General features: G+C 54.4%; 43 protein-coding genes (1 of these 43 only partly in view). 34 read left to right on the top strand and 9 right to left on the bottom strand.

Annotation, left to right across the window (positions count from 1 at the left end):
• Positions 1–144: 144 nt before the first annotated feature.
• The 12 genes from lrp to JHD74_RS04730 all read left to right on the top strand — a co-directional run bounded on the left by lrp (position 145) and on the right by JHD74_RS04730 (position 17,163).
• A complete protein-coding gene (gene lrp / locus JHD74_RS04785) occupies positions 145–639 on the top strand; it encodes a leucine-responsive transcriptional regulator Lrp (protein ID WP_021804943.1) in 495 nt (164 codons plus the stop codon).
• A gap of 120 nt (positions 640–759) precedes the next feature.
• Positions 760–4,242 carry a DNA translocase FtsK 4TM domain-containing protein gene (locus JHD74_RS04780; protein WP_199061870.1) on the top strand — a complete coding sequence of 1,161 codons (3,483 nt, stop codon included), beginning with the start codon at positions 760–762 and terminating at the stop codon, positions 4,240–4,242.
• A 185-nt stretch (positions 4,243–4,427) separates the two neighbouring features.
• Positions 4,428–5,039, top strand: coding sequence for an outer membrane lipoprotein chaperone LolA (gene lolA / locus JHD74_RS04775; RefSeq protein ID WP_024529867.1), 612 nt, complete (start codon positions 4,428–4,430; stop codon positions 5,037–5,039).
• Between the two features lie 7 nt (positions 5,040–5,046).
• On the top strand, positions 5,047–6,390 hold the full coding sequence (locus JHD74_RS04770; RefSeq protein WP_037375016.1) for a replication-associated recombination protein A: 1,344 nt from the start codon (positions 5,047–5,049) through the stop codon (positions 6,388–6,390).
• A gap of 108 nt (positions 6,391–6,498) precedes the next feature.
• A complete protein-coding gene (serS, locus tag JHD74_RS04765) occupies positions 6,499–7,791 on the top strand; it encodes a serine--tRNA ligase (protein WP_024529865.1) in 1,293 nt (430 codons plus the stop codon).
• Between the two features lie 261 nt (positions 7,792–8,052).
• The gene (ynfE, locus tag JHD74_RS04760) at positions 8,053–10,506 is read left to right on the top strand and encodes a selenate/tellurate reductase subunit YnfE (protein WP_199061842.1); all 2,454 of its coding nucleotides are present in this window, start codon (positions 8,053–8,055) and stop codon (positions 10,504–10,506) included.
• 226 nt (positions 10,507–10,732) lie between these two features.
• Complete coding sequence (gene dmsA, locus JHD74_RS04755) at positions 10,733–13,183, top strand: dimethylsulfoxide reductase subunit A (protein WP_199061840.1); 2,451 nt, start codon at positions 10,733–10,735, stop codon at positions 13,181–13,183.
• 10 nt (positions 13,184–13,193) lie between these two features.
• Positions 13,194–13,811 carry a DMSO/selenate family reductase complex B subunit gene (locus JHD74_RS04750; protein WP_024529862.1) on the top strand — a complete coding sequence of 206 codons (618 nt, stop codon included), beginning with the start codon at positions 13,194–13,196 and terminating at the stop codon, positions 13,809–13,811.
• Between the two features lies 1 nt (position 13,812).
• Positions 13,813–14,673: a dimethyl sulfoxide reductase anchor subunit family protein gene (locus tag JHD74_RS04745; RefSeq protein WP_024529861.1), complete on the top strand. Its 861-nt coding sequence runs from the start codon at positions 13,813–13,815 to the stop codon at positions 14,671–14,673.
• Positions 14,674–14,721: 48 nt separating this feature from the next.
• Positions 14,722–15,330 carry a Tat proofreading chaperone DmsD gene (dmsD, locus tag JHD74_RS04740; RefSeq protein WP_199061838.1) on the top strand — a complete coding sequence of 203 codons (609 nt, stop codon included), beginning with the start codon at positions 14,722–14,724 and terminating at the stop codon, positions 15,328–15,330.
• A complete protein-coding gene (napF, locus tag JHD74_RS04735) occupies positions 15,330–15,896 on the top strand; it encodes a ferredoxin-type protein NapF (RefSeq protein WP_024529859.1) in 567 nt (188 codons plus the stop codon). The genes dmsD and napF overlap by 1 nt, the downstream gene beginning before the upstream one ends.
• Before the next feature lie 121 nt (positions 15,897–16,017).
• Positions 16,018–17,163 (top strand): MFS transporter, encoded by a 1,146-nt coding sequence (locus JHD74_RS04730; RefSeq protein ID WP_074028963.1) that lies wholly within the window; start codon positions 16,018–16,020, stop codon positions 17,161–17,163.
• A gap of 51 nt (positions 17,164–17,214) precedes the next feature.
• Here JHD74_RS04730 and pflA read toward each other — a convergent pair whose 3' ends face one another.
• From pflA to ycaO, 4 genes are all read right to left on the bottom strand, one after another.
• Positions 17,215–17,955 carry a pyruvate formate lyase 1-activating protein gene (gene pflA / locus JHD74_RS04725; protein WP_024484611.1) on the bottom strand — a complete coding sequence of 247 codons (741 nt, stop codon included), beginning with the start codon at positions 17,953–17,955 and terminating at the stop codon, positions 17,215–17,217.
• A 310-nt stretch (positions 17,956–18,265) separates the two neighbouring features.
• On the bottom strand, positions 18,266–20,548 hold the full coding sequence (gene pflB / locus JHD74_RS04720) for a formate C-acetyltransferase (protein WP_024484610.1): 2,283 nt from the start codon (positions 20,546–20,548) through the stop codon (positions 18,266–18,268).
• Positions 20,549–20,608: 60 nt separating this feature from the next.
• Positions 20,609–21,469 (bottom strand): formate transporter FocA, encoded by an 861-nt coding sequence (gene focA, locus JHD74_RS04715; protein WP_024484609.1) that lies wholly within the window; start codon positions 21,467–21,469, stop codon positions 20,609–20,611.
• Between the two features lie 449 nt (positions 21,470–21,918).
• Positions 21,919–23,682 carry a 30S ribosomal protein S12 methylthiotransferase accessory factor YcaO gene (gene ycaO, locus JHD74_RS04710; protein ID WP_199061836.1) on the bottom strand — a complete coding sequence of 588 codons (1,764 nt, stop codon included), beginning with the start codon at positions 23,680–23,682 and terminating at the stop codon, positions 21,919–21,921.
• A 148-nt stretch (positions 23,683–23,830) separates the two neighbouring features.
• Between ycaO and ansB the strand changes: the two genes are divergently transcribed.
• The 9 genes from ansB (at position 23,831) to lpxK (ending at position 36,186) form a co-directional block, all read left to right on the top strand.
• Positions 23,831–24,877, top strand: coding sequence for an L-asparaginase 2 (gene ansB / locus JHD74_RS04705; RefSeq protein WP_024529856.1), 1,047 nt, complete (start codon positions 23,831–23,833; stop codon positions 24,875–24,877).
• Between the two features lie 445 nt (positions 24,878–25,322).
• The gene (serC, locus tag JHD74_RS04700; RefSeq protein ID WP_024529855.1) at positions 25,323–26,408 is read left to right on the top strand and encodes a 3-phosphoserine/phosphohydroxythreonine transaminase; all 1,086 of its coding nucleotides are present in this window, start codon (positions 25,323–25,325) and stop codon (positions 26,406–26,408) included.
• A 116-nt stretch (positions 26,409–26,524) separates the two neighbouring features.
• Entirely contained in the window at positions 26,525–27,811 is a 1,287-nt protein-coding gene (gene aroA, locus JHD74_RS04695; RefSeq protein ID WP_024529854.1) for a 3-phosphoshikimate 1-carboxyvinyltransferase, read from the top strand.
• 192 nt (positions 27,812–28,003) lie between these two features.
• Positions 28,004–28,693: a (d)CMP kinase gene (gene cmk, locus JHD74_RS04690; protein ID WP_021804920.1), complete on the top strand. Its 690-nt coding sequence runs from the start codon at positions 28,004–28,006 to the stop codon at positions 28,691–28,693.
• Positions 28,694–28,884: 191 nt separating this feature from the next.
• Complete coding sequence (gene rpsA, locus JHD74_RS04685; RefSeq protein WP_021804919.1) at positions 28,885–30,561, top strand: 30S ribosomal protein S1; 1,677 nt, start codon at positions 28,885–28,887, stop codon at positions 30,559–30,561.
• Positions 30,562–30,623: 62 nt separating this feature from the next.
• Positions 30,624–30,908 (top strand): integration host factor subunit beta, encoded by a 285-nt coding sequence (ihfB, locus tag JHD74_RS04680; RefSeq protein WP_004928264.1) that lies wholly within the window; start codon positions 30,624–30,626, stop codon positions 30,906–30,908.
• Positions 30,909–31,139: 231 nt separating this feature from the next.
• Positions 31,140–33,428, top strand: a complete 2,289-nt coding sequence (locus JHD74_RS04675; RefSeq protein ID WP_255519154.1) for a ComEC family protein — start codon at positions 31,140–31,142, stop codon at positions 33,426–33,428.
• A 35-nt stretch (positions 33,429–33,463) separates the two neighbouring features.
• Positions 33,464–35,209 carry a lipid A ABC transporter ATP-binding protein/permease MsbA gene (msbA, locus tag JHD74_RS04670; protein ID WP_024529852.1) on the top strand — a complete coding sequence of 582 codons (1,746 nt, stop codon included), beginning with the start codon at positions 33,464–33,466 and terminating at the stop codon, positions 35,207–35,209.
• Complete coding sequence (lpxK, locus tag JHD74_RS04665; RefSeq protein ID WP_074028966.1) at positions 35,209–36,186, top strand: tetraacyldisaccharide 4'-kinase; 978 nt, start codon at positions 35,209–35,211, stop codon at positions 36,184–36,186. Before msbA ends, lpxK begins: the two co-directional genes overlap by 1 nt.
• Position 36,187: 1 nt before the next feature.
• On the opposite strand, the gene JHD74_RS04660 is transcribed toward lpxK, so the two are convergent.
• The gene (locus tag JHD74_RS04660; protein WP_024529850.1) at positions 36,188–37,594 is read right to left on the bottom strand and encodes a VOC family protein; all 1,407 of its coding nucleotides are present in this window, start codon (positions 37,592–37,594) and stop codon (positions 36,188–36,190) included.
• 517 nt (positions 37,595–38,111) lie between these two features.
• Between JHD74_RS04660 and JHD74_RS04655 the strand changes: the two genes are divergently transcribed.
• The 6 genes from JHD74_RS04655 to JHD74_RS04630 all read left to right on the top strand — a co-directional run bounded on the left by JHD74_RS04655 (position 38,112) and on the right by JHD74_RS04630 (position 42,563).
• A complete protein-coding gene (locus JHD74_RS04655; RefSeq protein ID WP_021804914.1) occupies positions 38,112–38,321 on the top strand; it encodes a cold shock domain-containing protein in 210 nt (69 codons plus the stop codon).
• Positions 38,322–38,542: 221 nt separating this feature from the next.
• Complete coding sequence (locus JHD74_RS04650) at positions 38,543–38,764, top strand: cold-shock protein (protein WP_021804913.1); 222 nt, start codon at positions 38,543–38,545, stop codon at positions 38,762–38,764.
• 110 nt (positions 38,765–38,874) lie between these two features.
• Positions 38,875–40,134 carry a winged helix-turn-helix domain-containing protein gene (locus JHD74_RS04645; protein ID WP_199061834.1) on the top strand — a complete coding sequence of 420 codons (1,260 nt, stop codon included), beginning with the start codon at positions 38,875–38,877 and terminating at the stop codon, positions 40,132–40,134.
• A 469-nt stretch (positions 40,135–40,603) separates the two neighbouring features.
• Positions 40,604–40,786, top strand: a complete 183-nt coding sequence (locus JHD74_RS04640) for a Trm112 family protein (RefSeq protein ID WP_021804911.1) — start codon at positions 40,604–40,606, stop codon at positions 40,784–40,786.
• Complete coding sequence (kdsB, locus tag JHD74_RS04635; protein WP_024530368.1) at positions 40,783–41,532, top strand: 3-deoxy-manno-octulosonate cytidylyltransferase; 750 nt, start codon at positions 40,783–40,785, stop codon at positions 41,530–41,532. The genes JHD74_RS04640 and kdsB overlap by 4 nt, the downstream gene beginning before the upstream one ends.
• Before the next feature lie 134 nt (positions 41,533–41,666).
• Complete coding sequence (locus JHD74_RS04630) at positions 41,667–42,563, top strand: YcbJ family phosphotransferase (protein ID WP_024530369.1); 897 nt, start codon at positions 41,667–41,669, stop codon at positions 42,561–42,563.
• On the opposite strand, the gene elyC is transcribed toward JHD74_RS04630, so the two are convergent.
• Positions 42,560–43,333: an envelope biogenesis factor ElyC gene (gene elyC, locus JHD74_RS04625; protein ID WP_074028974.1), complete on the bottom strand. Its 774-nt coding sequence runs from the start codon at positions 43,331–43,333 to the stop codon at positions 42,560–42,562. The two genes, JHD74_RS04630 and elyC, sit on opposite strands and share 4 nt — an antisense overlap.
• A 152-nt stretch (positions 43,334–43,485) precedes the next feature.
• Between elyC and cmoM the strand changes: the two genes are divergently transcribed.
• The 7 genes from cmoM to JHD74_RS04590 all read left to right on the top strand — a co-directional run bounded on the left by cmoM (position 43,486) and on the right by JHD74_RS04590 (position 54,250).
• Positions 43,486–44,271 carry a tRNA uridine 5-oxyacetic acid(34) methyltransferase CmoM gene (cmoM, locus tag JHD74_RS04620; RefSeq protein ID WP_024484594.1) on the top strand — a complete coding sequence of 262 codons (786 nt, stop codon included), beginning with the start codon at positions 43,486–43,488 and terminating at the stop codon, positions 44,269–44,271.
• Positions 44,268–45,590: a chromosome partition protein MukF gene (gene mukF / locus JHD74_RS04615; protein ID WP_024484593.1), complete on the top strand. Its 1,323-nt coding sequence runs from the start codon at positions 44,268–44,270 to the stop codon at positions 45,588–45,590. The genes cmoM and mukF overlap by 4 nt, the downstream gene beginning before the upstream one ends.
• Positions 45,571–46,299 carry a chromosome partition protein MukE gene (gene mukE / locus JHD74_RS04610; RefSeq protein ID WP_024484592.1) on the top strand — a complete coding sequence of 243 codons (729 nt, stop codon included), beginning with the start codon at positions 45,571–45,573 and terminating at the stop codon, positions 46,297–46,299. Before mukF ends, mukE begins: the two co-directional genes overlap by 20 nt.
• Positions 46,296–50,735: a chromosome partition protein MukB gene (mukB, locus tag JHD74_RS04605; RefSeq protein ID WP_024530371.1), complete on the top strand. Its 4,440-nt coding sequence runs from the start codon at positions 46,296–46,298 to the stop codon at positions 50,733–50,735. Before mukE ends, mukB begins: the two co-directional genes overlap by 4 nt.
• 219 nt (positions 50,736–50,954) lie before the next feature.
• On the top strand, positions 50,955–52,805 hold the full coding sequence (gene ldtD / locus JHD74_RS04600; RefSeq protein ID WP_199061832.1) for a L,D-transpeptidase: 1,851 nt from the start codon (positions 50,955–50,957) through the stop codon (positions 52,803–52,805).
• 180 nt (positions 52,806–52,985) lie between these two features.
• The gene (locus tag JHD74_RS04595; RefSeq protein WP_021804901.1) at positions 52,986–53,534 is read left to right on the top strand and encodes a YcbK family protein; all 549 of its coding nucleotides are present in this window, start codon (positions 52,986–52,988) and stop codon (positions 53,532–53,534) included.
• A 68-nt stretch (positions 53,535–53,602) separates the two neighbouring features.
• Positions 53,603–54,250, top strand: coding sequence for an MBL fold metallo-hydrolase (locus tag JHD74_RS04590; protein ID WP_199061830.1), 648 nt, complete (start codon positions 53,603–53,605; stop codon positions 54,248–54,250).
• 61 nt (positions 54,251–54,311) lie between these two features.
• On the opposite strand, the gene JHD74_RS04585 is transcribed toward JHD74_RS04590, so the two are convergent.
• The 3 genes from JHD74_RS04585 to asnS form a co-directional block, all read right to left on the bottom strand.
• Positions 54,312–55,502 (bottom strand): amino acid aminotransferase, encoded by a 1,191-nt coding sequence (locus JHD74_RS04585; protein ID WP_024530374.1) that lies wholly within the window; start codon positions 55,500–55,502, stop codon positions 54,312–54,314.
• A gap of 246 nt (positions 55,503–55,748) precedes the next feature.
• Positions 55,749–56,840, bottom strand: a complete 1,092-nt coding sequence (gene ompC / locus JHD74_RS04580; protein WP_074029096.1) for a porin OmpC — start codon at positions 56,838–56,840, stop codon at positions 55,749–55,751.
• A gap of 303 nt (positions 56,841–57,143) precedes the next feature.
• A protein-coding gene (asnS, locus tag JHD74_RS04575; RefSeq protein ID WP_024530376.1) for an asparagine--tRNA ligase crosses the window boundary here: on the bottom strand, positions 57,144–57,671 show its 3' end. It continues 873 nt past the right edge of the window; 528 of the gene's 1,401 nt are visible here — the last part of the coding sequence; its start codon lies off the right edge, out of view — the gene reads right to left on this strand; it ends in the stop codon at positions 57,144–57,146.

The following is a 57,671-nucleotide window of genomic DNA, read 5'->3' as shown; positions in this document are numbered from 1 at the left end:
TGGTAGGTATTACGTATCTTGTTCCCCTCAGGGGAATGAACCGCTTAACACAGGCATCGGGTCTTCGCTTGGAACAAATCCTTGCACATTGACGTTGGCTAGGGTGTGGCAAGTGCAGGGAAGAACATAAGAGAGACAATAATAATGGTAGATACTAAAAAACGCCCGGGTAAAGATCTCGACCGTATCGATCGCAACATCCTTAATGAGTTGCAAAAGGATGGGCGTATTTCGAACGTCGAACTTTCAAAGCGCGTGGGATTATCCCCAACCCCTTGTTTGGAGCGTGTGCGCCGTCTTGAGCGTCAAGGCTTTATTCATGGGTATACCGCATTGCTTAACCCGCATTATCTGGATGCTTCCCTGCTGGTCTTCGTGGAAATCACGCTGAACCGCGGCGCGCCGGATGTGTTTGAGCAATTCAACTCTGCGGTGCAAAAACTTGAAGAAATTCAGGAGTGTCATCTGGTTTCCGGTGATTTCGACTATCTGTTGAAAACCCGTGTGCCAGATATGTCAGCTTACCGTAAGCTGTTGGGCGAAACTCTGTTGCGTTTACCGGGGGTTAATGACACCCGTACTTACGTCGTGATGGAAGAAGTCAAACAGAGTAACCGTCTGGTTATCAAAACACGGTAAGGTGCAGGTGCAAAACCTGATTAAATTCGTTACACTCCTGTTTATTCATACAGTTTTGGCGCCGGGGAAGCTTCTCGGCGCCGTTACTCTATCCGTCAACAGGAACCTGGAGTGCCTTTCTTGAGCCAGGAATACACAGAAGATAAAGAAGTTACCCTGAAAAAACTCAGCAGTGGGCGGCGTTTGCTCGAGGCTGTGTTGATCGTGGTGGCCATTTTTGCCGTTTACCTCATGGCTGCGTTGGTCAGTTTTAATCCTTCCGATCCTAGTTGGTCGCAAACTGCCTGGCATGAGCCTATCCACAATTTGGGCGGCGGAGTAGGCGCATGGTTGGCCGACACGTTGTTCTTCACCTTTGGGGTCCTTGCCTATGCGATCCCACCGATTATGCTGGTGTTGTGCCTGTCCGGTTACCGTCGGCGCGACAAGGGCGAATACATCGATTTCTTTGGGCTCTCGTTACGTTTAATCGGTACATTGGCGCTGGTGCTTACCTCGTGTGGCCTGGCGGCGTTGAACGTTGACGATCTCTATTACTTTGCATCCGGCGGGGTGATTGGCAGCCTGCTAAGCAATGCCATGTTGCCGTGGTTTAACGGCATTGGCGCCACTTTGGCGCTGCTCGGCATTTGGGCGGTGGGGCTGACCTTGTTCACCGGTTGGTCATGGCTGGTCATTGCGGAAAAGATTGGTGGTGTAGTGCTTGGCGCCGCTACCTTTATGACTAACCGTTCACGCCGTGAAGACCGCTATCACGACGATGACGACGTCGTGCTCGATGAGCGCGAGGAAAGTGGCCAACATGAGGCACCTGCTCCTATGGCAGTAGATGAGGACGATCCGTTGTTCTCTGCCTCTTCCGTGACCGAAACCGCCGAAGAAGAAGCGCAGGATGCTGCCGATCCTTTATTGAGTGGTTTGCGCGCCAGCGATGATGATCTTCCGCTTGCCGAGCCAGCACCGGTCGTTACCGATATCCCGGTAATGCCGAAAGCGGCCGTTCAGGCTCCGGTCACCGTGGCCCCGGCAGCGCCTGCTTCCATCAATCAGCACCCATTAACCCCTGCGCAGCCACAAGACACGCCGCCGCTGTATTCGTTTGAACTGCCCGAAGAGACTCCGGCACCGAGAACGACACGCGTAGCGGAGCCTTATCGTGAGGAGCATGAGCCGCGCCTGGGTGACTGGCAGACGCCCGTTACGCCAAAACCAGAGCCGTCACCGTTTGATTTCTCTGCGGCTCAGCGGGATAGCGACGATGTTATCGGATCAACGGGTTTCAGTGCCAGAGAGGTAGTGAAACCAGCGGCAACTGCCGCAGCTGCAGCTGCAGCGACCGCTGGCGCGGTGAACAACACCTTCATGCCTGCGTTTACCGCCACCAGCGATGCGAGCTCGCAGGTCAAACAGGGCATCGGCCCGGAACTGCCACGGCCAAATCCGGTGCGTATTCCAACCCGGCGTGAGCTGGCCTCCTACGGCATCAAGCTGCCTTCGCAGCGGATCGCGGAGCAAGAGCAGCGTAACCGCGGGGACGAACCACATCCAGAGCCGGTCAGCAATCCGCAGGAAGAAGATGAAGCCTTGCAAGAGGCCGCATTGCGTCAGGCCTTTGCCGAACAGCAAAGCCAGCGCTATGGCGACGAGTATCAGCAAGAAGAAGAGTATCAGCAAGATGACGAAGATGCGCAGCGTGAGGCCGAACTCGGTCAGGCATTTGCCGCGCAGCAACAGGCACGCTATGGCGTAGAAGCACCTCAGCCTGAACCAGAACCGGCTCCGGTGACTCGTCCGGTGGATACCCGCCAGGCCTACAGTTTCTCACCGATGGCAGATCTGGTGGATGACGGCCCAACCGAGCCGCTGTTTACCCTGTCGCCACAGCTTGAGGATAGCATCGAGCTGGAAAGCGAGTTGGAAGACGATGTGCCGTTCGGGCAGTTTGAGCCTGAGGTGCCCGCTTATCAGGCACCGCGTCCGCAAACTAACCCTGCGCCTGGTTACCAGCCGCAACAGACGTATCAGCCACCCGTTCAGCAGCAACCGCCAGTGCCAGCGATGGACAGCCTGATCCATCCATTCCTGATGCGTAATGATATGCCGCTGCAGAAGCCGACTACGCCACTGCCAACGCTGGATCTGTTGACCGAGGCCCCGAAAGAGGTCGAACCGGTTGATACCTTTGCGCTGGAACAGAAAGCGCGGCTGGTGGAAGCCAGCCTGGCGGATTACCGCGTCAAGGCCGATGTGGTCGACATTCTGCCTGGCCCGGTCATTACCCGCTTCGAACTGGATTTGGCTCCTGGCGTCAAGGCTGCGCGCATTTCCAACCTGTCGCGCGATCTGGCTCGTTCATTGTCAACTTCCGCCGTGCGTGTGGTGGAAGTGATCCCTGGTAAACCTTACGTTGGTCTGGAATTGCCGAACGTCAAACGACAAACCGTGTATCTGCGAGAAGTGCTGGATTGCCCAGCCTTCCGCGACAATCCATCGCCTTTAGCGATCGTATTGGGTAAAGATATCGCGGGTCAGCCGGTAGTCGCCGATTTGGCTAAAATGCCGCATCTGCTGGTAGCCGGTACCACGGGTTCTGGTAAGTCGGTCGGGGTCAACGCCATGATCCTCAGCATCTTGTATAAGGCCACGCCGAAAGAAGTGCGCTTTATCATGATCGACCCGAAAATGCTGGAACTGTCGGTCTACGAAGGCATTCCACACCTGCTGACCGATGTGGTTACCGATATGAAAGACGCCGCCAATGCCTTGCGTTGGTGCGTAGCCGAGATGGAGCGCCGCTATAAGTTGATGTCTGCCTTGGGGGTTCGTAACCTGGCGGGCTACAACGAGCGGGTCGATCAGGCCGAGGCGATGGGGCGGCCAATCCCGGATCCGTTCTGGAAGCCAAGCGACAGCATGGATATCACGCCGCCGGTGTTGGAAAAAGAGCCGTACATCGTGGTGATGGTGGATGAATTTGCCGATCTGATCATGACGGTGGGCAAAAAGGTGGAAGAACTGATCGCCCGTCTGGCACAAAAAGCGCGTGCTGCGGGGATCCACCTGGTGCTGGCAACCCAGCGTCCTTCGGTGGACGTGATCACCGGTTTGATCAAGGCCAACATCCCGACGCGTATCGCCTTTACCGTATCGAGCAAGATCGACTCCCGCACCATTCTCGATCAGGGCGGAGCGGAATCCTTGTTGGGGATGGGTGACATGCTGTATTTGGCACCGAACTCTTCGATACCGGTGCGTGTGCACGGGGCGTTTGTCCGCGATCAGGAAGTTCATGCCGTGGTTAAAGACTGGAAAGCGCGTGAGCGGCCGCAGTATAAAGAGGGCATTCTCAGCGCCGGTGAAGACGGTGAGGGGGGCGCAGGCGGTGGTCTGGACGGTGACGAAGAGCTGGATCCGCTGTTCGATCAGGCGGTTGAGTTTGTGGTGGATAAACGCCGTGCCTCGATTTCCGGTGTACAGCGTCAGTTCCGCATCGGCTACAACCGCGCCGCGCGTATCATCGAACAGATGGAAGCGCAGGGCATTGTCAGCGAGCAGGGGCATAACGGTAACCGTGAGGTGCTGGCTCCGCCACGGCATGACTGATTGCCATCAGGCGCTGTAACCATAATAAAAGGGCCGCTTTGCGGCCCTTGTGCAAAGAAGCGTAAACCCCTGCTTTATCGGAATAGTGCTCTGGCTGACAGTCAAGCGCTTCGGGTAGAGTGGAGGTGTTCAGGGTTATATTGACCCAGTTTGCGGTAAACGCATTTCATAAGGTATCTGGAATAATGAAAAAACTGTTGATGGCCTGTTGTCTGCTTTCGGGATTCGCGTCTACTTCCGTGTTAGCGGATGCTGCGCAAGATTTGCAAAGTCGTCTGGCGAAAGTAAACAGTTTCCATGCCAGCTTCTCCCAATCGGTCACCAGTAGTGACGGCGCTGCGGTGCAGCAAGGGGAAGGCGAATTATGGGTAAAACGCCCCAATCTGTTTAACTGGCACATGACCTCGCCGGATGAGAGCGTGCTGGTTTCGGACGGTGAGACCCTGTGGTTCTACAACCCGTTCGTCGAGCAGGTGACGGCCACCTGGCTGAAAAACGCCACCGGCAATACGCCCTTTATGCTGATCACCCGTAACGATGCTAACGACTGGAAAAAGTACAACGTGAAGCAGAAAGGCGATGATTTCGAACTGACGCCAAAGGCCAGCAGCGGTAATCTGAAGCAGTTTGCCATCACCGTGACCAATAGCGGCACCATCAAAAGCTTTGCCGCGGTTGAGCAAGATGGTCAACGCAGCGCTTATCAGTTGAAGAGCCAGCAGAGCAGCAGCGTTGATGCTGCCAAATTCAAATTTACCCCACCGAAGGGGGTGACGCTGGACGACCAGCGCCAGTGAGGTCTACGTGAGCAACATGTCACTCGATTTTTCCCACAATGAGTTCCAGCCACTGGCCGCGCGTATGCGGCCAACTACGCTGGCGCAATACATTGGCCAGCAGCATTTGCTGGCCCCGGGCAAGCCGTTGCCACGCGCCATCGAGGCTGGGCAGTTGCACTCGATGATCCTGTGGGGGCCGCCGGGAACCGGGAAAACGACGCTGGCAGAGTTGATTGGCCGTTATGGCCGGGCCGATGTTGAGCGCATCTCAGCGGTGACCTCCGGCATCAAGGAGATCCGTGAAGCCATCGAGCGCGCCCGGCAAAACCGGGACGCAGGCCGCCGTACCATCCTGTTTGTAGATGAAGTTCACCGCTTCAATAAAAGCCAGCAGGATGCCTTCCTGCCACATATCGAAGACGGCACCATTACCTTTATCGGTGCTACTACGGAAAACCCTTCCTTTGAACTGAACTCGGCGTTGCTGTCCCGTGCGCGGGTGTATCTGCTCAAAGCGCTGACGGCGGATGACATCGGCCAGGTGCTGGATCAGGCCATGGAAGACAAGGCGCGCGGTTTTGGCGATCAGAATATCGAGCTGCCGCCGGAAACCAAGCGCATGCTGTCTGAACTGGTGGGTGGCGATGCCCGCCGCGCCTTGAACAGCCTGGAGATGATGGCCGATATGGCGGAAATCGACGGCAAAGGCATGCGGGTATTAACCCCGGAGCTACTCAAAGAGGTCTCTGGTGAACGCAGCGCGCGCTTCGATAACAAAGGCGATCGCTATTACGATCTGATTTCTGCACTGCATAAATCCGTGCGTGGTTCGGCACCGGATGCCGCCTTGTACTGGTATGCGCGTATTATTACCGCCGGTGGCGATCCGCTGTATGTGGCGCGCCGCCTGCTGGCCATTGCCTCTGAAGACGTTGGCAACGCCGATCCGCGCGGAATGCAGGTGGCTATTGCCGCCTGGGATTGCTTCACCCGCGTTGGCCCTGCAGAGGGGGAACGCGCTATCGCACAGGCGATCGTTTATCTGGCCTGTGCACCCAAAAGCAACGCCGTGTATACCGCTTTTAAAGCCGCCATGCGTGATGCCAAAGAGATGGCGGACTATGACGTGCCGGAGCATCTGCGTAACGCACCGACCAAGCTGATGAAAGAAATGGGGCTGGGCGCAGAATACCGCTATGCCCATGACGAACCCAACGCCTACGCGGCCGGAGAGAGCTATTTCCCGGCGGAAATGGCCACCACGCGCTACTATCATCCAACCTCGCGCGGGCTGGAAGGTAAAATCGGTGAAAAGTTGGCATGGCTGGCTGAGCAGGATCAAAATAGCCAGACAAAACGCTACCGCTAGCGTTGCCGTTGCGGTAAGGTTAGCGGGTATCACACTTCTTTTATGCGGCTATACCGTTGCGGCATAAAACACAATTTCTCTTTCAATAACAACAAGCACAGGATTAGCATGCTCGATCCCAATCTGCTGCGTAATGAGCTAGACGCAGTCGCCGTAAAACTGGCTCGCAGAGGCTTTAAACTCGATCTGGATCTGCTGCGTTCGCAAGAAGAGCGCCGTAAGGTTCTGCAGGTAGAAACTGAAACACTGCAGGCAGAACGTAACTCCCGATCGAAATCCATCGGCGCGGCCAAAGCGCGCGGTGAAGATATCGAGCCACTGCGTCGCGAAGTGAACGAACTGGGTGACAAGCTGGATGCTGCCAAGGCCGCACTGGATAAGCTGCAGAACGAGATCCGTGATTACGCGCTAGTGATGCCGAACGTGCCGGACGACGCGGTGCCGGATGGCAAAGACGATAGCGAAAACCTGGAAATCTGCCGCTGGGGCGAACCGCGTCAGTACGATTTCCCGGTACGCGATCACGTTGAGCTGGGCGAAATGGCCGGTGGGCTGGACTTTGCCGCTGCGGTGAAACTGACCGGTGCGCGTTTTGTGGTGATGAAAGGCCAAATGGCTCGTATGCACCGTGCGTTGGCCCAGTTCATGCTGGACCTGCACACGGAACAGCACGGCTATATGGAAACCTACGTGCCGTATCTGGTGAACCATGCCACGCTGTACGGTACTGGTCAGTTGCCGAAGTTTGGTGAAGATCTGTTCCATACCAAACCGCTGGAAGAAGAATCAGAAAGCAGCAACTATGCGCTGATCCCAACTGCGGAAGTGCCAGTTACCAACCTGGTGCGTGACGAGATCCTTGATGAAGAAGATCTGCCGCTGAAGATGACCGCGCATACGCCATGCTTCCGTTCAGAAGCCGGTTCTTACGGGCGTGACACCCGTGGCCTGATCCGTATGCACCAGTTCGACAAGGTCGAAATGGTCCAGATCGTGCGCCCGGAAGACTCGATGAATGCGCTGGAAGAGTTGACCGGCCATGCGGAGAAAGTGCTGCAACTGCTGAACCTGCCATATCGTAAAGTGCTGCTGTGCACCGGTGATATCGGTTTTGGTTCCTGCAAAACCTACGATCTGGAAGTGTGGCTGCCTGCGCAGAACACCTACCGTGAGATCTCTTCCTGTTCTAACATGGGGGATTTCCAGGCACGTCGTATGCAGGCTCGTTGCCGCAGTAAAACCGAGAAAAAACCACGCCTGGTGCATACGCTGAATGGCTCTGGTTTGGCCGTAGGCCGTACTCTGGTTGCCGTGCTGGAAAACTATCAGCAGGCCGATGGCCGTATTCAGGTGCCAGAAGCATTGCGTCCTTACATGGGCGGCCTGGAATATATCGGTTAATCCACCTCACGGTGGTAGCGAAATAGTGTATCGAAAGCGCCTACGGGCGCTTTTTTCGTTTGAATGGTTTTAATTTACGAATGAAAGCCACATTTATTGATAGCAGACAAAGTTTACTACCCCCTAATGAGTAATATCCTTACTTATGGAGGGGGAATCGTTTTTCCACATCAAACCACCCAGCGCTAATTCAGCTTCCTCCTGTCTCTGCCAACCAAGGCATGACGTTTCCCGTTGTTCGGGCAAGACCAGGAGTGAGCTATGTCGAAGCAAAAATCTGCAGCATCATCATCCAACGGTATCAGCCGCCGTACGCTAATGAAATCCGGCACGGTAGCGGGCTTGACCCTGGCCGCTGGCGGTTTTTCGTTGCCTTTTAGCCGCCATGCAGTGGCAGAAACTGTCGATACTGCAGTGCAACCCCCACCGCAGGATAAAGTGGTGTGGGGAGCCTGCTCTGTTAACTGTGGCAGCCGCTGCGCCTTGCGGTTACACGTACGCGATGACGAAGTTTACTGGGTGGAAACCGACAACACCGGCGACGATGTTTATGGCAACCATCAGGTGCGCGCCTGTTTGCGTGGCCGCTCCATGCGTCGGCGCATGAACCATCCGGAACGTCTGAATTACCCGATGAAACGCGTCGGAAAACGTGGTGAAGGTAAATTCAAACGCATCAGTTGGGAAGAGGCTTACAGCGAAATCGCCTCCAGCCTGCAGCGTATCGTCGCCAAATACGGCAATGAAGCGGTTTACATCAACTATACCTCTGGCATTGTCGGCGGCAATATCACCCGTTCTTCGCCTTATGCCTCGCTGGTTGCTCGCCTGATGAACTGCTACGGCGGTTTTCTCAGCCACTATGGCACCTACAGTACCGCCCAGATCGCCTGCGCCATGCCTTATACCTACGGCAGCAATGAGGGTAACAGCACCTCTGATATTGAAAACAGCAAGCTGGTAGTGCTGTTCGGTAACAATCCGGCGGAAACCCGCATGAGCGGCGGTGGCATCACCTATTTCCTGGAGCAGGCACGGGAACGTTCTAACGCGCGCATGATCGTCATCGATCCGCGCTATACGGATACGGCCGCTGGGCGGGAAGATGAGTGGATCCCGATCCGGCCAGGCACTGATGCCGCATTGGTCGCCGGATTGGCGCATGTGTTGATCAGCGAGGATTTGGTCGATCAACCGTTCCTGGATAACTACTGCGTGGGTTACGATGAGAAAACCCTACCCGCCGGTGCACCTGCCAACGGCCACTACAAGGCCTATATCCTGGGCCAGGGTGAGGACGGCGTTGAGAAGACCCCACAGTGGGCATCGCAGGTCACCGGCATTCCGGCCGAGCGTATCATCAAGCTGGCACGTGAGATTGGCAGTGCCAAACCGGCCTATATCTCGCAAGGTTGGGGGCCACAGCGCCAGGCAAATGGTGAGCTCACCTCACGGGCCATTGCCATGCTGCCGATCCTGACCGGCAACGTGGGGATCAACGGCGGCAACAGCGGCGCGCGTGAATCAACCTACACCATCACCATTGAACGGATGCCGGTGCTGGAAAATCCGGTAAAAACGCAGATTTCCTGCTTCAGCTGGACCGATGCCATCGCCCGTGGCCCGGAAATGACCGCCAAACGTGATGGGGTACGCGGCAAAGACAAGTTGGACGTGCCGATCAAGTTCATCTGGAACTATGCCGGGAACACCATCACCAACCAGCACTCCGATATCAACAAAACCCACGACATTCTTCAGGATGACTCCCAGTGTGAAATGATCGTGGTGCTGGAAAACTTTATGACCTCCTCGGCGAAATACGCCGACATTCTGCTGCCGGACCTGATGACGGTCGAGCAGGAGGACATTATCCCGAACGACTACGCTGGCAATATGGGTTACCTGATCTTTATCCAGCCAGCCACCTCTGCCAAGTTTGAGCGTAAACCTATTTATGAAGTGATGAGTGAGGTAGCGCGCCGTCTTGGGCCTGAGGTACACCAAAAATTCACCGAAGGGCGCACTCAGGAGCAATGGCTGCAATACCTTTACGCCAAGATGCTGGAGAAGGACCCGCAGTTGCCGTCGTATGAGGCCTTGCGCAGCATGGGGATTTACAAGCGTAAAGACCCGAACGGGCACTTTGTGGCCTATAAAAAATTCCGTGACGATCCCGCAGCCAACCCGTTGAAGACGCCTTCAGGCAAGATCGAGATCTATTCGGCCAAGTTGGCAGAGATCGCCAGCAGTTGGGAGTTGGAGAAGGACGAAACCATCAGCCCGTTGCCGGTCTACGCCTCAACCTTTGAAGGTTGGGATGACCCGTTGCGTAACACCTACCCGCTGCAAATGTTCGGTTTCCACTATAAGGCCCGGACCCATTCCAGCTACGGCAATATCGATGTGCTGCAAGCGGCTTGCCCGCAGGAAGTCTGGATCAACCCGCTTGATGCCAGCCAGCGCGGCATTGTCAGCGGTGAAACGGTGCGGGTATTCAATGGCCGTGGCGAAGTTCGCGTGGCCGCCAAAGTCACACCGCGCATCATGCCGGGCGTGGTAGCGATGGGGCAAGGAGCCTGGCATCAGGCCAACATGAACGGTGACCGTATCGATCACGGTGCCTGCATGAATACGCTCACCACCCACCGGCCATCACCGTTGGCGAAAGGTAACCCACAGCATACCAATTTGATCCAGATAGAAAAAATATGAAATGAAAATCATTATCAATAAAGCCTGTTATATCAACACTTTATTGATTGTGAGCAAAGTGTAACTACCTCTTTTGGAGCATAGTGCCGTTTAGGGCAGGCCACAATTAAAACATTTTTACCTGCTTTTTTGAAATCTACCTGCATTGGGAGCGGCGTAACACGTTGATTGCAGGTTTTATTGCCAGTTTTACTGGTTATTTTATGCAACCCAGAGCGAAATCATTATGAATGAATCCGAAAAAAAACCTCTGTCCGGCCTTCAGTGCTCCAGGCGAAAGCTGGTCAAAAATAGTGCCATTGGCGGGCTTGCCCTTGCCGTCGGTGGCGTTTCTCTGCCTTTCAGCCGCCGTGCCAACGCTGAAACCTCCCCGACATCCGCCCTTGCCAAACCCGAAGAAAAAGTGGTGTGGAGCGCTTGTACGGTAAACTGCGGTAGCCGTTGCCCGCTGCGGATGCATGTGGTCGACGGTATGATCAAATATGTCGAAACGGATAATACTGGCAACGACGAGTACCAAGAGTTGCATCAGGTTCGTGCCTGCCTGCGTGGGCGTTCAATGCGCCGCCGCGTGTATAACCCAGACCGCCTGAAGTACCCCATGCTCCGCGTGGGCAAGCGGGGCGAAGGAAAATTCAAGCAGATAAGCTGGGATGAAGCCTACACGCTGATCGCTGACAACATGAAGCGCATCATCAAAGACTATGGCAATGAAGCCATCTATTTGAACTACGGTACCGGCACCTTGGGGGGCACAGTCACCCGTTCCTGGCCACCGGGTTCTACGTTGATCGCTCGCCTGATGAACTGCTGCGGCGGCTATCTGAACCACTATGGTGACTACAGCACCGCGCAGATCGCCATGGGGCTGAATTATACCTACGGCGGTTGGGCTGACGGTAACAGCCCAACGGACATCGAAAACAGCAAGCTGGTGGTGCTGTTCGGCAACAACCCAGGCGAAACCCGCATGAGTGGCGGTGGGGTAACCTACTTGCTGGAGCAGGCGCGTGAGCGTTCGAATGCGCGCATGATTGTGATCGATCCGCGCTACACCGATACCGCTGCCGGTAGGGAAGACGAGTGGATCCCAATTCGCCCTGGTACCGATGCGGCACTGGTTGCCGGGTTGGCGCATGTGTTAATCAGCGAGAATTTGGTCGATCAGCCGTTCCTGGATAAATACTGCGTGGGTTACGACGAAAAAACCTTACCTGCGGGGGCTCCAGCTAATGGGCACTATAAGGCCTATATTCTGGGCCAAGGTGATGACGGCATTGAGAAGACGCCGGCCTGGGCCTCAAAAATTACCGGTATCCCGGCCGACCGCATTGTCAAACTGGCGCGCGAAATTGGCAGTACCAAACCGGCGTTTATTTCGCAAGGTTGGGGGCCGCAACGCCATGCCAACGGTGAGTTGACCTCACGTGCCATCGCCATGTTGCCGATCCTCACCGGTAACGTCGGGATCCATGGCGGTAACACGGGGGCACGCGAGGGCTCCTACGGCCTGCCGTTTGTTCGGATGCCGACCTTGGAGAATCCGGTTAAAACCAGCATCTCCATGTTCATGTGGACCGATGCCATTCTGCGCGGGCCGGAAATGACCGCCAAGCGTGACGGTGTGCAGGGCAAGGACAAGCTGGACGTGCCGATCAAATTTATCTGGAACTATGCCAGTAACTGTCTGATCAACCAGCACTCAGAAATCAACCGTACCCATGACATTCTGCAAGACGAGAAGAAGTGCGAGATGATCGTGGTAATCGATAACCACATGACCTCGTCGGCGAAATATGCCGATCTGGTGCTGCCAGATTGCACCGCCTCTGAGCAGATGGATTTCTGTCTGGATGCCTCAAGCGGCAATATGGGTTACGTCATCTTCGCCGATCAGGCGATCAAGCCGCAGTTTGAATGTAAGAACATTTATGAAATGACCAGCGAGATCGCCCGACGTATGGGGGTTGAGCAGGCCTTCACCGAGGGGCGGACTCAGGAAGAGTGGCTGCGTCACCTTTATCAGCAGTCCCGCGAAGCCATTCCGGCGCTACCGGACTTTGAACAGTTCCTCAAGCAAGGGATCTTCAAGCAGCGCGATCCCGATGGTCACCATGTGGCTTACAAAGCCTTCCGGGCCGATCCGCAGGCTAATCCACTGAAAACGCCTTCAGGCAAGATCGAGATCTATTCTGCCCAACTGGCGGAACTGGCAGCGACTTGGGAATTATCCAAGGACGACGTTATCGATCCGCTGCCGGTGTATGCGGCCGGTTTCGAAAGCCTCGACGATCCGTTAAGCAGCAAGTATCCATTGCAGATGACCGGTTTCCACTACAAGGCCAGAACCCACTCTACCTACGGTAACGTCGACGTGCTGAAGGCCGCTTGCCGCCAGGAGATGTGGATCAACCCGATTGATGCGCAATCCCGCGGCATAGCCAACGGGGACCTGATCCGTATTTACAACGATCGGGGTGAGGTACGCATTAATGCCAAGGTGACGCCACGCATGTTGCCGGGCGTGGTCGCTATGGGCGAAGGAGCCTGGTATGCGCCAGATGGTAGCCGTATCGATCATGCTGGCAGTATCAACGTGCTGACCACCCAGCGCCCGTCGCCGTTGGCCAAGGGCAATCCTTCTCACACCAATCTGGTCCAGGTCGCCAAACTTTAAGGAGTAGCTGATGACTACGCAATATGGATTCTACATTGATTCGAGTCGTTGCACCGGCTGCAAAACCTGCGAGCTGGCCTGCAAAGACTATAAAAACCTGACCCCGGACGTCAGCTTCCGCCGCATCTATGAGTATGCCGGGGGTGACTGGCAGCAGGACGGCGATAGCTGGCACCAAAACGTGTTTGCCTATTACCTGTCGATCGCCTGTAACCACTGTGAAGACCCGGCCTGTACCAAAGTGTGCCCAAGTGGCGCCATGCACAAGCGAGAAGACGGTTTTGTGGTGGTGAACGAAGAGGTGTGCATCGGTTGCCGCTACTGCCATATGGCATGCCCGTACGGCGCACCGCAGTACAACGAAGCGAAAGGGCACATGACCAAGTGCGATGGCTGCTATGAGCGCGTTGCCGTTGGCCAAAAGCCGATTTGTGTCGAGTCCTGCCCGCTGCGTGCCCTGGACTTTGGCCCGATCGACGAACTGCGTAAACAACATGGCACCCTGGCGCAAGTGGCACCGTTACCGGCCGCGCATTTCACCAAACCGTGCATCGTACTGAAACCTAACGCCAACAGCCGCCCGAGTGGTGACACTACCGGCCATCTGGCTAATCCGAAGGAGGTTTAAAATGGGAACGGGATGGCATGAATGGCCGCTGATGGTGTTCACCGTATTAGGACAATTTGTGGTGGGCGGCGTTATCGTAATGGGGCTGGCGTTGATCGCCGGTAATCTGACCGATCGCCAGAGTAAGGCGGTACACGGTTCTATGTTTTTCCTGTGGTTGCTGATGGGGATCGCCTTTATCGCCTCCGTGATGCACCTGGGGACGCCGATCAGGGCCTTTAACTCGCTCAATCGCATCGGTGAGTCGGCGTTGAGTAATGAAATCGCCAGCGGTTCGGTATTCTTTGCGGTTGGCGGCCTCTATTGGCTGCTGGCCATGTTGAAAAAAATGCCGCAGGCGCTGGGTAAAGCCTGGCTGGTAGTCACCATGGTGCTGGGTCTGCTGTTTGTCTACGCCATGACGCGTGTCTACCAGATTGATACCGTACCGACCTGGCATAACGGTTACACCACGCTGAACTTCTTCCTGTCGGTGTTTATCGGCGGGCCGCTGTTGGGCGTGTTGCTGCTGCGGGCGGCTGGTCTGCAAGTGGCTGGCCGTGGTCAACTGATGATGATCAGCGTGCTGGCGCTGTTGCTTAGCCTGTGCTCGGCACTGTTGCAAGGCAGTGAGTTGGCTACTATCAGCAGCTCGGTACAGCAGGCGTCGGCGCTGATCCCGGAATATGGCCAACTGATGGTATGGCGGCTGGTCTTGCTGGTTCTCGGCCTGGGTTGCTGGATTTGCCCGCAGTTGCGCCGTGGTAACGCCAGTGTGATGGGGTTGACCTTGGGCTTTGTGTTAGTCTTTGCCGGTGAGTTGATTGGCCGTGGCGTGTTCTACGGCCTGCATATGACCGTTGGCATGGCCGTGGCTGGCTAACGTTAATCTGGGCGCGGCCTGGCTGCGCCCCTGGAGAAGCCCCAAGTTATGATGCTTGAAAAAATTGCCCTGACTGGCCGTGTGCTAGGTGTTTTATTGTATGCCCCACCGGAGAGCAAAGAGTGCCAGCCTTTACTGGATTCTTTGGCCGACCCGCAGTGGTTGACCGAATGGCCTTATGAAGGTGCACAAGAGGCCGCAGCCCTGATTGCCGAAGGTTTGGCTGGAAACCAGCCAGAGACGCTGTCAGAGGCTTATCAACGCTTGTTCGTTGGCCCACATACGCTGGTTGCTCCGCCTTGGGGTTCAGTCTATCTGGATAGAGAAAGCGTGCTGTTTGGTGATTCGACGCTGCGTCTGCGCCAATGGCTGCGGGTGAACGGTATCGAAGCCCAGCGCGACCAGAATGAGCCGGAAGACCATATTGGCACTTTGCTGATGATGGCGGCCTGGTTGGCCGAAGAGAAGCAACACAAAATGATTTCCGGGCTGATTGCGCTGCACATTCTGCCTTGGGCACCGCGTTATCTGGAACTGTTGCAGCAACATGCTGGACATCCGTTCTACCAGGGCGTGGCGCAGTTGGCACAAATTACGCTGGCAGCCTGGGCGGAAGAGTGCCCGACACCAGTGCCGAGCCTGGAGCTGTATTTCTGATGAACAACGACCAGCAGTTATCTGCGCAAGGCAATAGCCGCCGCCGGTTGCTGACTGGTTGGCTTGATCGTAATAAAGCCTTGCCGGAGCAGGATGCACCCTCTGTGACATTGTCTGCGGTGGCTCGTCCACCTCAGGCTTTGCCGGAGGCATTGTTCAGCTCGTTATGCAACGGTTGTGGCGGCTGCGTGAGCAGCTGCCCGTACGGTTTATTGAGCCTCGATCAAAGCAAGCCGGTATTGAGCATCGATTTCACCGAGTGTGATGTTTGCCGCAAATGCACCACCGCCTGCCAAACCGGGGCGTTGCGGGACAAAATGCCCTGCGACACGCTGCTGCGCCCGCAAATCAGCCATAGCTGCCTGGGGCGGCAAGACAGCTGCCGGATGTGTACCATCAACTGCCCGCAACAGGCTTTATCCTTCCAGCTTTCTGAAAATGGTACCCGCCAATTGCAGTGCGACGATGCGCTGTGTAATGGCTGCGGACTGTGCAAGCTATCCTGCTTTCATGGGCATATTACCCTGGCCGCCTCGGGTGAAAAATCGTTGCCGGAACAGCTATAAAGCCACTTTTAACCCGTTGTTAAACATATTGTGCGATCGCCCGTTAACCGCCGATTGACTTTTTTATCGCCAGTGGCATGATGCGCGCACTCTACTCTGTCTGTTCGGTTTCAATTTCTCTATGTCCGCATATTCTCGCCCAGTGCTTATGTTGCTCTGCGGCCTATTGCTGCTTACGGTTTCCATCGCCGTTTTGAACACTTTGGTTCCCCTCTGGTTAACGCATGCTCAATTGCCAACCTGGCAAGTGGGGGTGGTCAGTTCGTCTTATTTTACCGGTAACCTGTTGGGAACGCTGGTGGCGGGCAAACTGATCAAGCGGATTGGCTTTACCCGCAGCTATCATCTTGCCTGTTTGGTCTTTGCCTTCGCTACCATGGGTATGGTGCTGTCGCTGGACTTCTGGAGTTGGATCGGCTGGCGCTTCTTTGCCGGGGTAGGGTGTGCCTGGATTTGGGTGATCGTGGAAAGCGCACTGTTGCGCAGCGGCAATCTGAGTAACCGTGGTCAACTGCTGGCGGCGTATATGATAGTTTACTATCTCGGTACGGTTGCGGGGCAGTTGCTGCTAAGCAGTGTTTCAACCCAACTGCTGGATGTGGTGCCGTGGGTGACCGCCGTTGTGATGGCCGCCATGCTGCCGATGCTGTTTGCGCGGGTCAATAACCAGGATGACGAACCGCAGCAGGCCTCTATCTGGCAGATGTTTAAACGTCGTGACGCCCGGTTGGGCATCAACGGCTGTATTATCTCGGGAATTGTGCTGGGCTCACTGTACGGCCTGATGCCGCTGTATTTAAACCATCAGGGGATGAGTGATGCCAACGTGGGTTACTGGATGGCGCTGCTGGTCAGTTCCGGCATCGTGGGTCAGTGGCCGATAGGGCGCCTGGCCGATCGCTACGGTCGCCTGTTGGTACTGCGCATTCAGGTGTTTGTGGTGATCCTTGCCAGCATCGCGATGCTGGGTAACTATGCGATGGCCCCGGCGCTGTTTATCCTGGGCTGTGCTGGCTTTACCTTATACCCTGTGGCGATGTCCTGGGCCTGCGAAAAGGTGCTGCCGCATCAGTTGGTGGCGATGAACCAGACATTGTTGATGAGCTATACCGTCGGCAGCTTGCTCGGCCCATCGATGACGTCGATGCTGATGCAGAGCTACTCCGATCGGCTGCTGTTTGTGATGATTGCGGTAGTGGCGCTGGTTTATCTGGTGATGCTGCTGAAAAAGCCCGACCATCACCACACCCCGTTGGCCGCGGCCTGAAATAAAAAACCCGGCAGATGCGCCGGGTTTTTTGTTCGAGCAGGGAGAGGCTTAATAGATCACTTTATGGCCGTAGCTTTCCAGGATCCCCTTCACGCGATCCATGGTGTCGGCCTTCGGCGGATGGACGCCGTCCAGCTTGTATTCTTCACCCATCGCGATCCATTTGTGCTTGCCTAGCTCGTGGTAAGGCAACAGCTCGATCTTCTCGATATTGGTCATATCCTTGGTGAACTCACCGAGCAGATGCGTCGATTTATCATCATCAGACCAGCCCGGCACCACCACGTAGCGGATCCAGGTGCGTTGATTACGTTTGGCCAGATAACGGGCAAACTCCAGCGTGCGATGGTTGGAAACTCCCACCAGGTTCTGGTGAATATCGTCATTCATCTGTTTCAGATCGAGCATCACCAGGTCGGTGGTATCCAGCAGTTCATCGATCACCGGGTCGTAACGGCGGACAAAACCGTTGGTGTCCAGACAGGTGCTGATCCCTTCTTTGTGACAGGCGCGGAACCAGTCGCGAACAAATTCGGCCTGCAGGATCGCTTCGCCGCCGGACGCCGTTACGCCACCGCCGGAAGCGTTCATGAAGTGACGGTAGGCCACGGTATCGGTCATCAGCTCTTCAACCGTGACCTCTTTGCCGCCGTGGGTGTCCCAGGTATCGCGGTTATGGCAGTACAGGCAGCGCATCAGGCAACCCTGGAAGAACACGATAAAGCGGATACCTGGGCCATCAACGGTGCCACAGGATTCGAAAGAGTGGATGCGGCCTTTCAAGGACATTGCGGGTTTCTCCAAAATCGACTGTCAAACGCAGTCTAAAATAGGCTGGTAACCGCCAGGCAGGGATCAACGATGTGGCGAAAAAAGGCGCCAGGTAAAACGATTCCTGTTGGCCGGTTACGTACCGGATCACTGTTTTGCCAGATATCCATGCAGTATATACCCATCGCAGGCTAAGCAGCAGCGTAGATACCTGGCAAAACAGACTCAAGACCAGAGTCAGGGGGTAGTTAGTAAAAAGGCCGGAATATCCGGCCTTGGTAAGATTTGTTCTGCGGGGCAGAGCGATCCCGCCCCGGAGAAACCGCGATTAGATCGACTGGGTGAAAGTACGAGTAATCACGTCTTGTTGCTGTTCTTTGGTCAACGAGTTGAAGCGCACAGCGTAACCCGATACGCGGATGGTCAGCTGAGGATATTTCTCAGGGTTTTCCATCGCGTCCAGCAGCATTTCACGGTTCATCACGTTCACGTTCAGGTGCTGACCGCCTTCGATGGACGCTTCGTGGTGGAAGTAACCATCCATCAGACCCGCCAGGTTGGCTTTACGCACATCGTCATCTTTACCCAACGCGTTAGGCACGATGGAGAAGGTGTAAGAGATACCATCTTTCGCATAGGCAAACGGCAGTTTGGCTACGGAGGTCAGAGAGGCTACAGCACCTTTCTGATCGCGGCCGTGCATTGGGTTGGCACCTGGACCAAATGGAGCGCCTGCACGACGACCATCTGGGGTGTTACCGGTTTTCTTACCATAAACCACGTTAGAGGTGATGGTCAGCACGGACTGAGTTGGTACCGCATTACGGTAGGTACGCAGTTTCTGAATTTTCTTCATGAAACGTTCTACCAGGTCACATGCGATGTCATCTACGCGAGAATCGTTGTTACCGAACTGCGGATATTCACCTTCGATTTTGAAGTCGACAGCCAGGCCGTCTTCGTCACGGATGGTGGATACTTTGGCGTACTTGATGGCAGACAGGGAGTCGGCTGCTACGGACAGACCCGCGATACCACAAGCCATGGTGCGATAAACATCACGGTCATGCAGAGCCATCAGCGCAGCTTCATAGCTGTACTTGTCGTGCATGTAGTGAATGATGTTCAACGAGGTCACATACTGCTTGGCCAGCCAGTCCATGAAGTGGTCCATACGCTCCATGACTTTGTCATAGTCCAGCACGGTGTCCATCATTGGGGCTTCTTTCGGGCCAACCTGCATTTTCAGTTTTTCATCAACGCCGCCGTTGATTGCGTACAACATGGTTTTCGCCAGGTTGGCACGCGCACCGAAGAACTGCATTTGCTTACCGACAATCATCGGGCTGACGCAACAGGCGATGGCATAGTCATCGTTGTTGAAGTCTGGGCGCATCAGGTCGTCGTTTTCATACTGTACGGAGGAGGTGTCGATAGACACTTTCGCGGCGTATTTTTTGAAGTTCAACGGCAGTTTTTCAGACCACAGGATGGTCATGTTTGGCTCTGGAGATGGCCCCATGGTGTACAGCGTATTCAGGAAGCGGAAGCTGTTTTTGGTTACCAGCGTACGACCATCAACACCCATACCAGCCAGGGATTCTGTTGCCCAGATTGGGTCACCAGAGAACAGCTCATCATACTCAGGAGTACGCAGGAAGCGAACCATACGCAGTTTCATGACCAGGTGGTCGATCAGTTCTTGCGCTTGCAGTTCGGTCAGTTTACCGGCCTTGATATCGCGCTCAATGAACACGTCCAGGAAGGTAGATACGCGGCCGAAGGACATGGCTGCACCGTTCTGGGATTTCACCGCGGCCAGGTAGCCGAAGTAGGTCCACTGTACGGCTTCTTGAGCGGTGCTGGCTGGGCCAGAAATGTCGTAGCCGTATTTGGCGGCCATTTCTTTAATCTGAGCCAGGGCACGGTGCTGTTCAGCAATTTCTTCGCGCAGCTGGATGGTCATTTCCAGATCTTCGCCATTTTCCAGACGGGTCTGCAGAGACTTGAACTGGTTCAGCTTGTCGGCCATCAGGAAGTCGATACCGTACAAAGCAACGCGACGGTAGTCACCGATGATACGGCCACGGCCATACGCATCTGGCAGACCGGTCAGCACGCCAGACTTACGGCAGTTCAGGATGTCTTTGGTGTAAACATCGAATACGCCCTGGTTGTGGGTTTTGCGGTATTCGGTGAACACTTTCTTCACTTGTGGATCCAGTTCACGGCCATAAACCTTGCATGAACCTTCAACCATCTTGATGCCGCCGAATGGGATCAGCGCGCGTTTCAGAGGAGCATCGGTCTGCAAACCAACGATGGTTTCCAGATCTTTGTTGATATAGCCCGCATCATGAGAAGTCACGGTGGAGACGACGTTGGTATCGAAATCAACTGGCGCATGGGTGCGGTTTTCCAGTTTGATCCCTTCCATAACCTTGTCCCACAGAGTGGTAGTGGCTTGACTTGCGCCAGCCAGGAAGGATTCATCACCCTCGTAAGGAGTGTAGTTTTTCTGGATGAAGTCACGTACGTTGACTTCTTTCTGCCAGTCACCTTCGCTGAAACCTTGCCAAGCGGTCGCTAACTTCTCGTTAAGTTCGGTCATTATACACCTACCTTCTAATGTGGATTTCTTTGTAAACCCGGCGCCGTGCCAGCCAACAGATTAGTGATTCTGTTTGCCGCCACGCAGATAAATTACCCAGTAAGTCAACCCAACCAGAAGACCACCGCCAATGATGTTACCGATGGTGACGGGGATCAGGTTGTCGATGATAAAGTTGCTTACGGTCAGATGAGCGAATTGCTCGGGTGCTGCCCCCACGGCTTGCCAAAACTCTGGCGTGGCAAAGTGCTTAACCACTATACCCATAGGGATCATAAACATGTTGGCGATACTGTGCTCAAAGCCGCTGGCGACGAACATGGCTACCGGCAGGATCATGGCGAACATCTTGTCCATCAGGCTGCGGCCGGAGTAGCTCATCCAGACGGCCAGGCAAACCATCAGGTTAGCCAGGATACCCAGACAGACGGCTTCTATAAAGGTGTGGTGCAGTTTATGGTCGGCGGTTTGCAATACGTTCAAACCCCACAGGCCATTGGCTGCCATATACTCGCCTGAGAACCAGATCAGCGCAACGAAGAACAGGGCACCAATCAGGTTGCCAATATAGACGTTTAACCAGTTAAGAGCCAGTTGCCCCCAGGTAATACGCCCGCTGGCTTTGGCAATCACGGTCAGTACGGTGGAGGTAAACAGGTCCGCCCCGCAGACGACGACCAGCATTAACCCCATGGAGAAGCAGATACCACCCACCAGCTTGGCGAGGCCGAAAGGAATGGCGGCGGTGCCGGTGGTCGCTGTGATATAAAAAACAAAGGCGATAGAAATGAACACACCTGCGGTGATCGCTAAATAAAAAGTCGTCAGCGGATGCTTGGTGGCTTTATAAACCCCCGCATCCTCGGCAACTTTCGCCATCGCGGCAGGTAACAGCATATCGAAGGGGTTGTCAGCTCTCACACTAACTCTCGCTCTTAAGGGTTATTACAACACACTGAGATACTAGCAAAGCAGTATAGGGTAAAAATTGACTTGGATCATAACGCGCGGAAGTAAAACGGCTTAAAACCGCAAAATTAGTAGGGTTTATTGAATTATATTATTGATTTTTATATAAAAAATATTTTTTAATGTTTACGAAAAATTTTGAAGTTAACGCCATTTTGGGGTGGGGAGAGTTAAATTTTTGTACTCATTGTCGCTTTTTGATGAATAAGCATTAATTGATGGTTAATTAATATTTCACGCTGACGTAACAATTGGCGATTTAATTATCCTGTTGGCTGATAAGTGCGCTTTTGATAAAAACATTCAACGCCAAGGTTTGCCTGTTTTTTGATCGGCAACCGAATCAAGGCTGCTTCTTTGGGAGTAACGCCGGTAAGGTTCTACCGGCGTATCAATCAGGCTTATGCTTGCGCCCAGTGACGGCGTTTGGCCGTTTGCAGCTTTTCGTAAGCCGCCAACAGCGCTTGATGGGCCGGCAGGGCTTTCAATTCACTGTCGATGGCAAACAGGCCGTTGAAGCGCTCTTCGCCGCTCATAGCTGCAGAGGCCGCGTCAACCGCATCCTGACCATACATCTTCACGAAGGCCGTGTGATATTGGGCTGGGTCGCGTTCTGGCTCCAACGCCAACAGCAGCAGTGTCTGCAGGCAACGATAGTAGTTGCTGCGCTCCGGGGTAAACAGCGAGGCGTTGAACTCCTGCGTCCACTCGGCCCAGATCAGTGCCTGCTCGAGATCGCCACCGGCCAATGCCAGCATGGATTTCAGTTCGCCAACGCGCAGGGTGTACCAGGCGTTGTCTTTACCAGAGGCAATGCCCAGCAATTCACGTACGCGGGTGAAATCGTCCAACCCTTCATCATCCAACTGCTGGATCAGAGCCAGGTATTCTTCTGGCTCCCATTCGCTGCCCGGCAGTTGCAGCAGGGTTTCACGCAGGTGCGCGCCCATGCTGTTGTTTGCCAGTAGCAGGTCCTCTGCCGGATAGATGTCGGACATCCCCGGTACGATGATGCGGCAGGCGTACACGTCCAGGTGCTCGTAATCGGCGATGTACACTTCGGCATCTTCTTTATTAAAGATGCTCATCAGGGTGGCGAACTCTTCCTGCGTGCTGCCGCTGAAACTCCAGTCGACAAACGGATAGTCGGCATCCTGTTTGAACATATCCCAGGAGATCAGACCGCTGGAATCGATGAAGTGAGTTTCCAGGTTGGCGTGCTCGGCCACTTCTTCGTCGTCGAAGGTTGGGGCGGTAAACACATCCAGATCTTTCAAGCCGCGGCCTTGCAGCAGTTCGGTAACGGTACGCTCCAGCGCGACTCCGAAATCGGGGTGAGCGCCAAAGGAAGCAAAGCAGGTGCCGTTGGCGGGGTTGAACAACACCACGCAGATCACCGGATAGTTGCCACCTAACGAGGCATCATAAGAGAGGATCGGGAAGCCTTCGGCCTCCAGCTTGGCGATCGCCTCAACCACGTCAGGATAGCGGTTCAGCACTTCGCTCGGGATTTCCGGCAGGCTGATGGACTCGGCGATGATGCGGTTTTTCACATAACGCTCGAACACCTCGGAGAGACCCTGAACTCGCGCTTCGTTGGCTGTATTGCCAGCGGACATGCCGTTGGACACATACAGGTTGCCGATGATGTTCATTGGAATATAAACGGTCTGCTGATCCGATTGGCGGGTGAATGGCAGGGTGCAGATGCCACGATCGCTATTGCCAGACTGCAGATCGATCAGATCGCTGGCAGTCAATTCCTGCTCTGGATCGTAGAAGGCGTGGGTACGCTCATCCAGGATACCTTGTGGCAGCGAGTTGTCATCCGGGATCGGGAACCATTTCTCATTGGGATAGTGAACGAAATCGCCTTCGGCAATCTGTTGACCCAAATAGAAATCGGCGAAGAAATAGTTGGTCGACAGGCGCTCGAAATATTCGCCCAGCGCGGACGCCAGCGCGGCCTTCTTGCTGGCACCCTTACCGTTGGTGAAGCACAGCGGGCAATCGCGATCGCGGATATGCACTGACCAGACGTGTGGCACCGGATTCAGCCAGGAGGCTTCTTCGATATTGAAACCCAGATCGGTTAATTTCTGCTGAAAACGGGCGATGGAGTCTTCCAGCGCAGCGTCTTTGCCAGGAATAAAAGTTTGCGTCATTGTCTTCACTTATGTGGCGTACTAAAAACGCGCAATGATACGGGGTTTTGTTCCCAAGCTCCACGTATTCCTAAAGCCGATCAGATGTCACAGTAATTATGTGGATAAAGACGATAATTCAGCGGGTTATCAATAACGGAGAAACGTAATGAAATCAGTGAAACTCAGCGTGTTGGCACTACTGTTGGCCGGGGTTTGCGGCTCGGCACTGGCGTTACCTAATATCACCTTGCTGGCCACCGGCGGTACTATCGCTGGCGGTGGCGACTCGGCCACCAAGTCCAACTACACCGCAGGTAAACTGGGCGTAGAGGCATTGGTGGATGCAGTGCCAGAGTTGAAAAAGGTTGCCAACGTCCAGGGCGAGCAGGTGGTCAACATCGGTTCCCAGGATATGAATGACGAAGTCTGGCTCAAGCTGGTCAAGAAGATTAATGCGGACTGCGCCAAAACCGATGGCTTCGTGATCACTCACGGTACCGACACGCTGGAGGAGACTGCCTATTTCCTGGATCTCACCGTCAAGTGCGATAAGCCGGTAGTGATTGTAGGGGCGATGCGCCCGGCAACGGCCATGAGTGCCGATGGCCCATTTAACTTGTATAACGCCGTTGTCACAGCCGCTGACCCTCAATCGGCCAAGCGTGGTGTGCTGGTGGTGATGAATGATACGGTGCTTGATGGCCGCGACGTAACCAAAACCAATACCACCGGCGTACAGACTTTCCAGTCGCCTAACTTTGGCCCGCTGGGGTATATCCATAACGGCAAAATCGACTACCAACGTTCGCCACAGCGCAAGCACACCAGCGAAACGCCGTTTAACGTCGACCAGATGAGTACGCTGCCGACGGTCGGTATTATCTATAACTACGCCAACGCATCGGATGCGCCCGCCAAGGCGCTGATCGCCGAAGGTTATCAAGGAATTGTCAGCGCCGGGGTGGGTAACGGCAACCTGTATAAAACCGTGTTTGATACGTTGGCCACGGCGGCCCATAACGGCGTAGCGGTAGTGCGTTCTTCCCGCGTGCCTACCGGCTCCACCACCGAAGATGCGGAAGTGGATGATACTAAACTCGGTTTTGTGGCAGCTGGAACGCTGAATCCACAAAAAGCGAGAATTTTGCTGCAGCTGGCATTAACTCAAACCAAAGACGCCAAACAGATCCAGGCGATGTTTAATCAGTATTGATCCCTGACTCAAGTGGGGGCGTAATGCCCCCATTTTCCCCGCCCTGACTATGCTGTAGGAAATCTTTTTTCGCAGGAACGATTTCATGCAGGTATTTGATAGCCAAAGAATGGCATTTGACGAGACGATGGTGATGTACGTTTTTTCACCTGGTTGATGAATGGTTCGCGGCCCTGGCCCATAGCCGTGTTAGCTGAATACAGCACAAAAAACCGCGTTAACCCGCTGAATACCCCAGTGTCACAGCGTTTTATGGCATAAATAAACTCTGAGGCCGCAGAGCCTGTTATTTGCGGTCTCGCCAGTTTCCCACCCTTGGAACAATAAGCATTGCAGCCGGGTTACGTGAGTGATAAAACCGATAGAGTTGGTTAACATCAGCGTTAACTTCGGGCATATGTCGAAAGCCGGTTTTTACGGCGCACAGTGAATGTGGTGAGGGGAAATGACTCAGGTTTATAATTTTAGCTCAGGCCCGGCGATGCTGCCGGTTGAAGTGTTGCGTCGTGCGGAACAAGAACTGTGCAACTGGCACGGTCTTGGCACTTCGGTGATGGAAATCAGCCATCGCAGTAAAGAATTCATCGCCGTCGCCGAACAGTCCGAACAGGATCTGCGCGATCTGCTGAAAGTCCCCGCCAACTATAAAGTGCTGTTCTGCCACGGTGGTGCCCGCGCGCAATTCGCCGCGCTGCCACTGAACCTGTTGGGTGATAACACCACTGCCGACTATATCGATGGCGGTTACTGGGCGCACAGCGCAATCACCGAAGCGGAAAAATACTGCCAGCCGAAGGTGATCGACGTTAAAACCACCGTTGACGGCTTAAGCGGCATCAAGCCGATGAAAGAGTGGCAACTGAGCGATAACGCGGCTTACGTGCACTATTGCCCGAACGAAACCATCGACGGTGTGGCTATCGATGAAACGCCAGACTTTGGCGATAAAGTGGTGATTGGCGATTACTCTTCGACCATCCTTTCCCGCCCGTTGGACGTTAGCCGTTTCGGCGTTATCTATGCGGGCGCACAGAAAAATATTGGACCGGCTGGCCTGACGCTGGTGATCGTGCGTGATGATCTGCTGGGTAAAGCACGCCGTGAAGTCCCGTCGATCCTGGATTACACCGTGTTGGCAGAAAATGACTCGATGTTCAATACGCCGCCAACCTTCGCCTGGTATCTGTCTGGCCTGGTCTTCAAATGGCTGAAAGAGCAGGGCGGCCTGGTGGAAATGCAAAAGCGCAACCAGGCCAAGGCCGAGTTGCTGTATAGCACTATCGATCAGTCGGACTTCTACCGTAGCCGCGTGGCCATTGCCAACCGCTCCTGGATGAACGTGCCGTTCCAACTGGCCGATCCTGCACTGGATAAAGTGTTCCTGAGTGAAGCAGAAGCCATTGGCCTGCAGGCGCTGAAGGGCCACCGCGTAGTAGGCGGCATGCGTGCTTCCATCTATAATGCGATGCCGCTGGCGGGCGTGAAGACCCTGACCGACTTTATGGTCGACTTTGAACGCCGCCATGGCTGATTGCCACCGCCCGCATTGAACGGGCGGTCGTACCGCTGTTGTCCTTTTGCATTAAAGCGGCTCCGGCATTATCCCGGGGCCGTTTCGTTTATCAGATTCTGGAGAGTTTTGTTCACATGGTGGATTCCCTGACGTTACAACCGGTTGCTTTGGTCGATGGCACCGTCAACTTACCCGGCTCCAAGAGCGTATCCAATCGGGCTTTGCTACTGGCTGCGCTGGCGCGGGGAACGACCCGGCTGACCAACCTGCTGGACAGCGACGACGTGCGTCATATGCTGAATGCCTTGCAAGCGCTGGGGGTGAGTTACCAACTCTCCGACGATCGCACCACCTGTTCCGTCGAGGGCAACGCGGGTCCGTTGGTTGCCGCGCAGCCGTTGGAGCTGTTCCTCGGTAATGCCGGTACGGCAATGCGTCCATTAGCGGCGGCACTGTGCCTGGGTGAGGGCGACGTGGTGTTGACCGGCGAACCGCGCATGAAAGAGCGCCCGATTGGCCATCTGGTGGATGCTTTACGCCAGGGTGGAGCGCAAATTGATTACCTTGAACAAACCGATTATCCACCTGTGCGCCTGCGTGGCGGTTTCCGTGGCGGCGACGTCAGCGTTGACGGCAGCGTATCCAGCCAGTTCCTGACCGCCTTGCTGATGATGGCACCGTTGGCGGCCCAAGACACCGCTATCCATATTTTGGGTGAGCTGGTTTCCAAGCCTTATATCGATATTACTCTGCACCTGATGAGCACTTTCGGCGTTGAAGTTACGCACGACAACTATCGCGTGTTCCATATCCGTGGGCAGCAGACTTACCGTTCGCCAGGCGACTATCTGGTGGAGGGCGATGCCTCTTCGGCATCCTATTTCCTGGCCGCTGCGGCGATTAAGGGCGGCACCGTGCGTGTTACCGGTATCGGTAAGAAAAGCGTGCAGGGCGATACCAAATTTGCCGACGTGCTGGAAAAAATGGGCGCGCGCATCACCTGGGGCGATGACTTTATCGAGTGTAGCCGCGGCGAGCTCAAAGGCATCGATATGGACATGAACCACATTCCAGATGCGGCGATGACCATTGCCACCACCGCGCTGTTCGCGACCGGGCCGACCACCATCCGCAATATCTACAACTGGCGGGTAAAAGAAACCGACCGTCTGGCGGCGATGGCAACAGAACTGCGTAAAGTTGGCGCCGAGGTTGATGAAGGTGAGGATTATATTCACGTCGTGCCGCCAAGCAAGCTGCAGTTTGCCGAGATTGGTACCTACAACGATCACCGCATGGCGATGTGCTTCTCGCTGGTGGCGCTCTCCGATACACCGGTGACCATTCTGGATCCGAAGTGTACCGCCAAGACCTTCCCAGACTATTTTGAGCAGTTGGCGCGTATCAGCCAGTTGGCCTAATATTCTCCATATCCGTTATCGATGGGCCTCGTTTGAGGCCTTTTTTACGCATTGGTGGCCATCTTTTCGGCAATCAGACAGTTCGCGGTAACAGTAAACTCCACAGGCGCGTATAATACGCCCCCGAATCTGCTCCTACTTGGGCAGAGAGCAGGCGTGTTCCTGTGAGGTTTCTACCTGAAGGAGAGAGAAATGACGGCTACAGTTCCGGTGATAACCGTTGATGGACCAAGTGGTGCGGGCAAAGGCACGTTGTGCAAGGCGCTGGCAGAATCCCTTGGTTGGCGTTTGCTGGATTCCGGCGCGATTTATCGCGTACTGGCCCTGGCAGCGTTGCACCATCAGGTGGATATCACCTCTGAAGAGGCGTTAGTCCCCTTGGCCGCCCATCTCGACGTCCGCTTTGTTGCTCAGGACGGCAAGCTGCAGGTTATTTTGGAAGGTGAGGACGTCAGTAATGAGATCCGCACCGAAACCGTTGGCAATACGGCTTCGCAAACGGCCGCATTCCCACGGGTTCGTGAGGCGCTGCTGCGCCGCCAACGCGCATTTCGCGAGGCCCCGGGCCTGATCGCCGATGGCCGTGACATGGGTACGGTAGTGTTCCCGGATGCGCCGGTTAAAATTTTCCTTGACGCCAGTTCCGAAGAGCGTGCGCATCGTCGCATGCTACAGTTGCAGGAAAAGGGCTTTAATGTTAACTTTGAACGTCTTTTAGCCGAGATAAAGGAACGGGATGACCGTGACCGTAATCGGGCTATTGCGCCACTGGTACCGGCTCTCGATGCCCTCGTGTTGGATTCTACCAGCATGTCGATCGAGGAAGTGATCCAGCGGGCGTTGGCATATGCACATGAAGTTTTGGCGTTGCCGCAGCAATAAGCGCGGCGGCGTTTTTAGCTTTTTGTTATATTTGTCATCGTACTGCATAGCAGTAACTGAATATATCGGGTAAAATTTTACCCCTGTAACCTAAACCTTGTCGGCAGGAAGCCAATGGCAAGGTATGTGAAACAACCCCATTCGGCGGGACGCTAAATGGACGTTAAACTATAGAACCCTGAAGATTAAACATGACTGAATCTTTCGCTCAACTCTTTGAAGAATCCCTGAAAACAATCGAAACCCGTCCGGGTTCCATCGTTCGTGGTGTTGTTGTTGCTATCGATAAAGATGTCGTACTGGTTGACGCCGGTCTGAAATCTGAATCTGCCATCCCGGCTGAGCAATTCAAAAACGCCCAGGGCGAGCTGGAAATCCAGGTTGGTGACGAAGTTGACGTTGCGCTGGACGCTGTTGAAGATGGCTTCGGTGAAACTCTGCTGTCCCGTGAGAAAGCTAAGCGTCACGAAGCTTGGATCACGCTGGAAAAAGCTTACGAAGAAGCTGAAACTGTCGTCGGTGTTATCAACGGCAAAGTTAAGGGTGGCTTCACTGTAGAGCTGAACGGTATTCGTGCGTTCCTGCCAGGTTCCCTGGTTGACGTGCGTCCAGTTCGCGACACTCTGCACCTGGAAGGCAAAGAGCTTGAGTTCAAAGTCATCAAGCTGGATCAGAAGCGCAACAACGTTGTTGTTTCTCGTCGTGCAGTAATCGAATCTGAAAACAGCGCAGAGCGCGATCAACTGCTGGAAAACCTGCAGGAAGGCATGGAAGTTAAAGGTATCGTTAAGAACCTCACTGACTACGGTGCATTCGTGGATCTGGGCGGCGTTGACGGCCTGCTGCACATCACTGACATGGCTTGGAAACGCGTTAAGCACCCAAGCGAAATTGTCAACGTGGGCGACGAAATCACTGTCAAGGTGCTGAAGTTCGACCGCGAGCGTACTCGTGTATCTCTGGGCCTGAAGCAACTGGGCGAAGATCCATGGGTTGCTATCGCTAAACGTTACCCAGAAGGCACCAAGCTGACTGGTCGTGTTACCAACCTGACTGATTACGGCTGCTTCGTGGAAATCGAAGAAGGCGTTGAAGGTCTGGTACACGTTTCTGAAATGGATTGGACCAACAAAAACATCCATCCGTCCAAAGTTGTTAACGTGGGCGATGTAGTGGAAGTGATGGTTCTGGACATCGATGAAGAGCGTCGTCGTATCTCCCTGGGCCTGAAGCAGTGCAAAAACAACCCATGGCAGCAATTCGCAGAAACCCACAACAAGGGCGACCGCGTTGAAGGTAAAATCAAGTCTATCACTGACTTCGGTATCTTCATCGGCCTGGACGGCGGCATCGACGGCCTGGTTCACCTGTCTGACATCTCCTGGAACGTTGCAGGCGAAGAAGCAGTTCGTGAATACAAGAAAGGCGACGAAATCGCAGCGGTGGTTCTGCAAGTTGACGCAGAGCGCGAGCGTATCTCCCTGGGCGTGAAGCAACTGGCTGAAGATCCGTTCAATAACTACCTGTCTATGAACAAGAAAGGTACTATTGTTACTGGTAAAGTCACTGCAGTTGACGCCAAAGGTGCTACAGTTGAATTAGCAGGCGGTGTAGAAGGTTACCTGCGTGCTTCTGAAGCCTCTCGCGACCGTATTGAAGACGCAACTCTGGTTCTGAACGTTGGTGACGAAGTTGAAGCTAAATTCACTGGCGTTGACCGTAAGAACCGCGTTGTAAGCCTGTCCGTCCGTGCGAAGGACGAAGCTGACGAGAAAGATGCAATTGCTACGGTTAACAACACCAAGCCGGAAGAAAGCAACTTCTCTAACGCTATGGCTGAAGCCTTCAAAGCGGCTAAAGGCGAGTAATGACGGGGGGCGGTTTCTAACCGCCCCGATACGGTAGTTTAGCTGCAAAGCTTGGAGGAACTATGACCAAGTCTGAACTTATTGAAAGACTTGCTGGCCAGCAATCTCATATTCCGGCGAAGGCCGTTGAGGATGCAGTGAAAGAGATGCTCGAACACATGGCAGCTACGCTAGCCGAGGGTGAGCGCATCGAGATCCGCGGATTCGGCAGTTTTTCTCTTCACTACCGTGCTCCGCGCGTCGGCCGTAACCCTAAAACGGGTGATAAAGTTGAGTTGGACGGCAAGTACGTTCCTCACTTCAAGCCAGGTAAAGAGTTACGTGACCGTGCCAATATCTATGGCTAGTCGCTGACCACCCATAGTGTTGTTGCTTGTAAAGAATATAAAACGGTGCCTTAGGGTGCCGTTTTTTTTCGCCTGTAAAACCTTCCATGCCTGCCAAAATTTGCGCTCCGTTACGCAGCTTTTCCTGCAAATGCCCAATAGCCAACCGATTGTTTACGACCTCCTTTCCTGAGTAGCAACCTGCAACTGGTGGTTATCCGTCTGAGAAGTCACATTTGTTGCAGGATAAACTTGGCAAGGAGCGCGGAAATCAGGATCTCACTGGATAGGGCCGCCATCGCTTTGGTGATGGGGATGCTGCCAATACTGTTTTTGCACCACTTACCGTCGTGGCCTTTATTGATGGGGCTAGCCGTCGCGGCTTTGTGGCTATGGCGATATAAACCGAATCCATGGAGTCAGACACTGTGCTGCTGCCTGCTGGGTTTTATCTACGCCACCGGCAGTGCCAGCCTGTTGATGCAGCAAGTCGCAACGTTGACGACCAGCGGCGATAAAACCGTGATTGCTTCCGTGCGTAGCATTTGGCTGAACGGAGCTGAAACGCCACAGGTGCAACTGCGTATCGAGCAGGTGAGTGGGCACGGGCTGGTGCCTGCGTTGTCCTTTACGGCAAACTGGCGCGGCGAAAAGCCCTGTGCAGGGCAACGTTGGGCGATGAAGGTTCACTTTCGCCCGGTACACAGCAGCCTGAATGAAGGGGGCTTTGACGGGCAGCGTTGGGCCATTGCTAATCGGCAACCGCTGCGTGGCTTTATACGTACCGCAACGGCACTGGATAAGGGCTGCAACTGGCGCCAGCAGATTGTCAAACGGATGGATCAATCGCTGATGCCGCTGACGCAACGGCCGGTGTTGCTGGCGCTGGCGTTTGGCGAACGGACGCTGATGAGTAATGAGCTGCGTGGGCAACTGATGAAAACCGGTGTGGCTCACCTGATGGCGATTTCTGGCCTGCATATCTCGCTGGCCGCCGCCTTTGCCTGGGGGCTGGCGCGTGGCGTGCAGTTTTTATTGCCTGCGCGATATATCGGCTACCGTTTGCCGCTGATCGTCAGTTGGTTGATGGCGCTGTGCTATGTGTGGCTGGCAGGTGGGCAACCTCCGGCAATGAGGGCCTTTATTGCCTTGTCTCTGTGGCTCTGGTTGCGCCTCAAAGGCGTTTCCTGCACTTCCTGGCAAATCTGGCTGTGGTGTATCAGCCTGCTGTTGCTGTGCGATCCTATGTCGGTGCTTTCGGACAGCTTCTGGCTCTCTGCCCTGGCGGTTGCGGCCTTAATCTTTTGGTTTGAATGGGCACCGTTGCCCAGGCGCTTCAGCACTTCTTGGGGCTGGGCACCTCTGCGTTGGCTACACATGCAACTAGGGATGACGCTGTTGCTGATGCCGTTACAATTTGGCCTGTTTCATGGCTTGAGCTGGACATCGTTACCCGCCAACCTTTGGGCTGTACCGATCGTTTCTCTGCTGTCGGTTCCGTTGATATTGTTGGCATTGATGCTGTTTTTTATTCCGCCGGTAAGCCACTGGTGTTGGCAATTGGCCGATCTTACCGTCAGTTGGGCCTTATGGCCGCTACCTGGGCTCGAGCAAGGGTGGCTACAGGTTGGGGCTGCCTTGCTGCAATTCAGCGTTCTTGGCTGGTTAGCCGTGGTTTGCTGGCGGTTTCGCTGGTGGTATCACTTTCCTGTTGGTTGTGCCGTTGTGGTGTTAGGTTGCCTGTTCTGGCGGGAAAGAACGCCGGATTATCGCTGGCGGGTCGATATGATCGACGTGGGGCACGGCCTGGCGGTAGTGATCGAGCGGGAAGGCAAGGCCGTCATCTTTGATACGGGCAACCGCTGGCAAGCCTCCAGCGCGGCAGAGCGTAATATTTTGCCATTCCTGCGCTGGCGGCAGATTTCGCTGGAGCAAATCATTATCAGCCATAGCCATCTGGATCATATCGGCGGGTTACCGATACTAGCAGCGGTGTTTCCACAGGCCAGCGTGCGTACGCCGATCGTTAACGTAGGCCACCTGCCTTGCGTACAAGGGCAACGGTGGGTATGGCGAGAGCTAAACTTTCAGGTGTTGTGGCCACCAGCACGGGTGGATTATGCCGCTAACGATGACTCCTGCGTAGTGCGTGTCGATGATGGCAAGTTCAGCCTGTTGCTGACGGGTGATATTGAACGCCGGGCCGAACAGGCGCTGCTGAAACAACGTGCGAATTTACCTAGTACTATCTTTCAGGTGCCTCATCACGGCAGCAAGACATCTTCAACGCCGCCATTTTTGCGTGCCGTTGCCCCCGAGCTGGCGTTTGCCTCGGCATCCCGCTATAACGCGTGGCGGTTACCGGCAGCAAAAATAGTCAAACGCTATCGGGAAAATCACATTCCCTGGCGTGATACGGCCCGCTCAGGGCAGCTCAGCGTGTTTTTTTATCGTCATGATTGGCAAGTTAAAGGCTTTCGCGAACAACTAAATCCACGTTGGTATCATCAGCGGTTTGGCGTTGAGGGGGATAATGAGTAGAATGGGCCGCTATTTCTTCCGATGCTGGTATTTGCATGATGAATGATAAAGATCTCTCCACCTGGCAGACGTTCCGTCGCCTCTGGCCGATGATCACACCTTTTAAAACCGGTTTGGTAGTCGCTGCCGTGGCGCTGGTTTTAAACGCCGCCGGGGACACGTTAATGCTGTCCCTGCTCAAACCGTTATTAGACGACTTTGGTAAAGCCGATAGCCGAGTGTTGCATTGGATGCCGCTGGTCGTGATTGGCCTGATGCTGATGCGTGGCATCACCAGCTATGTCTCCAGCTATTGTATTTCCTGGGTGTCTGGCATGGTGGTGATGCAGATGCGCCGTCGTCTGTTCGGTCATATGATGCGAATGCCGGTGGCCTTTTTTGACCAGCAATCAACAGGAACTCTGCTTTCACGTATTACCTACGACTCGGAACAGGTAGCGTCATCCTCCTCCAGCGCGTTGGTTACCGTGGTGCGTGAAGGGGCCTCGATCATCGGCCTGTTCATCATGATGTTTTATTACAGCTGGCAGCTCTCGCTGATCCTGATCGTGCTGGCACCGATCGTCTCCTTCGCGATCCGCCTGGTCTCCAAACGTTTCCGCAATATCAGTAAAAACATGCAAAACACCATGGGGCAGGTGACGACCAGTGCAGAACAGATGCTGAAAGGGCATAAAGAAGTGCTGATCTTTGGTGGTCAACAGGTGGAAACCGAGCGCTTCAACACCGTCAGTAACCGCATGCGTCAGCAGGGGATGAAGCTGGTTTCGGCTTCTTCTATTGCCGATCCCATTATTCAGTTGATCGCCTCATTGGCATTGGCGTTTGTGCTGTTTGCAGCAAGCTTCCCTAGCGTGATGGATACGCTGACAGCCGGTACCATTACCGTGGTGTTCTCCTCCATGATTGCCTTGATGCGTCCACTGAAATCCTTGACCAACGTGAATGCCCAGTTCCAGCGCGGGATGGCGGCCTGCCAGACGTTGTTCTCGATCCTGGATCTGGAACAGGAAAAGGATACCGGTACTCGTCAGGTTGAGCGCGCCAAAGGCGATATCGAATTCCGTCATGTGACCTTTGCCTATCCGGGGCGTGAGATCCCGGCGCTGCGTGATATCAATCTGAGCATTTCAGAAGGTAAAACGGTGGCGTTGGTTGGCCGTTCGGGTTCGGGTAAATCGACGATTGCCAACCTGTTGACGCGTTTCTACGACGTGCAGGAAGGGCAGATCCTGATGGATGGTCACGATCTGCGGGAATATACCCTGGCTTCGCTGCGCGATCAGGTTGCTCTGGTCTCACAGAACGTCCATCTGTTCAACGACACCATTGCCAACAACATTGCCTATGCTCGTGAAGAGCGCTACAGCCGTGAAGAGATTGAGAAAGCGGCGCGTATGGCCTATGCCACCGACTTCATTGATAAAATGGAGCATGGTCTGGATACGGTGATTGGTGAGAACGGCGTGATGCTTTCCGGTGGTCAGCGTCAGCGTATTGCCATCGCTCGTGCCTTGTTGCGAGATTGCCCAATCCTGATCCTGGATGAAGCCACCTCCGCGCTGGATACCGAATCCGAGCGTGCGATCCAGGCGGCCTTGGACGAACTGCAGAAAAACCGTACCTCATTGGTGATTGCCCACCGTCTGTCGACTATCGAGAAAGCCGATGAGATCCTGGTGGTTGAAGATGGGCGTATCGTTGAGCGTGGCCAGCATGCCGAGTTGATCGAGCAGAAAGGGGCTTACGCACAACTTCACCGCATGCAGTTTGGTCAGTAATGATAGAGCGCATCTGGTCCGGTAGTTCACTGGTTTACCTGCTGCTGTTGCCGCTCTCCTGGCTGTATGGCCTGGTGAGCGGCCTGATCCGCCTTAGCTACCGCTGCGGCTTGCGCAAGAGTTGGCGTGCGCCAGTGCCGGTGGTTATCGTGGGGAACCTCACTGCGGGTGGCAACGGTAAAACACCGATGGTGATCTGGTTGGTTGAACAGCTGCAACAGCGTGGCTACCGGGTCGGCGTGGTTTCCAGAGGTTACGGCGGCAAGTCGGCGGTCTATCCGCTGGTGCTGGATGCTCAGACTACCACCCGGCAGGCCGGTGATGAACCCGTGCTGATCTATCAGCGAACCGGGGCGCCGGTGGCTATTTCGCCAAAACGTGCCGAAGCGGTGCAAGCCTTGTTGAATCAGGGCGAGCTTGATTTGATCATCACCGACGATGGCCTACAGCACTATGCTTTACAGCGTGATTTTGAGCTGGTGGTGATCGATGGCGTTCGTCGCTTCGGTAACGGTTGGTGGTTACCCGCTGGCCCAATGCGTGAGCGTGTGTCTCGCTTAAAGACGGTGGATGCCTGTGTGGCAAATGGCGGTGTTGCCCAACCGGGGGAAATCGCCATGAAGCTCCAGGCGCAGGATGCGGTGAATATCGCCAGCGGTGAACGCCGCCCGGCGATCGAATTACCTCACGTAGTGGCGATGGCAGGGATAGGTCATCCCCCAAGGTTTTTCGCCACGCTAGAAAAGTTGGGGGTTGAGGTCGAGCGCGAGGTGGCCTTTGCCGATCATCAGGAATACAACCACGGGCAGTTAGCCGCATTGGCGAGCCAAGGCCAAACGCTGCTGATGACCGAGAAGGATGCGGTGAAATGCCGTTCCTTTGCCCAGCCTGACTGGTGGTATCTGCCGGTTGAAGCGGTACTTCCCACCGAGCAGGCCGAGCAATTGTTGCAAGGGATCCAGAAGTTAATCAAATAATCTAAGCTTCCAAAGCGTGCAAGCCCAAGGCTTGCGCGCAAGCTTGCAGTGAGCGCTGCTGCGTTTGCTGATAAAGCGTCAATTCATCAATCACGCCTGCCCCTAATGCCTGTTCAAACGCCGCACGGCTCGATGCCGCTGCGTATTGCGTATGGCGGCTATCTCCCAGATTAGACTGAAAAATTCCGGCGGCGCTGACCGGCAGGAAATCCTCATACACCAACGGCTGGAAGCGGATGTAGTCCAGTGCGATGAGCTGTTCGAGCGTGCTGTGCTGCTCAACCGTCTCTTTAGCTGCCAGCCCGCATTCGGTAGGGAAATAGCGGAACCAGGCTAATTGCTGCACGCGTAGTGCATTGTAATCATCCGGGAAGGCCTGGAAATGTTCAGCCAGCAGTTGGTAATAGCGTGGAGCATTATCTTCCGTAGCCGGAACCTGTAATGCATCCTGCGCGGCCTGCAGCAGGCGATCGTAAAGCGCACGCCCTTTGGCGGTTAGGGCGACTCCCCGTTGCTCAATCTCACCGAAACGCGCGGTATGATGCCCCACAACCTGATGACCGTCAGGTTCGATAAACAGGACTTGTTCCTCTAACGCTTTGAAACTGGTCTGGCGTAACAGAATAGGGCAGTGGCGCGTAGGCGGGCCTTCGATCACCGCTTTGGGTGGGATCCCGCGTTCTGGCATTGCCGCCTGTACCCGATCGATATCCAGCGTTCTTGGCGTCAGATGGTTGATATGTGGCCCTTTGAAGGCAACGATATCGGCGATCAGGCGATGTTGATTGTGCAACTGTTGATATTCACTGGCGCTGACGGTGGCCAAACGGTGCCAACGGAAGGTTTCGAGCGCCTGGGCAACAAATTCTTGCGCCTGTTCGGCATCCAGACCGCCCTGGATTTCATGTAACGCTATCAGCTCCAAAGCCCGCTCGGTAAAAATGCAGCGGCGATCCAGCAGTCGTTGTGCCAGCTCGCGCAGCGCCACATTCTCAATCAGTTCCAGTCGTAGCAACGAAGTAAAGATGCGAAACGGGCTGACTTGCAGATCGGCTTCATGTACGGCCCGAAAGGCGGTGGAGTGGACGGGGACTCCGGCAGCGGTCAGATCGTAATAACCCACCGGAGACATGCCCATCACGGCAAACAACCGGCGTAAGGTTTGCAATTCAGCTGCCGTGCCGACGCGGATAGCGCCGTGGCGCTCCATCGATAATCGACCGATTTCACCGGTAATCTGTAACCCATGGGCCAGGGCTGAATCTTTACTCAGCACCTCCCGGTTGGTTTCAGCGACCAGTTCGATCAAGTCACCGTACAGTGGCACCTCTTGTTGATACATGGCCGACATTGCCAGGGAAAATTTGGCGCGAATGTCATTCGGCGAGACGAAGTGCTGGTCGATCATACTGCTAGCTCCTTAGCTCAATAAAATCTGAAAAATGCGGCTTAGGCCGCCAATAGTGCTGGCTAGATGACCCCTCACCGTGTTTTTGACTCAAGTCTAGACAGTTGGTTCATGATTTGTTATCGATTGGCTAACGATATTAGTGTTTTATGCGTTGGCTCTCATTTGCAGGTATAACTCCAAGTGGTGAGTGATGAGCTAAAGGCTCCCTCGATGAGTTTAAAATAAGCTAAATTTTAACTATTAAAATCAGTGTGATAGGAATATTCTGGGCGAGTGTAGCTAAAAAGTGTGATAAACCTCTTGTCTTGATGATGAGTTTATGAGTAAATGCATACCGGCCTGTGATGCAGCGCTATTTATGTACGAGTATAGATTAAGTAGTTCCTCCCAAGACGTTATCATCTGATTCCGCTTCAAAGACGAACCTTCTAAGTACCTCCCATAAGTAATGATTCTGAAAAACGGCCAAATTGCCATAGGGCAGGTTTTTGTAAATATTTAAAAGGTAATAGTAATGTCTAAGAAGACTGGTCAGGTTAAGTGGTTCAACGAAAGTAAAGGTTTTGGTTTCATTGAACAACAAGATGGCGGCAAAGATGTATTCGTACACTTCTCTGCAATCATGACCGAAGGTTTCAAGACTCTGGCAGAAGGCCAGCGTGTTGAGTATACCATTCAGGACAGCCCGCGCGGGCCGGCTGCCGCCAACGTTGTTGCTCTGTAAGTTTACAGGGAATAGCGTATAGAGAGCTTAATACAACCATAATGACGCGTTTATGCTGAGTTATGCGGAAGATATTAAGCTCAACAAGCCCGCCGCAGTGCGGGTTTTTTAATTTTTGCTCACGAGAGGTTTGTTACGAAAAACTTTAGGATGGGCTGGTAGCGTCCACACAATAACAAAAATAACGTTGTGAAGGATGCTCAAGTGAAAGGATATAAAATATGTTTAAGAATACAATGCTAAAAATGGGCCAGGTAAAATGGTTTGATCAGGCTCAAGGCTATGGTGTTATTTCACCGGTCGATGGTAGTGACGAAATTTATGTTAGCCGCCGTGCTATCGCCAATACCAAAAACAAGTCATTAAACGAAGGTCAGAACGTCGAGTTCTCGATTTATCGTAGCTCTCACGGGCTGTCAGCGGCAGACGTTATCGCGTTCTGACCCAAACTTTCCTCGCCAGTGCCGGTGCCGCCACCCCATGCACTGGCGAAGAAAATTTCCCCAGGATCCTCTATCATCAGGCCATTGCTCAATGACCCTTGGATATCAGGATGCCAATCCCCGTTATTTCGCTTTCCTCTGCCCGCGCGCTTCATCTTGCCGCTCAAGGGCTGCTATCCCCAATTAAACGCCAGGCTTGCCCCGATGATGTGGTGACCGCCATCGATCGTATGGGCTTGCTGCAAATTGACACCATTAGCGTGGTGGCCCGCAGCCCTTACCTGGTGCTGTTCAGTCGCCTGGGCGATTATCGGCCAGAATGGCTGGAACAGGCGTTGGCTAGTCGCAAACTGTTTGAGTACTGGGCGCACGAAGCCTGTTTTCTCCCCATCGATGACTTTGGTCTGTTACGCCACCGTATGTTGCAACCGCAGGGAATGGGGTGGAAATACTCGCAGGAATGGGTGCAACAGCACCAACAGGCTATCGATGAACTGCTACAGCATATCGCGGTGCAGGGGCCGGTGCGTTCGGCCGATTTTAGCGCCGAAAAGAAAGGCGCTAACGGCTGGTGGGATTGGAAGCCGGAAAAGCGTCATCTGGAAATTCTGTTTACCTCTGGCAAGTTGATGGTGGCTGAACGCCGTAATTTTCACCGTGTCTACGATCTCACCGAACGTTTATTGCCGCAGTGGGATGATGATGTGCATGCTTTACCCGAGGCGATGGCGCAACAACAGATGCTCACCCGCAGTTGCCGCTATCTCGGCGTGTTTAAAGCCGAATGGCTGGCGGATTATTACCGATTGAAACGCGTCTCCCCCAAACCGTTGTTGGCAACGCTATTACAGCAGGGAGAGATCTCCCAGATCGCTATCGACGGGCTGGAAGGGGAATTTTATGTCCATCAGTCGCTGGCGGCCGAGTTGGCGCTAGCGGAACAAGGGAAGTTGAAATCCACGGTAACCTGCCTGCTGTCTCCTTTTGATCCGGTGGTGTGGGATCGTCGGCGCGCGCTGGAACTGTTCAGCTTTGACTATAGGCTGGAATGCTACACGCCAAAAGAAAAACGCCAGTACGGCTATTTTACCTTGCCGCTGTTGCAGCGGGGCGAACTGATTGGCCGAGTAGATGTGAAAATGCACCGCAAGCAGGGCGTTTTTGAAGTGATCAGTTTCCATCTTGAATCTGGGGTCAAGCTGGGCAAGCAGCGTTGTCAGGATATTCGTCAGGCAATCACCCGTACGGCGAAATGGCACGGGGCGCAGCAGGTCTCGCTAGGAGATGTACCCGCATCGCTGGCAGCAGAGTGGGGGCAAGGCTGGGGAGTTCCCTCACCCCAACCCTCTCCCACAGGGAGAGGGAGCTGAAAGTCCCTGCTCTGTTGGAAGACAGAAGATAATCTTAGCAATACGTCAGGGATTCGCCATGTCCTATAGGTGCTGGTATCAGATATGGATTTCAATCAGTAACAGGATTAATGTTAAAGGCGTGTACCGTAATTAAGTTGTGGCACGTTAAGTCCCCCCTCCTGGGGAAGAGGGTTAGGGTGAGGGCGTTTTCTTGGCGTTACGGACACAACCTAAGCTTTGTTAGTTGCTGTAGTTGGCAAACAGCGCGATGATTTTATGAAGACGTTTGATCATTTGCAGGTTCTCATTTTTTTTGTGATGTATATCACAAAAAATTCTACGCCTGCTAATGAGGTGATTCAACCCCCGCAGAAAAATTTCCCGTTCGGCAACCCTCTGAGCAAATCAGGCGGTGATTAACCGGCCCTATGGCGTTATGCTATCCTCACGCACTTTCCTTGTTAGCATATCTTCCCCTGGAGGAAGCATGGATCACCGTTTACTCGAAATCATTGCCTGCCCGGTTTGCAACGGTAAGCTCTATTTCAACAAAGAACATCAGGAACTGGTCTGCAAATTGGACGGCCTGGCCTACCCATTACGTGATGGTATTCCGGTATTGCTGGAAAACGAAGCGCGTACTATCCCACTGGACGAGAAACACGCATGAGTTTTATCGCTATCATCCCGGCGCGTTATGCGTCCACTCGCTTGCCGGGTAAACCGTTGGCGGATATCCACGGTAAGCCGATGGTGGTGCATGTGATGGAACGAGCCCGTGAATCAGGGGCTTCCCGCGTGATTGTCGCCACCGATCACCCAGAGGTGGCCAAAGCGGTCGAGGCTGCCGGCGGTGAAGTTTGCATGACCAGCCCGGACCACCATTCCGGCACCGAACGCCTGGCGGAAGTGATCGAGAAATGTGGCTTTGCCGATGATGAAATCATTGTCAATGTGCAGGGCGATGAGCCGATGATCCCGCCGGTTATCGTACGTCAGGTGGCAGAAAACCTGGCGGCCAGCAGTGCAGGGATGGCCACGTTGGCGGTGCCGATCGAAACCGCAGAAGAAGCCTTCAACCCGAATGCGGTCAAGGTGGTAATGGATGCACAAGGCTATGCGCTCTATTTCTCACGCGCCACCATCCCTTGGGATCGTGAGCGTTTTGCTCAGTCAAAAGAGAGTATTGGCAACAGCCTGCTGCGGCATATCGGGATTTATGCCTACCGTGCCGGTTTTGTCCGCCGCTACGTCAGTTGGCAACCAAGCCAGCTGGAACAGATTGAACTGCTGGAGCAGCTGCGCGTGCTGTGGTACGGCGAAAAGATCCACGTCGCGGTGGCGCAGGCCATTCCGAGCGTCGGTGTTGATACCCCAGAAGACCTGCAACGAGTGCGGGACAGCATCAAGCGTTGAGTTGTCTATTGGCCGGAGACCCCGGCCATCTCAATTCCCTGATTTACCCCTTTTATTGATCTGCATTGAAGAATTTCTCCGCTCACCGTTCAATGATGACTGATGCTTATCCTTAATCTGGAGGGTTTCGTCCCATGGAGCAGCTGCGTGCCGAATTGAGTATTGTGCTGGGAGAGTCCGTCGGTCGTCTGGAACGCGTCAGCGAACAGCCTTATGCCCATCTTTATTCACTGTACGATCGCCAGGATCATGCGATCCCACTGATGGCGAAAAGCTTCGTCTGTGAGGGCATTGCCCAGCAGGAAGCTTACAAGCTATCCATGTTGGCGCGTGAAGGAGACATTCGTCTGCCAACGGTGTTTGGCGTGGTTTACACCCGGCAAGCGCCCTACAAAGAGATTTTGCTGATCGAACGGTTGCGTGGCGTGTCGGTCGAGGCGCCAACCCGGACTTTGGCCCGTTGGGAAGCCTTGATGGACCAGATTGTCGACGGCATGCTGGCTTGGCACCGTATTGACAGCCACGGCTGTGTGGGCACGGTAGACAGCACGCAGGAGAATGATTGGTGCAGCTGGTACCAGCAGCGTATCGAGGTGCTTTGGTCAACTCTGGGTAATCTTAACTCGCCGCTGTTAAGCATGGCAGATCGCCGTCTGTTGTACCGCACGCGCGAAATGTTGATCGACTTCTTTGCCGATTTTGACGACCCTTGCGTGCTGGTGCACGGCAATTTGGGCTTGCGCAGCATGTTGAAAGATGCCAAAACCGATCAACTGCTGGCGATGCTCAACCCAGGCATGATGCTGTGGGCGCCACGGGAATATGAGCTGTTCAGGCTTTGCGAGGCGGGGATGCCGGATCAACTGCTGTTCCACTACCTACAGCGTGCGCCGGTGGCAGAGTCCTTCCTGTCTCGTCGTTGGCTTTATGTGGTGTGGGAGGCGGTAGCCAGGATGATCCATACCGGCAAGCTGGATCGCCCGGCGTTCGATCAGGCCGCACAACAGCTACGGCCGTGGTTGGCTCACTAATCGCTGCTGGTCTCACTGTCACCTTTTAGCTGCTGCCACAGGCTGCCCAGCGTTTCGTATGCGGCCCGTTCGCTGTGCCCAAGGAACATCGCGGAAGGCATCACCCGATCCCAGATATTCAGCGGAGAGGTAATGGCCAGTTGATTGGCCGGAGCCGGGATTGGATGCAGGCCCTGAGCCTCAAAGAAGCGCATGGCACGCGGCAAGTGATTGGCGGATGTCACCAGCGCAAACGGCTGTTGCCCTACCAATTTGGCGACCTCTGCGGCTTCCTGTTCGGTATCCCGCGGGCGGTCCACCAGCACGATGTCGTTGGCAGGCACGCCCAGGCTTTCCGCCACCAGTGCTGCGGTGGCCGCGCTGCTTTGCGTTTTCGCGCCTTTTCCACCGGTAAAGACCATCTTGCTACCCGGGTGCGACAGGTATAGCCTGACGCCTTCGGTCACCCGTGGCAGGCTGTTGTTGAGCAGGTTAGAGCTAGGAGCCCAGTCTGGGTTATAGGTATAACCGCCGCCAAGCACCACGATATAGTCAATCTGGCCGTTGCCTCTATAGGTCGGGTAACTGGATTCTAACGGCCTCAACAGGCGATCGGCGACCGGTTGCAGGCTGAGCAACAGCAACAGCAGCCAGCTCAGGCTTAATATGACTTTGCCGCTTTTCTGCCAACGGGTAAACCACAGCAGCAATAATGCCAGCCCCATTAACAACAGCAGGGCGGGTAGAGGCATCATCAGGCCACCAATAAATTTTTTTAAGTGAAATAACATCAAAAATCAGGTCCTTTTGGGCGAAAAAACGACATCTGGCCGCATTCATGCTGCAAGAAGATTTATTCTAAGCCAGTCTGTGCCAAAATAGCAGGTTTGAATGGGCAGGCGCTTTGCCGTCGGCCAAGATAGAATCAGCGGAGCCGTTGTCCATGCAGGATCGCAATTTTGACGATATTGCCGAGAAGTTTGCGCGTAATATTTACGGCACCACCAAGGGGAAAATCCGTCAGGCGGTAGTCTGGCAGGATCTGACCACGCTGCTGGCCCAGTTGCCACAGCGGCCGCTGCGCATTCTGGATGCTGGTGGGGGCGAAGGCCACATGGCCTGCCAACTGGCAGAATTAGGACATCAGGTCTTGTTGTGCGATCTTTCTGGTGAGATGATCCAACGCGCTGCGTTGCTGGCCGAGCAGAAAGGTGTGAGCCAGAACATGCAATTCATACAAAGTTCGGCGCAAGAGATTGGTCAGCATTTGGCACAACCGGTCGATCTGATATTGTTTCATGCGGTTTTGGAGTGGATCGCCGAACCACAGGTGGCATTACAGGCGTTGTTTGATTGCCTGGTGCCTGGCGGCGCACTGTCACTGATGTTCTTTAATGCCAACGGTTTGTTGATGCGTAATGTGGTGTTGGGCAATTTCCAACTGGTAGATCCCGAGGTCAGGCGGCGTCGCAAGCGCTCGCTGTCGCCGCAGTATCCTCATAGCCCACCGCTGGTCTACGGCTGGTTGGAGCAGATGGGTATGCAGATTTCAGGCAAAACCGGCGTGAGGGTTTTCCATGATTATCTGCAAAGCAGGCAGCTACAGACCCAAAAATTTGAAGAGTTACTGGCGCTTGAACAGCTTTATTGTCGGCAAGAGCCTTACGTGAGTTTGGGGCGCTATATTCACGTCTCGGCGCATAAACCGAACCTGAAGGACGAACTATGAGTGAATTTTCCCAGACAGTACCCGAACTGGTCGCCTGGGCACGGAAAAATGATTTCTCTATTTCGCTCCCCACTGAGCGTCTTGCGTTTTTGCTGGCTATCGCCACGTTAAATGGTGAGCGGCTGGACGGCGAGATGAGCGAAGGTGAGCTGGTTGATGCATTTCGCCATGTCAGCAAAGGGTTTGAACAGACGCATGAAACGGTGGCGATACGCGCCAACAATGCGATTAACGACATGGTGCGCCAGCGCCTGTTGAACCGTTTTACCAGCGAGTTGGCGGATGGCAATGCCATCTATCGCCTGACGCCGCTGGGCATTGGGATTACCGATTACTATATCCGCCAGCGTGAGTTTTCGACCCTGCGCCTTTCCATGCAGTTGTCGATCGTGGCGGAAGAGTTAAAGCGTGCCGCAGACGCTGCCGAAGAAGGCGGCGATGATTTCCATTGGCACCGCAACGTCTTTGCCCCGCTGAAATACTCGGTAGCGGAGATCTTCGACAGTATCGATCTGACCCAGCGCCTGATGGATGAACAGCAGCAGAGCGTGAAAACCGATATTGCGGCGCTGCTCAACCAGGATTGGCGTGCGGCGATCTCCAGCTGTGAGATGTTGCTGTCGGAAACCTCCGGTACCTTGCGTGAACTTCAGGATACGCTGGAGGCCGCAGGTGATAAACTCCAGGCCAACCTGCTGCGTATTCAGGATGCCACGCTGGGTGAGATGGAGCTGGGCTTTGTCGATAAGCTGGTGTTTGATTTGCAAAGCAAGCTGGATCGCATCATCAGTTGGGGCCAACAGGCGATTGACCTGTGGATCGGCTATGACCGCCACGTGCACAAGTTTATCCGTACCGCCATCGATATGGATAAAAACCGCGTGTTCGCCCAACGCCTGCGCCAATCGGTACAAAACTACTTCGATAACCCTTGGACGCTGACCCATGCCAACGCCGATCGTCTGCTCGATATGCGAGACGAAGAGCTGGCGTTACGCAGTGAGGAGGTCACCGGGGAACTGCCGCCAGATCTGGAATATGAAGAGTTCAGCGAAATTCGCGAACAGCTGGCAGCGATGATCGAACAGGCGCTGAAGGTTTACCAGGAACAAAAAATGCCGCTCGATTTAGGGGCAGTGATGCGCGATTATCTGGCGCAATATCCGCGTGTGCGTCACTTTGACGTTGCCCGCATAGTGGTCGACCAGGCAGTGCGCCTTGGTGTGGCTGAAGCTGATTTTTCAGGGTTGCCCGCGCAGTGGCAGGCAATCAATGATTACGGAGCCAAGGTACAGGCCCATGTCATCGACAAATATTGAACAAGTAATGCCAGTCAAGCTGGCCAAGGCATTGTCTAATACGCTGTTTCCGGCGTTGGACAGCCAATTGCGCGCAGGTCGTCACATCGGTATCGATGAATTGGACAACCACGCATTCCTTATGGATTTTCAAGACGAGCTGGAAGAGTTTTATACCCGTTACAGCGTCGAGCTGATCCGGGCGCCGGAAGGGTTCTTCTATTTGCGCCCGCGCTCGACCACGCTCATTCCACGCTCGGTGCTTTCCGAGCTGGACATGATGGTCGGCAAAATCCTGTGTTACCTCTATCTGAGCCCCGAGCGCCTGGCGCACGAAGGTATTTTCAGCCAGCAGGAGCTGTACGATGAGCTGCTGAGCCTGGCGGATGAGAGCAAGCTGCTGAAGTTCGTCAACCAGCGCTCCACCGGTTCGGATCTCGATCGTCAGAAGCTGCACGAGAAAGTGCGCTCCTCGCTCAATCGCCTGCGCCGTCTGGGCATGGTGTATTTCATGGGCAATGACAACAGCAAATTCCGCATTACCGAGGCGGTGTTCCGCTTCGGTGCCGATGTGCGTAGTGGTGACGACCCGCGCGAAGCCCAGTTGCGGATGATCCGCGACGGTGAGGCGATGCCGGTTGAAAACAGCCTGTCACTGAACGATGACGTTGATGCGGAAGATGCGCAGGCAGAAGCCACCCCGGACAGTGCAGAGGATGAACAGGAATGATTGAACGCGGTAAATTTCGCTCACTGACGCTGGTTAACTGGAACGGTTTCTTTGCCCGAACCTTTGATCTCGATGAGCTGGTCACCACGCTTTCGGGCGGTAACGGGGCCGGTAAGTCCACCACCATGGCGGCCTTCGTCACGGCGCTGATCCCGGATCTGACGCTGCTGCACTTTCGTAACACCACCGAAGCCGGTGCCACCAGCGGTTCACGCGACAAAGGCCTGCACGGTAAATTGCGTGCAGGTGTCTGCTACTCAACGCTGGACGTCGTCAACTCACGCCACCAGCGTGTGGTGGTCGGGGTTCGTCTGCAACAGGTAGCGGGGCGCGATCGTAAGGTCGATATCAAACCTTTCACCATTCAGGGGCTGCCAACGGCGGTGCAACCGACCGAACTGCTGACCCAAACCGTGGGCGAACGTCAGGCTCGAGTCCTCTCGTTGCAGGAACTGAAAGAGCGTGTGGAAGAGATGGAAGGGGTGCAGTTCAAGCAGTTCAACTCCATCACAGATTACCACGCCCTGATGTTTGATCTGGGGGTGCTGCCCAAGCGCCTGCGCACTTCTTCCGACCGCAGCAAGTTCTATCGCCTGATCGAAGCCTCGCTGTACGGCGGGATTTCCAGCGCCATCACCCGTTCTCTGCGTGATTACCTGCTGCCGGAAAATGGCGGCGTGCGTAAAGCGTTCCAGGATATGGAAGCTGCGCTGCGCGAGAACCGCATGACGTTGGAAGCGATCCGCGTCACCCAGTCGGACCGCGATCTGTTCAAGCATCTGATCTCCGAAGCGACCTCGTACGTTGCCGCAGACTACATGCGCCACGCCAATGAACGGCGTATCCATCTGGATGGGGCGCTGGTATTGCGCAACGAGTTGCTGAGCAGCCGCAAACAGCTGGCCGCCGAGCAGTTCCGTCACGTTGAAATGGCGCGTGAGCTGGCTGAACAAAGCGGTGCCGAATCCGATCTGGAAACTGATTATCAGGCCGCCAGCGATCACCTCAATCTGGTGCAGACCGCAATGCGCCAGCAGGAAAAGATCGAACGCTATGAAGGCGATCTGGAAGAGCTGACCTACCGTCTGGAAGAACAGAATGAGGTTGTCGCCGAAGCGAGCGAGCAGCAGGCGGAAAACGAAGCGCGTGCCGAGGCCGCAGAACTGGAGGTGGATGAGCTGAAAAGCCAGCTCGCCGATTACCAGCAGGCGCTGGACGTGCAGCAAACTCGCGCCATTCAATATCAGCAGGCACTTCAGGCTCTTGAACGCGCCCGTGCGCTGTGCCAGGTGCCGGAACTCACCGCCGAAAATGCCGAAGAGTGGCTGGATACCTTCCAGGCGCGTGAACAGGAAGCGACAGAGTCCCTGTTGCAGTTGGAACAAAAGTTAAGCGTGGCGGATGCCGCTCATAGCCAGTTCGAGCAGGCCTATCAGTTGGTGGGTAAAATTGCGGGCGAAGTCAGCCGTAGTGAAGCCTGGCAAACTGCGCGTGAGCTATTGCGTGACTGGCCTTCGCAGCAGCATCAGGCCGAGCGTGTGCAGCCGTTGCGGATGCGTTTGAGCGAGCTGGAGCAACGCTTGCGCTCGCAGCAGGATGCCGAGCGTCTGTTGCAGGAGTTCTGTAAACGTCACGGGCAAAGTTATCAGCCGGATGAACTTGATGCCTTGCAGCAAGAGCTGGAAGAGCGTTTGGAATCGTTGTCGCAAAGCGTCAGCGAGGCCGGTGAGCGCCGGATGGAAATGCGCCAGGAGCTGGAGCAGATCCAACAGCGCATCAAAGAGCTGACCGCCAGGGCACCGATTTGGTTGGCCGCGCAGGATTCACTGACCCAGCTCAGCGAGCAGAGCGGTGAAGCCTTCGAAGATGGTCAGCAGGTTACCGAATACATGCAGCAACTGCTGGAGCGCGAACGCGAAACCACGGTTGAACGTGATGAAGTGGCCAGCCGCAAGCGCGAAATCGAAGCGCAGGTTGAGCGCCTCAGCCAGCCGAGCGGGGCAGAAGATCAGCGTCTGGTGACGCTGGCGGAGCGCTTTGGCGGCGTGCTGCTGTCGGAAATCTATGACGATGTCACCATTGACGATGCCCCTTACTTCTCCGCGCTGTACGGCCCGTCGCGCCACGCCATCGTGGTGCCGGATCTGTCGCTGGTGCGCGAGATGCTGGAAGGGTTGGAAGATTGCCCGGAAGATCTCTACCTGATCGAAGGGGATCCGCAGTCGTTTGACGACAGCGTGTTTGCCGTCGAAGAGCAAGAAAAAGCGGTGGTGGTGAAAATCGCCGATCGCCAGTGGCGTTACTCGCGCTACCCTGAGGTGCCACTGTTTGGCCGTGCTGCCCGGGAAAATCGCCTGGAAGTGCTGTACGCAGAACGTGACTCATTGGCCGAACGCTACGCCACCTTGTCATTTGACGTGCAGAAAACCCAGCGTTCTCACCAGGCGTTCAGCCGCTTTATCGGTTCACACCTCGCCGTGGCGTTTGACGCGGACCCTGAAGCGGATATCCGTGCTCTGAATAGCCGGCGGGGTGAAATTGAGCGTGCGCTCAATAACCACGAAGCGCAGAACCAACAACAGCGTCAGCAATACGATCAGGCCAAAGAAGGCATTTCCGCGCTCAACCGCCTGATGCCGCTGGTCTCACTGTTGAATGATGAAACCTTGCAGGATCGTGTCGAAGAGATCCGCGAGGAAATGGAAGAGGCGCAGGATGCTGCGCGCTATATCCAACAGCACGGCGTTTCCTTGGCCAAGCTGGAGCCCATGTTGTCGGTGCTGCAAAGCGATCCGGAGCAACATGAGCAGCTACAGCAGGACTATGTACAAGCCCAGGCCACCCAACGTCAGGCCAAACAGCAAGCCTTTGCCCTGACAGAAGTGGTGCAACGCCGCGCGCACTTCAGCTATACCGACTCTGCCGGTATGCAGAATGCGGATAACGATCTCAACGATAAACTGCGTCAACGCCTGGAACATGCGGAAGCGGAACGTACCCGTGCCCGCGAGCAACTGCGCCAGTATCAGACCCAGTTTACGCAATACAGCCAGGTGCTGGCCTCGCTGAAAAGCTCTTATGACGCCAAACGCGACATGCTTAAAGAGCTGAGCCAGGAGCTGGTGGACATTGGCGTGCAGGCCGATGCCAATGCCGAAGCCCGCGCGCGTCAGCGTCGGGACGAATTACATGCCTCGCTGAGTAATAACCGTAACCGCCGTAACCAGTTGGAGAAACAGCTGACCTTCTGCGAAGCGGAAATGGACAGCCTGCAAAAGAGACTGCGCAAGCTGGAGCGTGATTATTACCAACTGCGTGAGCAGGTGGTGACCGCCAAGGCGGGCTGGTGTGCCGTGATGCGTCTGGTGAAAGACAACGGTGTTGAACGCCGTCTGCACCGTCGTGAACTGGCCTACATGGACGGTGACGAGCTGCGTTCGATGTCGGATAAGGCATTGGGTGCGCTGCGTCTGGCGGTGGCGGATAACGAACATCTGCGTGACGTGCTGCGCCTGTCGGAAGATCCGAAACGCCCTGAGCGCAAAATCCAGTTCTTTATCGCGGTCTATCAGCATCTGCGCGAGCGTATCCGCCAGGATATTATCCGCACCGACGATCCGGTCGAAGCTATCGAACAGATGGAGATCGAACTGGGTCGCCTGACCGAAGAGCTGACCGCGCGCGAACAGAAACTGGCGATCAGTTCGAAGAGCGTGGCGAACATTATCCGCAAGACCATTCAGCGCGAGCAGAACCGTATCCGGATGCTCAACCAGGGGCTGCAAGCGGTTTCCTTCGGTCAGGTGAAGAGCGTGCGCTTGAATGTCAACGTGCGGGAAGCTCATGCCACCTTGCTGGATGTGCTCTCCGAGCAGCAGGAACAGCATCAGGACCTGTTTAACAGCAACCGTCTGACCTTCTCGGAAGCGTTGGCCAAGCTGTATCAGCGCCTGAATCCACAGATCGATATGGGTCAGCGCACGCCGCAAACCATTGGTGAAGAGCTGCTGGATTACCGTAACTACCTGGAGCTGGAAGTGGAAGTCTTCCGTGGCTCCGACGGTTGGCTGCGGGCAGAAAGTGGCGCGCTGTCTACCGGGGAAGCTATCGGTACCGGCATGTCAATTCTGGTGATGGTGGTGCAGAGCTGGGAAGAGGAATCACGCCGCCTGCGGGGTAAAGATATTTCGCCTTGCCGCCTGCTGTTCCTTGATGAAGCCGCGCGTCTGGATGCCAAATCTATCGCCACGCTGTTTGAGCTGTGCGATCGTCTGGAGATGCAGTTGATTATCGCCGCGCCAGAAAACATCAGCCCGGAAAAAGGAACCACCTATAAACTGGTGCGTAAGGTGTTCCAGAACCATGAACATGTGCACGTGGTTGGCCTGCGAGGGTTTGCCAGCGAACAACCGGCTTTAGACCCGGTGTCGGAATAAACGTCACAAAGCTAAAAAAGTGCACTATAAATCTGAAAATAGCCGCCTGAAGGTGGCTATTTTTTTGCATGACGAGGATGATAGGCGTGTTTTTTTGCCGGTGGTAAGCTGGGATGAAACAGTTATTTACGGCGCCGAGAGCAAAAGCGCCGTTCTGTTTGTATACTGAAACTAATAATAGTCTGTGCGGTATTTTTGTGAGCCTACAGGGGGCAAGGGATGTTGCTTAAAAATGGAAACTCAGTACGACGTCTGGCATTGAGTTGCGCAATAGCGTGTGGTTTTGCCGTGTCGTTTTCCGCATGGGCAACCGTTCCGGCGTTACCGGTGGCGTCATCGTCATCGGGAATGTCCGTGGCACAAAGTCGTGCCGAACTGCTTGCGGCATTGCCGAAAAGCGTTGTGCCATATTATCTCTCCACTTTGGCACCGCTGTACGCTGCCAACCAGATGCAGCCTATGTGGCAAGATCGGGAAGCGGTACAGCAATTTCAGCAGCAGCTGGCTGAGTTGGCAATTTCTGGCGTACAGCCGCAGTTTACGCAATGGGTAAAACTGCTGACCGACCCGCTCATCACCGATATGGCGCGTGATATTGTGCTGTCGGATGCGATGCTGGGTTATTTGCAGTTTGTTTCCTCAATCGGGGCCAATGGCAACAACTGGCTGTACAGTAACATTCCTTACAAGCTGAAGGTGCCGGCGAATACGGTGATCAACCAGTGGCAGCTCTCGATGCATCAGGGCAAATCGCTGGCCTACATCAATTCGTTGGCCCCGCAGCATCCTCAGTACGCCAAAATGCACTTGGCGCTGCGCGAGATGCTGGCTGATGGGCGCCCGTGGCCACAAATGACCAATGGAGCAAGCCTGCGCCCAGGTCAGCTCAGCGACGATATTCCTGCACTGCGCGATATTCTGGCGCGTACCGGGATGCTGGTCGCCACTCCGGCGGTAGCAGCCGCTTCATCTGAACCTGAAGTCACCAACGCCAACGCGGCCACTCCGGCGGTGGATGATGACCTGTCGGTGGATGAAGAGAAGAATCGTGTGACCGCAGGCGCTGTTGTCAGCCCTGGAGCAGCACCGATCAAAGATCTTGCGCCATCTCCAGAAGTGACTGCGCAAGTACAACCTGCCAGTCCAGTTTCCGTAACGGATAATCGTTACACCGAAGATCTGGTGGAAGGGGTCAAACGTTTCCAAACCTGGCAGGGGCTGACGCCTGATGGTGTCATCGGTACCCGGACGCGTGAGTGGCTGAACGTTTCGCCACAAATGCGTGCTTCACTGCTGGCGTTGAATATCCAACGCCTGCGCATTCTGCCAGGGCACGTTGATACCGGCATAATGGTCAACATTCCGAACTACTCGCTCACCTACTATCTGAACGGTAATGAAGTGTTATCTTCGCGGGTGATTGTTGGCCGTCCTAGCCGCAAAACGCCGTTGATGAGCAGCGCGTTGAATAACGTGGTGGTCAACCCGCCGTGGAACGTGCCAACCAAGCTGATCCGTGAAGATATCGTGCCCAAGGCCATGCATGATGCCAGCTATTTCCAGAAACATGGCTACCGGGTGTTCTCGGGTTGGAGCAACGATGCGGAAGTGATCGATCCGGCCATGATTGATTGGGCCGTAGTTTCGCCACGCAATTTCCCTTACCGCATCCAGCAGGCGCCAGGTACCAGCAACTCGTTAGGGCGTTTCAAGTTCAACATGCCGAGCTCGGATGCCATCTATCTGCATGACACCCCGAACCACGGCCTGTTCCAGAAGGATATCCGGGCGTTAAGTTCTGGCTGTGTGCGCGTTAACAAGGCTTCCGATTTGGCCAATATGTTGTTGCAGGATGCCGGTTGGAACAACGCGCGTGTTTCCTCCACGTTGAAAGGCGGCAATACGACGTATGTGAACATCCGCCAGAACATCCCGGTGCAGCTGTATTACCTGACGGCCTGGGTCTCTGATGATGGTAAGCCACAGTTCCGCACAGATATTTACAATTATGATGCGACAGTGAGATCGGGTGCACAAATTTTGGCTCAGGCCGAAAAATTGATGCAATAAATGCAGTAATTCTAGATAAATAACGGTCTGAATGTCTGGCCAGTAACAGGCACTGTTTTTTGTGAGTGCTGGTAAACCACAGCGTATCGCGGGTTGACTCCGCATACGCTGGCGGTTATGGTTCGGGCAGTGCGCAGTTTTGTGCATATATTTTGACATTCTTGCCGGGTTTAAAGAGTCATGGACAAAATTGATCATCATCGCCGTAAATGGCTGGCGTTAGGTAGCGCCGCCGTGGGTATCGCACTGCTTCCAGGGCAGGCGTTTGCCAGTCTTTCTACCTCTCGCCCACGTATTCTGTTGTTGAACAACCTCAATACCGGCGAATCCATCAAGGCCGAGTTCTTCAACGGTAAGGGTTACAATAAAGAAGAATTGGCGCGCCTGAACCACATCTTCCGTGACTATCGGGCCAATAAGGTCAAGAGCATCGATCCGGCTCTGTTTGATCATCTCTATCGCCTACAGGTGATGCTGGGTACCAGCAAACCGGTACAGCTGATTTCCGGCTACCGTTCAATGGCGACCAATACCGAAATGCGTGAGCACAGCCGTGGCGTGGCCAAGCAGAGCTACCACACCAAAGGCCAGGCGATGGATTTCCATATCGAAGGGATCCAGTTGAGTAATATCCGTAAGGCCGCGTTAAAAATGCGTGCTGGCGGGGTAGGCTATTATCCACGTAGTAACTTTGTGCACATCGATACCGGCCCGGTGCGGACCTGGTAATCATTGTGCATCATGATCGCTGAATGGCACCCGCCCCTTGTGCGTGGTGCCGTTGTCGTTGGAGCTTTATGAAATACCATATTATCCCCGTTACGGCGTTCAGTCAGAACTGTACGCTCATCTGGTGCGATGTGACCAAACAGGCCGCTCTGGTCGATCCTGGTGGCGATCCGGAAAAACTGAAGGCCGCCATTGCCGAAAAGGGCGTGCAGATTAGCCAGATCTTACTGACGCATGGCCATCTCGATCACGTAGGTGCAGCGGCAGAAATGGCCGAGTATTATCAAGTGCCAATCTATGGACCGGATAAGGAAGATGCCTTCTGGCTTGAAGGTTTGCCAGCGCAGAGCCGTATGTTTGGCCTGGATGAATGCGCCGCTCTAACGCCGACCAAATGGCTGGAAGAGGGGGATAAAGTGCAGGTGGGCGAAATGTCGCTGAACGTACTGCATTGCCCTGGTCATACGCCTGGTCATATCGTTTTTATCAACGAACAGGCGCGTTTGGCATTGGTGGGTGACGTGTTGTTCAACGGTGGCGTTGGCCGCAGCGATTTCCCGCGCGGTGACCATCAGGCGCTAATCGCTTCAATCCGCAGCAAATTACTGCCTCAGGGCGATGATATGGCGTTTATTCCAGGACATGGGCCGATGTCTACCTTTGGCCATGAACGTCAAACCAACCCGTTCCTGCGCGAAGAGCCAGCCATCTGGTAGAGCTCTCCCATACAAAACAACAAAGGGGCGCATATGCGCCCCTTTTCAATGCTAAATCCGCTTACAGCACGGCAACGATGGCTTCGCACAGCGGCGCCATATTGTCCGGCGTCATCCCCGCCACGTTAACGCGGCCGGAGTTAACGGCATACACGCCAAATTCATCACGCAGACGCAGAACCTGTTCTTTGGTCAGGCCGCTGAAAGAGAACATGCCGTTCTGGTTGATGATGAAGCTGAAATCCTGCTGCGCCCCTTTTTCCTGCAGGGTATTAACGAACAGCTGGCGCATACGATGAATGCGTTGACGCATGTCGGTCAACTCTTGTTCCCAAATGGCGCGCAGCGCTGGGTTACCCAAGATAGTGGCAACTACGGCGGCACCGTGTGATGGCGGGTTCGAGTAGTTGGCACGGATCGCGGCTTTCACCTGGCTGAAGGCACGCTCGGCGGTTTCTGCATCGGCAGCCACCACGGTGCAGGCACCGACACGCTCGTTATACAGGCCGAAGTTCTTCGAGTAGGAGCTGGCAACGATCAGTTCCTGATGTTTGGCTGCAAAGATACGCAGACCCTGCGCATCTTCTTCCAGGCCCTTGGCGAAGCCTTGGTAAGCGAAGTCGAACAGCGGCAACCAGCCTTTGGCTACGGACAGTTCAGCCAACTGAGCCCATTGTGCTTCGGTTGGATCGATACCGGTAGGGTTATGGCAGCAGCCGTGGAATAGCACCACGTCGCCAGCCTGAGCCTGGTTCAGGCTGGTGAGCAGGCCGTCGAAGTCCAGCGCATGGTTGGCGGCGTCGTAATAATTGTATTCCAACACTTCCAGGCCAACGGCACCAAAGACGTTTTTATGGTTTGGCCAGCTTGGGTTACTGACCCAGATACGCTTGGCGCTGGTCTGGTTGGCAATAAAGTCGGCCGCTACGCGCAGGGCACCGGTACCACCAGGGGTTTGCGCGGTACGGGCACGCTTGTCGGCAATGATTGGGCTCTGCTTGCCGAACAATAGCTCTTGCGTGCAGCTGGCAAATTCAGGAATACCTTCAATGCCCAGGTAGTTTTTGGTGGTCTCATTTTCCAACAGATACTGCTCAGCTTTCTTGACGCTGGTCAGCACCGGCGTTTTGCCCGTTTCGTCTTTATAGACGCCAATACCCAGGTTGATTTTATTCTCACGCTTGTCGGCGCGGAAAATGTCGGTCAGACCCAGAATTGGGTCGGCAGGTGCAGCGATGATTTTTTCAAACATGTCAGATGCTTCCATGGCCTAGAGTTAAGCAGACAGAAACATCAGGGTAGCGCCAGTTATCGCCTTTGCCAACCGTTTGCGAGAAAAACACCTCGATCTTGTGACGGCGGCAGATTCAGCACAAAAAATGACGGGGAAGGGCGGATTGGCAGAATAAAAAATGGCGCAAAGCGCTAAAAATAAAAACAGGGCCGAAGCCCTGTTTTTTAACTTAGCTGACGGTAAACCGTCATCAAGTGCAACAACTTAGAACTGGTAAACCAGACCGGTAGCTACGATGTTATCAGTAGCGATGCCGTTAGCACGAGTAAAGTCGTTTTCGTCCAGCAGGTTGATTTTGTAGTCAACGTAGGTAGACATGTTTTTGTTGAAGTAGTAAGTAGTACCTACATCAATGTATTTAACCAGGTCGTTGTCAGTGCCGTTAGGGCCAGCCAGGTTCTTACCTTTAGACTGCAGGTAAGCGATAGATGGACGCAGGCCGAAATCGAACTGGTACTGTGCTACCACTTCAAAGTTCTGAGTTTTGTTAGCGATGGTGTTAGACGCGCTACCGTATGGAGTCATGTTGCGGGTTTCCGCATACATGGTTGCCAGGTAGACGTTGTTGGCATCGTATTTAGCACCAACGGTCCATGCATCAGCTACGTTACCGCCAGCAGTGCTGTTATCTTTCTGGTCAATGGTACGGTTAGATGAAGAGTATGCTGCACCTAAGCTGACACCGGTATCCAAAATTGCGTAGGTGGTAGAAACACCAACACCGTCACCGTTTTGTTTCTTCAGCTCACGCTTGTCGTTTTCGTTCTTGCCTTGATACTGCAGAGCGAAGTTCCAACCATCAACCATACCGAAGAAGTTGTTGTTACGGTAAGTAGCAACACCGTTAGCACGGCCGGTCATGAAGTTGTCGGTAGTGGTGTAAGTATCGCCACCGAACTCTGGCAGCATATCTGTCCAGCCTTCAACGTCATACACTACGCCGTAGTTACGGCCGTAATCGAATGAACCGAATTCAGCAAATTTCAGACCCGCGAAGCCCAGACGAGTCTTAGTACCTTCGGTACCTTGTGACTCAGCGTGGTTAGCTTGAACGTTGTATTCCCACTGGCCATAACCGGTCAGTTGGTCAGTAATCTGGGTTTCACCTTTGAAGCCAAAACGCACGTATGACTGGTCGCCATCGTTGTTTTTGTCGTTAGAGAAGTAGTGCAGACCGTCAACTTTACCGTACAGATCCAGTTTGTTGCCGTCTTTGTTGTAGATTTCAGCTGCGTTGGCTGCACCAGCTGCTAACAGAGCTGGGATCACTACTGCAAGAATGTTGCGCTTCATCATCATTATTACCCTCATTGGTTTTATTCGGACACCTTGCCACTGCCGCCAATAATTCTTTTGGAACTATTGTTGATAGATTGGTGTCGTCCTGTGTCTGCACGCAGTGTTCCATTCACGGGCAGGTTTATCTAGAACGAAAATGCTACCAATGTCGCAATTTGGTTTCAGAAAGCAACGATGTGTAACAATTTATGTATTTTAGGGAACTTTGTGATGTAGGTCAATAATCAAAAATGCGAAAGGCCAGCTAAGCTGGCCTTTATTATGTAAAAAAAATGTTTAAATTATGCTGGGTTTTATGACTTAGAAGCTGGCGTTACGTGGCGTTCTTGGGAACGGGATCACGTCACGGACGTTCTGCACCCCGGTGACATAGGCGATTAAACGCTCAAAACCTAAGCCAAAACCGGAATGTGGCACGGTGCCATAGCGGCGCAGGTCACGATACCACCAATAATCTTCTTTATTGAGGCCCATCTCTGCCAGACGCTGATCCAGGACATCCAGACGCTCCTCGCGCTGTGAACCACCGATGATTTCACCAATGCCCGGTGCCAGCACGTCCATCGCCGCGACGGTTTTGCCATCTTCGTTCATGCGCATATAGAAGGCTTTGATATCTTTCGGGTAGTTTTTCACCACTACCGGGGCTTTGAAGTGTTGCTCGGCCAGATAGCGTTCGTGTTCAGATGAAAGATCGATACCCCATGAAACCGGGTTCTCGAAGGTCTTGCCGGAAGCGATCAGGATCTCGACCGCTTCGGTGTAGTCCACCTGGGCGAAATCAGAAGAGACAAAGCGCTTCAGGCGGTCAATAGCGTCTTTATCTAC

Source organism: Serratia sp. ASV30 (assembly GCF_016428815.1).
Classification (GTDB): domain Bacteria; phylum Pseudomonadota; class Gammaproteobacteria; order Enterobacterales; family Enterobacteriaceae; genus Chania; species Chania fonticola_C.
Note: the sequence above shows the minus strand (reverse complement) of the source record. Positions and strands in the feature narration are given on the sequence as shown.

Bases quoted from the DNA above. Each gene is read 5' to 3' on its own strand.
- JHD74_RS04595 (WP_021804901.1), top strand. From the start codon at position 52,986: ATGGACAAAATTGATCATCATCGCCGTAAATGGCTGGCGTTAGGTAGC.
- mukE (WP_024484592.1), top strand. From the start codon at position 45,571: ATGTCATCGACAAATATTGAACAAGTAATGCCAGTCAAGCTGGCCAAG.
- aroA (WP_024529854.1), top strand. From the start codon at position 26,525: ATGGTGGATTCCCTGACGTTACAACCGGTTGCTTTGGTCGATGGCACC.
- JHD74_RS04630 (WP_024530369.1), top strand. From the start codon at position 41,667: ATGGAGCAGCTGCGTGCCGAATTGAGTATTGTGCTGGGAGAGTCCGTC.
- lolA (WP_024529867.1), top strand. From the start codon at position 4,428: ATGAAAAAACTGTTGATGGCCTGTTGTCTGCTTTCGGGATTCGCGTCT.
- ycaO (WP_199061836.1), bottom strand. From the start codon at position 23,682: ATGACGCAAACTTTTATTCCTGGCAAAGACGCTGCGCTGGAAGACTCC.
- serC (WP_024529855.1), top strand. From the start codon at position 25,323: ATGACTCAGGTTTATAATTTTAGCTCAGGCCCGGCGATGCTGCCGGTT.
- elyC (WP_074028974.1), bottom strand. From the start codon at position 43,333: ATGTTATTTCACTTAAAAAAATTTATTGGTGGCCTGATGATGCCTCTA.
- dmsA (WP_199061840.1), top strand. From the start codon at position 10,733: ATGAATGAATCCGAAAAAAAACCTCTGTCCGGCCTTCAGTGCTCCAGG.
- JHD74_RS04750 (WP_024529862.1), top strand. From the start codon at position 13,194: ATGACTACGCAATATGGATTCTACATTGATTCGAGTCGTTGCACCGGC.
- JHD74_RS04655 (WP_021804914.1), top strand. From the start codon at position 38,112: ATGTCTAAGAAGACTGGTCAGGTTAAGTGGTTCAACGAAAGTAAAGGT.
- JHD74_RS04660 (WP_024529850.1), bottom strand. From the start codon at position 37,594: ATGATCGACCAGCACTTCGTCTCGCCGAATGACATTCGCGCCAAATTT.
- cmk (WP_021804920.1), top strand. From the start codon at position 28,004: ATGACGGCTACAGTTCCGGTGATAACCGTTGATGGACCAAGTGGTGCG.
- JHD74_RS04640 (WP_021804911.1), top strand. From the start codon at position 40,604: ATGGATCACCGTTTACTCGAAATCATTGCCTGCCCGGTTTGCAACGGT.
- serS (WP_024529865.1), top strand. From the start codon at position 6,499: ATGCTCGATCCCAATCTGCTGCGTAATGAGCTAGACGCAGTCGCCGTA.
- ansB (WP_024529856.1), top strand. From the start codon at position 23,831: ATGAAATCAGTGAAACTCAGCGTGTTGGCACTACTGTTGGCCGGGGTT.
- JHD74_RS04645 (WP_199061834.1), top strand. From the start codon at position 38,875: ATGCCAATCCCCGTTATTTCGCTTTCCTCTGCCCGCGCGCTTCATCTT.
- ynfE (WP_199061842.1), top strand. From the start codon at position 8,053: ATGTCGAAGCAAAAATCTGCAGCATCATCATCCAACGGTATCAGCCGC.
- dmsD (WP_199061838.1), top strand. From the start codon at position 14,722: ATGATGCTTGAAAAAATTGCCCTGACTGGCCGTGTGCTAGGTGTTTTA.
- ldtD (WP_199061832.1), top strand. From the start codon at position 50,955: ATGTTGCTTAAAAATGGAAACTCAGTACGACGTCTGGCATTGAGTTGC.
- lrp (WP_021804943.1), top strand. From the start codon at position 145: ATGGTAGATACTAAAAAACGCCCGGGTAAAGATCTCGACCGTATCGAT.
- JHD74_RS04650 (WP_021804913.1), top strand. From the start codon at position 38,543: ATGTTTAAGAATACAATGCTAAAAATGGGCCAGGTAAAATGGTTTGAT.
- pflA (WP_024484611.1), bottom strand. From the start codon at position 17,955: ATGTCCTTGAAAGGCCGCATCCACTCTTTCGAATCCTGTGGCACCGTT.
- JHD74_RS04590 (WP_199061830.1), top strand. From the start codon at position 53,603: ATGAAATACCATATTATCCCCGTTACGGCGTTCAGTCAGAACTGTACG.
- napF (WP_024529859.1), top strand. From the start codon at position 15,330: ATGAACAACGACCAGCAGTTATCTGCGCAAGGCAATAGCCGCCGCCGG.
- mukB (WP_024530371.1), top strand. From the start codon at position 46,296: ATGATTGAACGCGGTAAATTTCGCTCACTGACGCTGGTTAACTGGAAC.
- kdsB (WP_024530368.1), top strand. From the start codon at position 40,783: ATGAGTTTTATCGCTATCATCCCGGCGCGTTATGCGTCCACTCGCTTG.
- JHD74_RS04730 (WP_074028963.1), top strand. From the start codon at position 16,018: ATGTCCGCATATTCTCGCCCAGTGCTTATGTTGCTCTGCGGCCTATTG.
- JHD74_RS04585 (WP_024530374.1), bottom strand. From the start codon at position 55,502: ATGTTTGAAAAAATCATCGCTGCACCTGCCGACCCAATTCTGGGTCTG.
- mukF (WP_024484593.1), top strand. From the start codon at position 44,268: ATGAGTGAATTTTCCCAGACAGTACCCGAACTGGTCGCCTGGGCACGG.
- rpsA (WP_021804919.1), top strand. From the start codon at position 28,885: ATGACTGAATCTTTCGCTCAACTCTTTGAAGAATCCCTGAAAACAATC.
- ihfB (WP_004928264.1), top strand. From the start codon at position 30,624: ATGACCAAGTCTGAACTTATTGAAAGACTTGCTGGCCAGCAATCTCAT.
- JHD74_RS04745 (WP_024529861.1), top strand. From the start codon at position 13,813: ATGGGAACGGGATGGCATGAATGGCCGCTGATGGTGTTCACCGTATTA.
- msbA (WP_024529852.1), top strand. From the start codon at position 33,464: ATGATGAATGATAAAGATCTCTCCACCTGGCAGACGTTCCGTCGCCTC.
- cmoM (WP_024484594.1), top strand. From the start codon at position 43,486: ATGCAGGATCGCAATTTTGACGATATTGCCGAGAAGTTTGCGCGTAAT.
- lpxK (WP_074028966.1), top strand. From the start codon at position 35,209: ATGATAGAGCGCATCTGGTCCGGTAGTTCACTGGTTTACCTGCTGCTG.
- pflB (WP_024484610.1), bottom strand. From the start codon at position 20,548: ATGACCGAACTTAACGAGAAGTTAGCGACCGCTTGGCAAGGTTTCAGC.
- ompC (WP_074029096.1), bottom strand. From the start codon at position 56,840: ATGATGAAGCGCAACATTCTTGCAGTAGTGATCCCAGCTCTGTTAGCA.